Annotated in this window: 39 protein-coding genes and 1 other annotated feature; of the genes, 3 read left to right on the top strand and 36 right to left on the bottom strand. The window is 34.6% G+C overall.

Annotation, left to right across the window (positions count from 1 at the left end; genetic code table 11):
• Positions 1 to 68: 68 nt before the first annotated feature.
• The 6 genes from KA883_RS07860 to KA883_RS07835 all read right to left on the bottom strand — a co-directional run bounded on the left by KA883_RS07860 (position 69) and on the right by KA883_RS07835 (position 6,703).
• Positions 69 to 1,031 carry an accessory Sec system protein Asp2 gene (locus KA883_RS07860; protein WP_046207670.1) on the bottom strand — a complete coding sequence of 321 codons (963 nt, stop codon included), beginning with the start codon at positions 1,029 to 1,031 and terminating at the stop codon, positions 69 to 71.
• A 25-nt stretch (positions 1,032 to 1,056) separates the two neighbouring features.
• Positions 1,057 to 3,396: a CDP-glycerol glycerophosphotransferase family protein gene (locus KA883_RS07855; protein ID WP_210139942.1), complete on the bottom strand. Its 2,340-nt coding sequence runs from the start codon at positions 3,394 to 3,396 to the stop codon at positions 1,057 to 1,059.
• Between the two features lie 220 nt (positions 3,397 to 3,616).
• The gene (locus KA883_RS07850) at positions 3,617 to 4,123 is read right to left on the bottom strand and encodes a GNAT family N-acetyltransferase (RefSeq protein WP_070039462.1); all 507 of its coding nucleotides are present in this window, start codon (positions 4,121 to 4,123) and stop codon (positions 3,617 to 3,619) included.
• Positions 4,124 to 4,147: 24 nt separating this feature from the next.
• Entirely contained in the window at positions 4,148 to 4,717 is a 570-nt protein-coding gene (locus KA883_RS07845; protein ID WP_046207673.1) for a GNAT family N-acetyltransferase, read from the bottom strand.
• 108 nt (positions 4,718 to 4,825) lie between these two features.
• On the bottom strand, positions 4,826 to 5,320 hold the full coding sequence (locus KA883_RS07840; RefSeq protein ID WP_046207674.1) for an AAA family ATPase: 495 nt from the start codon (positions 5,318 to 5,320) through the stop codon (positions 4,826 to 4,828).
• Between the two features lie 195 nt (positions 5,321 to 5,515).
• Entirely contained in the window at positions 5,516 to 6,703 is a 1,188-nt protein-coding gene (locus KA883_RS07835; RefSeq protein WP_046207675.1) for a glycine C-acetyltransferase, read from the bottom strand.
• Positions 6,704 to 6,893: 190 nt separating this feature from the next.
• On the opposite strand from KA883_RS07835, the gene KA883_RS07830 reads away from it, so the two are divergent.
• Positions 6,894 to 8,066 (top strand): M20 family metallopeptidase, encoded by a 1,173-nt coding sequence (locus KA883_RS07830; protein WP_046207676.1) that lies wholly within the window; start codon positions 6,894 to 6,896, stop codon positions 8,064 to 8,066.
• Between the two features lie 160 nt (positions 8,067 to 8,226).
• Here KA883_RS07830 and tuf read toward each other — a convergent pair whose 3' ends face one another.
• The 28 genes from tuf to KA883_RS07690 form a co-directional block, all read right to left on the bottom strand.
• Positions 8,227 to 9,414 carry an elongation factor Tu gene (tuf, locus tag KA883_RS07825; RefSeq protein ID WP_046207677.1) on the bottom strand — a complete coding sequence of 396 codons (1,188 nt, stop codon included), beginning with the start codon at positions 9,412 to 9,414 and terminating at the stop codon, positions 8,227 to 8,229.
• A 215-nt stretch (positions 9,415 to 9,629) separates the two neighbouring features.
• Positions 9,630 to 11,723: an elongation factor G gene (gene fusA, locus KA883_RS07820; protein WP_046207678.1), complete on the bottom strand. Its 2,094-nt coding sequence runs from the start codon at positions 11,721 to 11,723 to the stop codon at positions 9,630 to 9,632.
• A 117-nt stretch (positions 11,724 to 11,840) separates the two neighbouring features.
• The gene (gene rpsG, locus KA883_RS07815; protein WP_019468564.1) at positions 11,841 to 12,311 is read right to left on the bottom strand and encodes a 30S ribosomal protein S7; all 471 of its coding nucleotides are present in this window, start codon (positions 12,309 to 12,311) and stop codon (positions 11,841 to 11,843) included.
• 71 nt (positions 12,312 to 12,382) lie between these two features.
• On the bottom strand, positions 12,383 to 12,796 hold the full coding sequence (rpsL, locus tag KA883_RS07810; RefSeq protein ID WP_019468565.1) for a 30S ribosomal protein S12: 414 nt from the start codon (positions 12,794 to 12,796) through the stop codon (positions 12,383 to 12,385).
• A gap of 94 nt (positions 12,797 to 12,890) precedes the next feature.
• The gene (locus KA883_RS07805) at positions 12,891 to 13,145 is read right to left on the bottom strand and encodes a ribosomal L7Ae/L30e/S12e/Gadd45 family protein (RefSeq protein WP_046207679.1); all 255 of its coding nucleotides are present in this window, start codon (positions 13,143 to 13,145) and stop codon (positions 12,891 to 12,893) included.
• Between the two features lie 283 nt (positions 13,146 to 13,428).
• Positions 13,429 to 17,022 (bottom strand): DNA-directed RNA polymerase subunit beta', encoded by a 3,594-nt coding sequence (gene rpoC / locus KA883_RS07800; RefSeq protein ID WP_196296355.1) that lies wholly within the window; start codon positions 17,020 to 17,022, stop codon positions 13,429 to 13,431.
• 170 nt (positions 17,023 to 17,192) lie between these two features.
• Positions 17,193 to 20,744: a DNA-directed RNA polymerase subunit beta gene (gene rpoB, locus KA883_RS07795; RefSeq protein WP_064209891.1), complete on the bottom strand. Its 3,552-nt coding sequence runs from the start codon at positions 20,742 to 20,744 to the stop codon at positions 17,193 to 17,195.
• 199 nt (positions 20,745 to 20,943) lie between these two features.
• Complete coding sequence (locus KA883_RS07790) at positions 20,944 to 21,552, bottom strand: class I SAM-dependent methyltransferase (RefSeq protein ID WP_046207682.1); 609 nt, start codon at positions 21,550 to 21,552, stop codon at positions 20,944 to 20,946.
• 251 nt (positions 21,553 to 21,803) lie between these two features.
• Entirely contained in the window at positions 21,804 to 22,172 is a 369-nt protein-coding gene (rplL, locus tag KA883_RS07785) for a 50S ribosomal protein L7/L12 (RefSeq protein ID WP_046207683.1), read from the bottom strand.
• A gap of 40 nt (positions 22,173 to 22,212) precedes the next feature.
• On the bottom strand, positions 22,213 to 22,722 hold the full coding sequence (gene rplJ, locus KA883_RS07780) for a 50S ribosomal protein L10 (RefSeq protein ID WP_046207684.1): 510 nt from the start codon (positions 22,720 to 22,722) through the stop codon (positions 22,213 to 22,215).
• Positions 22,723 to 22,798: 76 nt separating this feature from the next.
• Positions 22,799 to 22,946: a sequence feature (ribosomal protein L10 leader region), on the bottom strand.
• 90 nt (positions 22,947 to 23,036) lie between these two features.
• Entirely contained in the window at positions 23,037 to 23,732 is a 696-nt protein-coding gene (rplA, locus tag KA883_RS07775; RefSeq protein WP_046207685.1) for a 50S ribosomal protein L1, read from the bottom strand.
• Between the two features lie 228 nt (positions 23,733 to 23,960).
• A complete protein-coding gene (gene rplK, locus KA883_RS07770; protein ID WP_019468573.1) occupies positions 23,961 to 24,383 on the bottom strand; it encodes a 50S ribosomal protein L11 in 423 nt (140 codons plus the stop codon).
• Positions 24,384 to 24,695: 312 nt separating this feature from the next.
• Positions 24,696 to 25,244, bottom strand: a complete 549-nt coding sequence (gene nusG, locus KA883_RS07765) for a transcription termination/antitermination protein NusG (RefSeq protein WP_019468574.1) — start codon at positions 25,242 to 25,244, stop codon at positions 24,696 to 24,698.
• Between the two features lie 14 nt (positions 25,245 to 25,258).
• On the bottom strand, positions 25,259 to 25,438 hold the full coding sequence (gene secE, locus KA883_RS07760; RefSeq protein WP_046207686.1) for a preprotein translocase subunit SecE: 180 nt from the start codon (positions 25,436 to 25,438) through the stop codon (positions 25,259 to 25,261).
• Positions 25,439 to 25,565: 127 nt separating this feature from the next.
• The gene (gene rpmG / locus KA883_RS07755; RefSeq protein WP_071560108.1) at positions 25,566 to 25,709 is read right to left on the bottom strand and encodes a 50S ribosomal protein L33; all 144 of its coding nucleotides are present in this window, start codon (positions 25,707 to 25,709) and stop codon (positions 25,566 to 25,568) included.
• A 122-nt stretch (positions 25,710 to 25,831) separates the two neighbouring features.
• A complete protein-coding gene (locus tag KA883_RS07750) occupies positions 25,832 to 26,413 on the bottom strand; it encodes a sigma-70 family RNA polymerase sigma factor (RefSeq protein WP_046207687.1) in 582 nt (193 codons plus the stop codon).
• A gap of 74 nt (positions 26,414 to 26,487) precedes the next feature.
• Entirely contained in the window at positions 26,488 to 27,012 is a 525-nt protein-coding gene (locus KA883_RS07745; RefSeq protein ID WP_019468577.1) for an NYN domain-containing protein, read from the bottom strand.
• Positions 27,009 to 27,758 (bottom strand): 23S rRNA (guanosine(2251)-2'-O)-methyltransferase RlmB, encoded by a 750-nt coding sequence (gene rlmB / locus KA883_RS07740; protein ID WP_046207688.1) that lies wholly within the window; start codon positions 27,756 to 27,758, stop codon positions 27,009 to 27,011. The genes KA883_RS07745 and rlmB overlap by 4 nt, the downstream gene beginning before the upstream one ends.
• Before the next feature lie 7 nt (positions 27,759 to 27,765).
• Positions 27,766 to 28,152: a Mini-ribonuclease 3 gene (locus tag KA883_RS07735; RefSeq protein WP_046207689.1), complete on the bottom strand. Its 387-nt coding sequence runs from the start codon at positions 28,150 to 28,152 to the stop codon at positions 27,766 to 27,768.
• A 1-nt stretch (position 28,153) separates the two neighbouring features.
• A complete protein-coding gene (gene cysS, locus KA883_RS07730; protein ID WP_210139941.1) occupies positions 28,154 to 29,554 on the bottom strand; it encodes a cysteine--tRNA ligase in 1,401 nt (466 codons plus the stop codon).
• Positions 29,538 to 30,179 (bottom strand): serine O-acetyltransferase, encoded by a 642-nt coding sequence (gene cysE, locus KA883_RS07725; RefSeq protein WP_046207703.1) that lies wholly within the window; start codon positions 30,177 to 30,179, stop codon positions 29,538 to 29,540. Before cysE ends, cysS begins: the two co-directional genes overlap by 17 nt.
• A gap of 323 nt (positions 30,180 to 30,502) precedes the next feature.
• Positions 30,503 to 31,957: a glutamate--tRNA ligase gene (gene gltX, locus KA883_RS07720; RefSeq protein ID WP_046207691.1), complete on the bottom strand. Its 1,455-nt coding sequence runs from the start codon at positions 31,955 to 31,957 to the stop codon at positions 30,503 to 30,505.
• A gap of 433 nt (positions 31,958 to 32,390) precedes the next feature.
• Complete coding sequence (locus KA883_RS07715; RefSeq protein WP_046207692.1) at positions 32,391 to 33,452, bottom strand: PIN/TRAM domain-containing protein; 1,062 nt, start codon at positions 33,450 to 33,452, stop codon at positions 32,391 to 32,393.
• Between the two features lie 74 nt (positions 33,453 to 33,526).
• Entirely contained in the window at positions 33,527 to 34,897 is a 1,371-nt protein-coding gene (radA, locus tag KA883_RS07710) for a DNA repair protein RadA (RefSeq protein WP_210139940.1), read from the bottom strand.
• 350 nt (positions 34,898 to 35,247) lie between these two features.
• Complete coding sequence (locus KA883_RS07705; protein WP_046207694.1) at positions 35,248 to 37,710, bottom strand: ATP-dependent Clp protease ATP-binding subunit; 2,463 nt, start codon at positions 37,708 to 37,710, stop codon at positions 35,248 to 35,250.
• An 11-nt stretch (positions 37,711 to 37,721) separates the two neighbouring features.
• Positions 37,722 to 38,732 carry a protein arginine kinase gene (locus tag KA883_RS07700; RefSeq protein WP_046207695.1) on the bottom strand — a complete coding sequence of 337 codons (1,011 nt, stop codon included), beginning with the start codon at positions 38,730 to 38,732 and terminating at the stop codon, positions 37,722 to 37,724.
• Entirely contained in the window at positions 38,725 to 39,276 is a 552-nt protein-coding gene (locus KA883_RS07695; protein ID WP_046207696.1) for a UvrB/UvrC motif-containing protein, read from the bottom strand. The genes KA883_RS07700 and KA883_RS07695 overlap by 8 nt, the downstream gene beginning before the upstream one ends.
• Positions 39,277 to 39,300: 24 nt before the next feature.
• On the bottom strand, positions 39,301 to 39,762 hold the full coding sequence (locus KA883_RS07690; protein WP_019468588.1) for a CtsR family transcriptional regulator: 462 nt from the start codon (positions 39,760 to 39,762) through the stop codon (positions 39,301 to 39,303).
• Positions 39,763 to 39,918: 156 nt separating this feature from the next.
• Here KA883_RS07690 and KA883_RS07685 point away from each other — a divergent pair, with 156 nt between their 5' ends.
• Positions 39,919 to 41,133 carry a NupC/NupG family nucleoside CNT transporter gene (locus tag KA883_RS07685; protein ID WP_046207697.1) on the top strand — a complete coding sequence of 405 codons (1,215 nt, stop codon included), beginning with the start codon at positions 39,919 to 39,921 and terminating at the stop codon, positions 41,131 to 41,133.
• A gap of 59 nt (positions 41,134 to 41,192) precedes the next feature.
• On the opposite strand, the gene pdxT is transcribed toward KA883_RS07685, so the two are convergent.
• Both pdxT and pdxS read right to left on the bottom strand, forming a co-directional pair.
• On the bottom strand, positions 41,193 to 41,768 hold the full coding sequence (gene pdxT / locus KA883_RS07680) for a pyridoxal 5'-phosphate synthase glutaminase subunit PdxT (protein ID WP_046207698.1): 576 nt from the start codon (positions 41,766 to 41,768) through the stop codon (positions 41,193 to 41,195).
• Between the two features lies 1 nt (position 41,769).
• Positions 41,770 to 42,657, bottom strand: coding sequence for a pyridoxal 5'-phosphate synthase lyase subunit PdxS (pdxS, locus tag KA883_RS07675; RefSeq protein ID WP_046207699.1), 888 nt, complete (start codon positions 42,655 to 42,657; stop codon positions 41,770 to 41,772).
• 97 nt (positions 42,658 to 42,754) lie between these two features.
• On the opposite strand from pdxS, the gene pdxR reads away from it, so the two are divergent.
• Positions 42,755 to 44,131: a MocR-like pyridoxine biosynthesis transcription factor PdxR gene (gene pdxR, locus KA883_RS07670; RefSeq protein ID WP_145381424.1), complete on the top strand. Its 1,377-nt coding sequence runs from the start codon at positions 42,755 to 42,757 to the stop codon at positions 44,129 to 44,131.
• Positions 44,132 to 44,385 lie beyond the last annotated feature (254 nt).

The following is a 44,385-nucleotide window of genomic DNA, read 5'->3' as shown; positions in this document are numbered from 1 at the left end:
ACGCATAGCGTATGGTTTTTTATCCAATTACAAAAAGCAAGTTTCAAATATGAAACTTGCTTTTATAATTAATCGAATTTTTTATTAAGTAACATTTTATTTAATAACATCAACTGTTCAGGAACACTATTTCTTGAAACATCAGGATGATTGACAATATGGTTATCTATCATACGTATTTTATTTACAAGTTTTTCCTCTATTCGATTTGTTTGGTTGTAATATAATTTTACGTTTTCACAACAAATAATATGTTTTTCAAAGCGATTACTTTTTTTTAAGTTTGTATTAATTGTCGGCACTAAATCTTCCTGTCTTAGTCCTTTCATAAACCTTCTATCATTTTGTTCTAGGTCTCCACCAATATTTACAATTGGATCAACAGCTAATGTCTTCAAATCGAGTGCTGCTCCATGATAAAGTGCACCTGTCCCTCCTTTAGACCCTCCATAAAGAACAACATTTTCTTTTTTTATGTTCAATTTTTCAATTAAATTTAAAATTGAAAGTTGTATATTCTTTTCATAATCTGGAAAATTAGATGTACTGATATAGTGCGATCCATGTGAGACATTTAAATCCATTATTCTCATGGTATATACGTTTTTAACTAAACTTCTTTCGATTCCATTAAAAAACTTTGGAAACATTCTTTTAGGCATTAATGAGCTATCATAATCACTTGAATTTGGCATGCAAGTAAATATTACTAAAAGTTTTTTAGGAACTTCATTATTTACTTTTCTATCTATAGGTTTATCTAAAGTATAAAAAATGTCATTAGATTTTATTAAATCTTTTCTTTGAAATAATTCTTCAACATATGCTCTTTTATAAAATTTTGAAATTGTACCTTGATGAAAATATAAAATATAATCATTTTTTAATAAATCTTTATACTTTTCATGTATTTCAGTACTTTTCCTTGCCATTTCTATATAATTTAGTTTACTCTCTGTGTCAATTAATATTCTCTTTTCATCATTAAAAATTATTTCTTCATTTAATTTATATATATAACTATTATCCATAAATTCAATTCCTTTTATTTAATGTTTACTTATAAAATATTTCTTTCAGTATTTTATAAGTACTACCATCACTATCTAAAGACATTAATCTATTAATTAATTTAGTGTAATCAATATTTTTAATATGTTTTATTTGTAAAGCTAATTTATACTCATTTAAAGATGCAATTGGAAAATCACCTAATTCAAATATATTGAAATAAAAACCAATACTATTTTTGTAATCTTCTGTATCTTCTTGCAATAAAAGTATCGGTTTATTTAAATGTGCAAAATCAAAAATAGTTGATGAATAGTCAGTAATCATAATGTCCGAAAGAATATATAATTCTTGTATATCTACAAATTCATTATAGAAGCAATGTATTCTCTTATCTAAATTATTATATTTGGGTCTTAATGAGCTTTCATTTGGATGCAACTTAACTATAATCTCATATTCATTTGGTAAATAACCCAATAATTGCTTTAAGTCAATACTAGTCACTTGGCTACGTTTTTGATTACGCCAAGTAGGAAAATATAATATATATTTCTTTCTCGTATCTTCTTTGAATAGGTATTTTCTTTGTAATCTTCTCCATTCTTCATCTGTTTGAAATTTTAGCAAATATTCATTTTTAGGCGCCCCATATTCCAATACTTTTAATTCGTTATTATCGTGTAGTTGAAATGCAGAACTTAACAGCATACTATTTACATTTGAAGATGTAATTAGATAATCCCATTTATACATTCTTGGTTTAAACTGTGATAATTGATGATTTCTTTCTTTTTTATTGCCTAAATCACCAACCATTTTTTTAAGCGGAAAACCATGCCATGTTTGAATAAACACTTGGTCTTTATGCTTATATACTTTATCCCAAGAATTACCATTTATAAATATATATTTAGACATTCTAAATTTTTCAATATAATCTTTACTTCCAAATCTAACAGGTTTAAACCCATGGTTTCTAATTTCTATATCTACAAGTGAATTAATTGAACTTACAAAAACTTCTTTATCTTTAAAGAAATTTTTAATGCCTAATGCTATATACTTTGGATCACCACTGAAATTATTCCCATGGAATGATTCAATGAATACTTTATTTGCTTGTGGAATGATTTCATTTAGCTTTTGCTTATACAAGTTTGTTTCTTTTTGTTTATAATGCTCTTTTAACTTATTATTTAAAACCTTATTGGAAAAAATTTTATTTAAAATCGGTAAAGATTTCATTTTTTTAAATTGTTCTTTTTTCTTATTCAAGTTTTTTAATTCATTCTTTTCCCTTGATTTAAGTACAAATTTCTTTCCATATTTATTTTTAAAGAAAAATTCTTTTGACATGTTATTATTGTTAATTATATTTTTTAAATTATTAACATATTCACTACTATAATTTGAATTTAAAAATGTGGCTTTTAATTTCTGAACATCTTCTTCACGATCTGTTTTTGTATATTTACTATCTAATATAGAAGTGATTAATACACTATCTTTTCTAATATTTTTTTCTAGGAATTTAATACCATTATACTGTGAATAGACCTCTTCTAAAACATTATCGTCACCAGGATAAATAAGTGCTCTATTCCCTCTAGCTAATGTTTCTAATATTGAATAACCTAACGTTTCATATGGTGAAGATGAAATATATATATAATTAAGCGGTTCTTTTTCATTAATATGAACATTATTTTGTAAATTATAATATTTCACTAAATTTTTATACAATAATTCTGATGGACCATAACCTATAATATATAGTTGAATATCATTTCTATCTGTGTTTTTTACTATATAGTTTATTAATTTTATTACGTAGGAAATATCTTTAATATTATCTTCGAACCTTGCTTTTATTAAAAGATTTCTTTTCGTATTTATAGGCTTTCTCTTGAGATCAATATGTTCAGCATTTACATACTGGGAAAACACTGAGTTATATTTATATTTCTCTATAAATTTTTCTTTTATAGTATCTGTACTTACTCTTATACTATCAATGTATTCTAAACCTAAATCCAGTGAGTCATCTATATATTCTAATGGGCCATGAATTTCACCAATTATTTTAATCTTTTTGTTTTTTTGTTTAACCTCTTTAGCATAAATAAATAGTTCTTCTCTTGTGATAATTAGTAAATCTCCTGCTGCGATTTTAATAAAATCATCAAATTTATAAAACTGAACATTATTATTATTTATACCTTCATGTATAATTAAGCGCGTTATATCGTCACTTTCAAAATCTAATATATTAAAGTAATTAACATTATTACCATTCTTCAAAAATGATTTTATTAAATTTATGTTACTTCTTGATGTGCCTCCTTTGGCAAAGATATTGTATCCCAATATATTAATATTCATTTTCTCACCTTTCGTTCCCTAATCTTTTTACTTTTAAAAATTCCCTAAATTCAATAAAAGTTATTTTCGAAATAAACTAAACTCTGCTAATTATACATTATTATTTTATTTATATCTATGTTATATTACATTTTTGAATTAAATTTTCAATTTTTAAATATTTTAAACATAAAAAAAGTTGCCATTTTCTTACATGGCAACTTTTAATAATTATGCTATTTTATGCGATTTCTATCTGGAAGCGACGAACGACTGTGCCATCATCTAATGTTGAAGATTCTATTTCTTCCCCACCATTGTGTAAGATGACAGCTGCAGAGGCTTCATTATCTTTTTCACAAGTAATCAGCGCTTCTTGTACGCCAATACGTGATAAGTAGTCTAATGACTTTTTCAAAATTTTATTCCCAAAGCCCTTGCCTCGGTAGCTCTTACGAACACCGTAGCCAACATGGCCGCCAATAATTTTTAATTTTTCATTCAAATGATGGCGAATATTGGCAGCGCCAATAATCTTATCATCATCAATTAAAAACAATGTCGTATTATCTACTGTCTCATCATTAGATTTGTTATCTGCTAATTCATGTACAATTTCTTCAAAATTATTGTATTTGGTAATATTCGTAATCTCAGGCACTACCTTTTCATCGTGATCTATCCATTCTTTCATATAATCACAATATAATGTTTCGTCAGCCATTGTTAACTCTCTAAATTCAACCATGTTGACACTCCTTCCTTTTAGTTGCTATCCCATTGGTTCGTCATGTGTATTGAGATAATACACGTAGTTGTCAGTCCATTGTCCATGTTCGAAAATAAATCCTTTTCGAATACATTCAAATTCAAAGCCTAATTTTTCAATTAACTGAATAGAAGGTTGATTATCCAAATTGATGTGTGCTTCTATTCTATGAAACTTTAAAGTCTCTTTCGTTTGTTTCACAAGTTCTGATAAAGCTTCATAAGCATACCCTTGATGCCAGTATTGATTATGGATAAAATAACCGATTTCTGCCCATTGAAATTGATCGCGGCTTAAATTTTTAATGTTAAGCATACCAAGATGACGTCCAGTTTTATCAAAGATGCCAAATATATACAAATCATCATCTTTAATCGCTTGTTGATGCTTTAAGACCATTGCCGCAAACCATGGTTCCGTGGCATCTGACATGTCGACTTGGCCTTTATCATGCTTGTATTGCGCAGGATAACGATTAACAAATCCTGACAACCATGACTCATAATCATTTTCTTCTAACGGTCTAATGATAAGCCGTTGTGTAGTGAAATGCAACCCTAAATTATTTTTCATTGAAAAACCCCTTAACATAAGGCGTCAGCAACCAAAACTATAACATCATTTGGCATAAAATCAACCTTTTAATTTATTAAAAATATGAACTGCTTCTAAGGACGATTTTCACTCGTCATGAAGGTCATTCAAAATCATCGTGAGTATATCATTTTGTGTCATCATTTCAGTACTCAATTTCTCATTTTTTATATTTAGTGTATCTTTTTTAACAAACCAGCTTGCAAGTTTTTGTGCACTGAAATCCGTATATGTTTTTGAGTGATGTCTTCTCACGGTTTCTGCATAAGGTAAGTCGAAATAATAAATATAGCTTTTAATATGCGTACTTGAAATAATGCTCTGTAACATATTACCATATTTTTCTTTGTTGAAAATACCCTCTACAATAACATATTTGCAATGTGCTATGCCAAATAGTGTAATGTATTTTATTAGCTCAATTGATAAATTGCCTGGTCTATCTGAGACGTTTAACATATGGCGTCTTATTTCATCTTGACCCACGCGCATGACACCATTACCCAACATGCTTTGTAAGTTACGGGCAATAGTCGTTTTGCCACTACCAGAGTTACCTCTTAATAATATTAGTTTTGTCATTGTATCACCTTATCCTCTAGATAAATTGTGATTTATTTATATACTTTCATAAGTGTTAAACTTATACCCTATCAAAGTGATTAAAATCAAAAAAGCTAGACCCTTTATATCCATACAAATAGGACATAAGCAGTCTAGCATTTTGTTGCTTCATTTATTTTTTATATTCATTCGTTTTATAAATTGGAGTTAGCGTTAAATTGTACCTAGTTCTTTACCTACTTTTTCATATGCCGCTAATGCTTGATCAAGCATTTCTTTTGTATGTGCAGCTGTAGGCATATTACGAACACGGCCCGTACCTTTAGGCACTGTTGGAAAGACGATGGATTTCACATAGATACCTTCATCTTTTAAGCGGCTACTAAATGCTTGTGTTTCTTTTTCGTCACCTATGATTACTGGTGTAATTGGTGATTCAGAATTACCAATGTCAAAACCTAATTTTTTCAGTCCATCTTTTAAGTAATTACCATTTTCCCAAAGTTTGTCGTGTAATTCTGTTGATGCCATTAATTTCTTAACAGCTTCAGTGATGGCTTTTGTATCACCAGGCGCTAGTGATGTTGAGAATAAGAATGGTCTTGATTGTGCTTTCAACCAATCGATCAATGATTGTGTACCAGCTACATAACCACCGACAACACCAATCGCTTTAGATAATGTACCGATTTGAAAGTCAATTTTATCTTGAAGGCCAAAATGTTTCACTGTACCTGCACCATTGCCCATGACACCAGAGCCATGTGCGTCATCAACATATGTGATTAAACCGAATTCTTCTGCAATTTCTACGATTTCTGGTAATTTAGCAACATCGCCATCCATACTAAATACACCGTCAGTAATATACATTACTTTATTGTATTGTCCAGATTCAACAGCTTCTTTCGCTTTAGCGCGTAAATCGTCCATATCTGAATGGTTGACGCGTATAATTTTCGCTTTAGATAAACGACATCCATCAATAATTGATGCGTGGTTTAATTCATCTGATAGGATAGCATCATTTTTATTCATCACAGCTGAAATGGCTGCCATATTGCAATTAAAACCTGATTGGTATGCAATCGCTGCCTCTGTACCTTTAAACTTCGCAAGTGTTTCTTCCAATTCGTCATGAAGGTCTAATGTACCGTTAATAGATCTTACTGCACCTGCACCTACGCCATGAGTGTCTATGGCATCTTTGGCAGCTTGTTTTAAATCTTCATCTGTTGCAAGTCCTAAATAGTTATTTGAAGACAAATTAACATAGTTTTTCCCGTTTATTTTAATCTCTGGTCCATTTGCACCTTCAATTGTATCAATTTCATTATAAAGTCCATTATCTTTTAAATATTGAATATTTTCATCTAAAAAGCCATGTAGTGACTGTACCACTGGAAATCCCCCTTTGAGTTATCTACTATTTAATCCTATCATAACCCATTTTCTTGTATCAGGAAAGTAGAATCACACGATTTATTAAAGCGTTTTCTACAATCTAATTAAAGTCACAATAATTGTCTCTACAGTAAAGTCATTTAAAATGATATAATAGAATAATCATTTTAAGGAAGAAGGGTTGAAGTTGTTTGATTGGTTTCAACTAGCAAGAGAAAAGGAAAACAGAATGATACAAATACGTCGCTATTTGCATCAATATCCTGAATTATCATTTGAGGAGTATCATACACGTGACTACATCCTAAATCAACTCAGCCAACTATCATGCGAGGTACGGTCGCCTGTTGGAAGAAATGGTATTGTCGCAACATTTAGTGCACAAGGAGACGGTCCAACGATTGCATTACGTGCTGATTTTGATGCTTTACCTATCAATGAACTCACTGAAGTAGATTACAAGTCTAAAAATCCTGGTGCAATGCATGCATGTGGGCACGATGGTCATACTGCAATACTACTAGCCGTTGCTGAAATCATCGACGCACATAAAAGCAAATTAAATGGTGATGTCGTGCTAATTTTCCAATATGGTGAAGAAATTATGCCGGGTGGCTCACAAGAAATGATTGATGATGGCTGCTTACAAAACGTAGATAGAATATATGGAAACCATTTGTGGAGTGGTTACCCTACCGGCACAATTTATTCTCGTCCTGGCGCGATGATGGCCTCTCCAGATGAATTCAACGTAACGATTCATGGTCAAGGTGGACACGGTGCGAAGCCACACGAAACCATCGATCCTGTTGTCATTATGGCTGAATTTATCATTAGTGCGCAAAAAATTGTTTCTAGAACGATTGATCCAGTAAAACAAGCTGTTATTAGCTTCGGTATGGTACAATCTGGTTCGGCAGATAATGTCATTCCAGATACTGCATTTTGTAAAGGAACGGTGCGTACTTTTGATACAGAAGTACAAGCACATGTGATGCACAAGATGGATAAGCTATTGCAAGGGTTGGCTGTTGCGAATGATATTACTTATGATTTTGATTATATTAAAGGTTATTTGCCTGTCCACAATAATCCTAAATGCTTTGACATCGTTAAACAAGCTTCAAATGAGATGAATTTAAGATTTAACGAATCTGAATTAATGATGATTGGCGAGGACTTTTCACATTATCAAAAAGTACGTCCAGGTGCATTCTTTTTAACAGGTTGTGGTAACCCTGAAAAAGATACCACACATCCACACCATAGCCCATATTTCAATCTAGATGAAAAGGCATTAAAATATAGTGCCAGCCAGTTTTTAAAAATATTAGAGTTGGAAAATGTAATTAAGCCCTAGGCCTGAATAGCCTAGGGTCTTTTTATTTCCAAATATCTCACACTTTAAATTTCAACCTTGGTCATAATATTATTCAGTTGAAAAATAAATATTACATCAAAAATAAAAAAAGAGCCTCCAAAATGGAGACTCTTCAAATCTATATTAAAGATAAGATATCTTATTTGTAGATTTCAGTTACAACGCCTGATCCAACAGTACGTCCACCTTCACGGATAGAGAAACGTGTACCGTCTTCGATAGCGATTGGAGAAATTAGTTCAACTTCCATTTCAACATTGTCGCCAGGCATAACCATTTCAGTACCTTCTGGTAAAGTAACAACGCCTGTTACGTCAGTAGTACGGAAATAGAATTGTGGGCGGTAGTTACTGAAGAATGGAGTATGACGTCCACCTTCATCTTTAGATAAAACGTAAACTTCCGCTTTAAACTTTGTATGTGGTGTAATTGAACCAGGAGCAGCTAAAACTTGACCACGTTGGATGTCTTCACGTGCAACACCACGTAATAACGCACCAATGTTGTCACCAGCTTCAGCATAGTCTAATAATTTACGGAACATTTCTACACCAGTAACAGTTGTTTTGCTTGATTCTTCTTGCATACCGATGATTTCAACTTCTTCACCGACTTTGATTTGACCACGTTCAACACGGCCTGTAGCAACAGTACCACGACCAGTGATTGAGAATACGTCCTCAACTGGCATCATGAATGGTTTATCAGAATCACGTTCTGGTGTTGGAATGAATTCGTCAACAGCTTGCATTAAGTCTAAGATTTTTTGCTCATAGTCAGCGTCGCCTTCAAGTGCTTTTAATGCTGAACCAGAGATTACAGGTACATCGTCACCTGGGAAGTCATATTCGCTTAATAAGTCACGAACTTCCATTTCTACTAATTCTAATAATTCTTCATCGTCAACCATGTCAACTTTGTTTAAGAATACAACTAATGCTGGAACACCAACGTTACGTGATAAAAGGATGTGTTCACGAGTTTGTGGCATTGGACCATCTGCAGCAGATACTACTAAGATAGCTCCGTCCATTTGTGCAGCACCAGTGATCATGTTTTTAACATAGTCAGCGTGTCCTGGGCAGTCAACGTGAGCATAGTGACGTTTGTCAGTAGTATACTCGATGTGTGCAGTATTAATTGTAATACCACGTTCTTTTTCTTCTGGAGCGTTGTCAATCATGTCGTATGATTGTGCAACAGTGTCACCATTTTTTGCTAAAACAGTTGCGATAGCAGCTGTTAAAGTAGTTTTACCATGGTCAACGTGTCCGATTGTACCAATATTGGCATGTTCTTTTGAGCGATCGAATTTTTCTTTAGCCATTATAAAATCTCTCCTATTCGTTAGAAAAATAATTGTTAAATTTATCTCTCATGACAGTTTCTCACCATCATGAGAAGATGATTAATTTAGTTTAAAAGGACCATATAGTACCTTTATAATGCATTTTCCCTAAAAAATCAATTAATAAAACTGTAAGCCATATAATTATGCTTTACATGTATTGTACAGACTGTCACTGCACAATACAAGTCTAATTATTCAGCTGTTTTATTACCACTGTTTTTCTTAATTATATCTTCAGAAATTGATTTTGGAACTTCTGCATAGTGATCGAAGTACATTGTGTATGTTCCACGACCTTGTGTATTAGAACGTAATGAAGTTGCATAACCGAACATTTCTGAAAGTGGTACAAAGGCATTTACAACTTGTGCATTACCACGAGGTTCCATACCATCAACACGTCCACGACGAGATGTTACATCACCCATGATGTCACCCATGTATTCTTCAGGCATTTCAATTGTAACTTTCATCATTGGTTCTAAGATAACTGGTTCACATTTTTTAGCTGCTTCTTTAAGCGCTAATGATGCAGCGATTTTGAAGGCCATTTCTGATGAATCGACATCATGATATGAACCATCAAATAATTTTGCTTTAACATCAATTAATGGATAACCAGCTAATACACCGTTTTCCATAGCATCTTTAAGTCCTGCTTCAACTGATGGAATGTATTCACGAGGAACTACACCACCAACGATAGCGTTTTCGAATTCGAAACCGCCGCCTGTTTCGTTCGGTTCAAATTCAATTTTAACGTCACCGTATTGTCCACGACCACCAGATTGACGCGCGAATTTACCTTGAACTTGTGCTGATTGCTTAAATGTTTCACGGTATGAAACCATTGGCGCACCAACATTACATTCAACGTTAAATTCTTTTTTCATACGGTCAACTAAGATGTCTAAGTGAAGCTCACCCATACCACCGATGATAACTTGTCCAGTTTCTTCGTCAGTGTGTGCATGGAATGTTGGGTCTTCTTCTTGTAATTTAACTAAAGCTGTAGTCATTTTGTCTTGGTCAGCTTTAGATTTTGGTTCAACTGATAAGTGAATAACAGGTTCTGGGAAGTCCATTGATTCCAAGATAATGTCATTTTTCTCACCACATAAAGTATCACCAGTACCAGTTTCTTTTAGACCTACCGCAGCAGCGATATCTCCTGAGTAAACTGTGTTAAGCTCTTGACGAGAGTTAGCGTGCATTTGTAGTAAACGACCTACACGTTCACGTTTATTCTTCGTAGAGTTTTTAACATAAGAACCAGAAGTTAATGTACCTGAGTACACACGGAAGAATGTTAACTTACCAACATAAGGGTCAGTCATTACTTTGAACGCTAGTGCAGCGAACTCAGCATTGTCATCCGCTTTTGCGATAACTTCTTCTTCTGGATCATCAGCACGGTGACCGATAATTGGTTTAACATCTAATGGTGAAGGTAAATAATCAATTACTGCGTTAAGCATTAATTGAACACCTTTGTTTTTGAAGGCAGTACCAACAAGAACTGGGTAGAATTCAATATTATTAGTTGCTTGACGAATAGCGTCTTTTAATTCAGCTACAGTAATTTCTTCGTCACCAAGATATTTTTCCATTAATTCATCACTTGTTTCAGCTACTGCTTCAATAAGTGTTGCACGAGCTTCTTCAGCTCTTTCTTTTTGATCTTCAGGAATTTCAATTTCTTCAATTTCAGTTCCTAAGTCATTGTTGTATTTGAAACATTTCATTTCAACTAAGTCGATGATTGCTTCAAATTCATCTTCCGCACCAATTGGTAATTGGATTGGTTGTGCATTCGCTTGTAGGCGATCATGAATTGTGCTTACAGCATATTCAAAGTTCGCACCTAGTTTATCCATTTTGTTTACGAATACAATACGAGGAACGCCGTAAGTTGTTGCTTGACGCCAAACTGTTTCAGTTTGAGGTTCAACACCTGATTGCGCATCAAGTACTGTAACCGCACCATCAAGTACACGTAATGAACGTTCAACTTCAACAGTGAAGTCTACGTGTCCAGGTGTATCGATGATGTTTACACGGTGATCATCCCATGAAGCTGTTGTTGCAGCTGATGTGATTGTAATACCGCGGTCTTGCTCCTGTTCCATCCAGTCCATTTGTGAAGCTCCTTCATGAGTTTCACCAATTTTATGGATACGTCCAGTATAGTAAAGAATACGTTCAGTCGTAGTTGTTTTACCAGCATCGATGTGAGCCATGATACCGATATTACGAGTTCTTTCTAAACTAAAATCTCTAGCCATGTATTTTTCTCCTTCCAGTATAACTGCGAATAAATACTATAAATATGGCGATGCCCTAAGCATGCACCTAGATAGTAAACTATCAATGTGGAACATGCTCAGGGAAAACCTACTATCCTACCAACGATAGTGAGCGAAGGCTTTGTTAGCTTCAGCCATTTTATGAACGTCTTCACGTTTCTTAACTGCACCACCAGTGTTGTTTGCAGCGTCTAAAATTTCGTTAGCTAAACGTTCTTCCATCGTTTTTTCACCACGAAGACGTGAATAGTTAACTAACCAACGAAGGCCTAAAGTAGTACGACGTTCTGGACGAACTTCTACAGGTACTTGATAGTTAGAGCCACCTACACGACGTGCTTTAACTTCTAATACTGGCATAATGTTGTCGATAGCTTCTTCGAAAACTTCGATAGCTTCACGACCACTGCGTTCTTGAACTAATTCAAATGCAGAATAAAGAATTTTTTGAGCTGTTCCACGTTTACCATCTAACATAATTTTGTTAATTAATTTAGTAACTAATTTTGAGTTATGAATTGGATCTGGTAATACGTCTCTTTTTGGTACTGATCCTTTACGAGGCATAATATAAATCCTCCCTTCCTAATTATAATATATTTTCATTCTTTATAACGAAAATTTACGCAATCTTAAACTTATTTTTTAGGTTTTTTAGTTCCGTATAATGAACGACCTTGTCTACGACCGTCAACACCTGAAGTATCAAGTGCACCACGTACGATGTGGTAACGTACACCAGGTAAGTCTTTTACACGTCCACCACGTACAAGTACAACACTGTGTTCTTGTAAGTTGTGGCCGATACCAGGGATATACGCGTTAATTTCGATGTTGTTAGACAAACGCACACGAGCATATTTACGTAACGCAGAGTTAGGTTTTTTAGGTGTCATAGTACCTACACGTGTACAAACACCACGTTTTTGCGGTGAGTTTAAGCTAGTGTACTTTTTCTTTTTACTGTTGTAGTTTCTGTTCAATGCTGGTGAATCATAGTTTTTTGATTTGCTTTGTCTTGGTTTACGTACTAATTGGTTAATAGTTGGCATGAAATATGTCCTCCTCTCTTCTTTTATAATCCCACACATCCAGGTGGTTCATTTTAAAGGTAAATAAAATTTAGTAAGAAAAATCTTACTAATCTCATTTCAATAATGCAACAACAGTCGCATTAACGTTTATACCTACATACTTTCCTAAAGCTCGTTTGCTCTCGAAAAATGAGATAGATATGTTTTTTTGATTGATTTGACTTAACACGCGAGTCATTAGATGAACTTCAACGTCTTCAGCGATAATCAATGATGTCACTTGATCTTTATTCAAAGCTTTTAGCGTCTGTTTAAGACCAATAACATAGTGTTGTTTGTTAAAGCGTGCAACTTTTTCATTAGACATCTAAATATCCTCCAAAGTTCTGCTTGCATCAACCTTAATAATAATAACATCAAAATTACTGCGTAGTCAACTTTAATTAGCATTTTTTGCAGAAAATATATAAAAAAATAAAAGAGCGAAATAAAGATCAAATGTTACCATCTCATCTTTTATTTCGCCCAAAGTAAAATGGTCAGTCACTTAAGACATAGACACGTGTTGCAGTCCTACAACTTCAACACATGTCTATATGTTTATACAAGCTCAAATGAATGCTAAACCATTTCATATTTTAAAAGCAATACTAGATTTCAGTTGGTTGAATCTCTTCAACAACTTCTTCTGGTGTCGCTTTATCATACTGTACATCACTGTAACGTCTCATACCTGTACCAGCTGGGATGAGCTTACCGATAATAACGTTCTCTTTAAGTCCAAGTAAGTTATCACGTTTACCTTTGATAGCAGCATCTGTAAGTACACGTGTTGTTTCTTGGAATGAAGCTGCTGATAAGAAGCTTTCAGTTTCAAGAGAAGCTTTTGTTATACCTAATAATACAGGTTTAGATGTTGCTGGACGTTTACGTTCTTTGAATGCTTCACGGTTCGCATCTGTAAAGTTATGAATATCTACAAGTGCACCTGGAAGTAATTTCGTATCTCCAGCTTCAATGATACGTACTTTACGTAACATTTGTCTTACCATAACTTCAACGTGTTTATCATCAATTTCAACACCTTGCATACGGTAAACTTTTTGAACTTCTTTTAATAAATAACTTTCTGTTGCATTCAAGCCAGATATAGATAAGAAATTCTTAGGTTCAATTGAACCTTCTGTGAGTGCTTCACCACGTTCAACACTTTGGCCAACTTCAACTTTTAATCTTGAAGTACCTGAAGCTAGGTAAGATTTCGTTTCATTTGCGCCTTTGATGACGATTTCTTGTTGACGATCTTTGGCAACGCTAATGTCATCTACGACACCTTCAATTTCAGTCACGACTGCTTGACCTTTAGGGTTACGCGCCTCGAAAATCTCTTGGATACGAGGAAGACCTTGCGTGATATCACTACCTGCTACACCACCTGTGTGGAATGTACGCATTGTAAGCTGTGTACCTGGTTCACCGATGGATTGGGCAGCAATTGTACCAACTGCTTCACCAACTTCAACTTTTTCACCAGTAGCAAGGTTTTTACCATAACATTTTTCACATACACCATGACGTGTATTACATGTGAATGCTGAACGGATATACATTTCTTCTATACCAGCGTCTGTGATTTTCTTAGCAATTTCTGCTGTTACTAACTCATCTGGACGAACGATGACTTCATCTGTTTCTGGATGGCGAATCGTTTCTTTAGAATAACGACCTTCAATACGTTCGCTGAATGGTTCAATCATTTCAGTACCTTCTTTAATATCAGATACAAGTAAACCACGGTCCGTACCACAGTCTTCTTCACGAACGATAACATCTTGTGCCACATCAACAAGACGACGAGTAAGATAACCAGAGTCCGCTGTTTTAAGTGCTGTATCGGCAAGACCTTTACGTGCACCATGTGTAGAGATAAAGTATTCTAACACTGTTAAACCTTCACGGAATGATGAAGTGATTGGTAATTCAATAATCTTACCGGATGGTGCAGCCATAAGTCCACGCATACCTGCTAACTGTGTAAAGTTAGATGCGTTACCACGGGCACCAGAGTCACTCATCATAAAGATTGGGTTTGTTTTTTCAAGTGATCCCATTAATTCGTTTTGAATTTGGTCTTTGGCATCAGTCCAAATTTCAACAACTGCATTGTAACGTTCAAATTCAGTAATTAAACCACGGTTGAATTGTTTTTGTACTTTTTCAACTAGTTTTTCATGTTCATCTAAAATTTGTTGCTTATCTGGTAAAACCACAATGTCAGATACACCGACAGTGATACCAGCTTTAGAAGAGAATTTGAATCCTAAGTCTTTCATTCTATCTAACATCATAGATGTATCTGTGATGCTGAATCGATTAAAGACTTCTGCAATGATATTTCCTAAGAAATTCTTGTTGAATGGTTCGATGAGTGATTGTTCATCAAAATATGCTTTTAATCCACCCTCACCTAATTCTGTCGCAGAAACAAAGTATTTGTCTGGCGTACTGTTTTCAAGGTTATATTTTGTTGGTTCGTTAATATATGCAAATGAATCAGGAATGATTTCATTAAAGATTACTTTACCAACAGATGTTGTTAAAATTTTATGATTTTGCGCTTCTGTAAATGTTGGGTTATTAAATGAACTTGCATGCACACCTATACGTGTGTGTAAATGTACATAACCATTCGCATAAGCTTTCAACACTTCGTTTGTATCATTATAAATTGTACCAGTATTTACTGCATCTTTACGTTCTAAAGTAAGGTAATAGTTACCTAATACCATATCTTGTGATGGTGTAACAACAGGTTTACCATCTTTAGGGTTTAAGATGTTTTGTGCTGCAAGCATAAGCATACGTGCTTCTGCTTGTGCTTCTTTAGATAATGGTACGTGAACAGCCATTTGGTCACCATCAAAGTCAGCGTTATAAGCTGTAGTTGCAAGTGGATGTAGACGAATCGCACGACCTTCTACAAGTGTAGGTTCAAATGCTTGGATACCTAATCTATGCAGCGTTGGTGCACGGTTTAAAAGAACTGGATGTTCTTTAATGACGTCTTCTAGTACATCCCATACTTCATCATCCATACGTTCAATCTTGCTTTTCGCATTTTTAATGTTTGTCGCAATTTCACGTTGAACTAATTCTTTCATGATGAAAGGTTTAAACAACTCTAAAGCCATTTCTTTAGGTAAGCCACATTGATACATCTTCAAGCTTGGTCCAACAGCGATAACGGAACGGCCTGAATAGTCAACACGTTTACCTAATAAGTTTTGACGGAAACGACCTTGTTTACCTTTAAGCATATGTGACAATGATTTTAATGGACGGTTACCTGGTCCAGTTACTGGACGACCACGGCGACCATTATCGATAAGTGCATCAACTGCTTCTTGTAGCATACGTTTTTCGTTTTGTACGATGATGCCAGGAGCACCTAAATCTAATAAACGTTTTAAACGGTTGTTACGGTTGATGACACGGCGATATAAATCATTTAAATCACTTGTTGCAAAACGTCCACCGTCTAATTGAACCATTGGTCTGATTTCTGGTGGAATTATTGGAAGTACATCTAATACCATCCAAGCTGGATTATTACCAGAATGTCTGAATGATTCAACTACTTCTAATCGTTTAATCGCACGTGTAAGTCTTTGTCCTGTTGCAGACTCTAACTCATCACGCAATTCTTTTAATTCTGTATCCAAATCAATTTCATCTAATAATTCTTTGATACCTTCAGCACCCATTTTAGCTGTAAATTGACCAGGGAATTTATCATAGTACTCTCTGAATTCTGCTTCAGATAGTAATGTCTTTTTCTCTAATCCAGTTGGGCCAGGATTTACAACAACATAAGAAGCAAAATAAATGACTTCTTCTAATGCTCTTGGTGACATATCTAATAATAGTCCCATGCGGCTTGGAATACCTTTGAAGTACCAAATATGTGAAACTGGCGCAGCTAATTCAATGTGTCCCATTCTTTCACGGCGCACTTTAGATTTAGTTACTTCTACTCCACATCTATCACAAACCATACCTTTATAGCGTACACGTTTGTATTTACCACAACTACATTCCCAGTCTTTTGTAGGTCCGAAAATTCTCTCACAGAATAGACCATCTTTTTCTGGTTTTAAAGTACGATAGTTAATTGTTTCTGGCTTTTTAACCTCACCAAAAGACCATGAACGGATTTTTTCAGGTGAAGCAAGTCCTATTTTCATATAATGGAAATTATTTACATCAATCAAGGAGCCTACCTCCTTCAATTTAGATTAGCTGTGCAAATTGATTGATTGCTCTTTATCAATAATAGATAAGGCCATAATGAGGCAAGTACGACGACTTTACCCCAAAATGGTATATCTTTTTATAAACTTAAATGCGATCTGTATTAGTCAGTAATTTCTTTTTGTGATTGTGGCGCTTCTTTTTGTTGAAGGTCCACTTTACGTTCTACTGCATCTTCATCTTCGTTATCTTGCATGTCGATTTCATTGTCATGCTCATCCATAATCTTAACATCTAATCCTAAACTTTGAAGTTCTTTCATCAATACTCTGAATGATTCAGGAACACCAGGTTTAGTAATGTTTTCACCTTTAACAATAGATTCATAAGTTTTTACACGACCTACTGTATCATCAGATTTATAAGTTAAGATTTCTTGAAGTGTGTATGCAGCACCGTAAGCTTCAAGTGCCCATACTTCCATCTCACCGAAACGTTGTCCACCGAATTGTGCTTTACCACCTAATGGTTGTTGCGTAACAAGTGAGTATGGTCCAGTTGAACGTGCGTGCAATTTATCGTCAACCATGTGTGCAAGTTTCAACATATACATAACGCCGACTGAGATTCTGTTATCGAATGGTTCACCCGTACGTCCATCGTATAATACTGTCTTACCGTCACGTGCCATACCAGCTTCTTCAATCGTTGACCATACATCTTCATCACTCGCACCATCAAATACTGGTGAAGCAACATGAATACCTAAGTTTTTAGCAGCCATACCTAAATGTAACTCTAATACTTGTCCGATATTCATACGTGATGGAACACCTAGTGGGTTCAACATGATGTCGATTGGTGTACCGTCTGGTAAGTAAGGCATATCTTCTTCAGGAACTAACTTAGAGATAACACCTTTGTTACCATGACGACCACACATTTTGTCACCAACATGTATTTTACGTTTTTGAACGATATAAACACGTACTAATTGGTTTACACCTGGAGATAATGTGTCATCTCCTTCTTCACGGTTGAAGACTTTAACGTCTAGAACAATACCGCCTGCACCATGAGGTACACGTAATGATGTATCACGTACTTCACGTGCTTTTTCACCGAATATCGCATGTAATAAGCGTTCTTCTGCTGTTAATTCTGTTACACCTTTAGGCGTTACTTTACCTACTAGAATGTCTCCGTCATTAACTTCAGCACCTACGTATACAATACCACGGTCATCTAAGTTTTTAAGCGCACTATCTGAAACGTTAGGAATATCACGTGTAATTTCTTCAGGTCCTAGTTTTGTATCACGTGCTTCTGATTCATATTCTTCAATATGGATAGAAGTATATACGTCATCTTTCACTAGGCGTTCGCTCATAATTACAGCATCTTCATAGTTGTAACCGTCCCATGTCATGAATCCGACAACTACGTTTCTACCTAACGCCATTTCACCAAGTTCCATTGAAGGACCATCGGCTAAAATTTCACCTTTCGTTACGACATCACCTGTAGCAACGATTGGTCTTTGGTTATAACAAGTACCTGTGTTTGAGCGTTTGAACTTAGCTAACGGATAGCGATCGATTTCGCCTTCGTATTCTTGTCCATCTTCTTCGATAAGTTGACGTACAAGAATTTCATTAGATTCAACGTGTTCAACACGGCCTTTATGTTTAGCGACAATTGCAGCACCAGAGTCACGAGCTGCTACGTGTTCCATACCAGTACCTACGAAAGGCGATTCTGGATTCATCAATGGTACTGCTTGACGTTGCATGTTTGCACCCATTAATGCACGGTTAGAGTCATCGTTTTCTAAGAATGGAATACATGCTGTTGCTGCAGAAACAACTTGTTTAGGAGATACATCCATGTAATCCATTTTTTCTTTGGCCATAACTGTGTTGTTACCACGGAAACGACAAACAACTTCATCGTCTAAGAAACGACCATTTTCATCTAGTTTAGAATTCGCTTGTGCTACTACATAGCTATCTTCTTCATCAGCTGTTAAATAATCGATTTGATCTGTGATACTATTCGTCTCAAGATCTACTTTACGATATGGTGTTTCAATGAAACCAAATTCATTTACACGTGCATAACTTGATAATGAGTTGATCAAACCAATGTTTGGTCCCTCTGGTGTTTCGATTGGACACATACGGCCATAGTGAGAGTAGTGAACGTCACGCACTTCCATTTGAGCACGTTCACGTGTTAAACCACCAGGTCCTAATGCTGATAGACGACGTTTATGTGTCAATTCTGCTAATGGATTGGCTTGGTCCATGAATTGTGACAATTGAGAACTACCAAAGAATTCTTTAATTGACGCAATAACTGGACGGATATTAATTAATTGTTGTGGCGTAATTGAATCTGTGTCTTGAATAGACATTCTTTCACGTACCACACGTTCCATTCTTGATAAACCAATACGGAATTGGTTTTGTAGTAACTCACCTACTGAACGTAGACGACGATTACCTAAATGGTCAATATCATCTGTGAATCCAATACCACTTAATAAATTAAAGAAATATGACATTGATGCGATGATGTCAGCTGGTGTAATACATTTCACTTCTGAATCAGGGAATGCATTACCAATAACTGTTGTTGTGCGGCCTTCTTCATCATTAGGAACATATACTTTAATAGATTGAATTTCTACTGGTTCATCAATCACAGTACCTTCAAGTTCAAAAACTTCACTGTTCGCATTAGATTCTAATACATCCATGATTTCATCTAAATTACGACGATCTAGGACAGTACCTTCTTCAGCTACAATTTCACCTGTTTCAGCATTAACAATTGGTTCTGCTAATTTTTGATTGAATAAACGGTGTTTTAAATGAAGTTTTTTATTCGCTTTATAACGACCCACGCTCGCTAAATCATAACGTTTCGGATCGAAGAAACGTGAGTATAATAAGCTTTTCGCATTTTCTACTGTCGGAGGTTCACCTGGGCGTAAACGCTCATAAATTTCTAATAGTGCTTGATCAGTATTTTCAGTACCATCTTTTTCTAATGTATTACGTAAGTACTCATTGTCTCCTAAAAGATCAATGATTTCTTGATCTGTTGAGAAACCTAAAGCTCTCAATAATACTGTTAGTGGTAATTTTCTTGTTCTATCAATACGTACATAAACTACATCTTTGGCATCAGTTTCATACTCTAACCATGCGCCACGGTTAGGAATAATTGTTGCATCATAGTTTGTGCGACCATTTTTATCTAATTTTTCATTAAAGTAAACGGATGGTGAACGAACTAATTGCGATACGATTACACGCTCAGCACCATTAATCACAAATGTACCTGTATCTGTCATTAATGGGAAATCACCCATAAATACTTCTTGCTCTTTCACTTCGCCTGTTTCTTTAATGATTAGACGTACTTTTACACGTAGAGGTGCAGAATACGTCGTATCACGGTTTTTCGATTCTTCTAAATCATATTTTGATTCTCCAAGTCTGTAATCAACAAACTCTAAAGACAGATTTCCTGTGAAATCTTCAATCGGTGAAATGTCTCTAAACATTTCATATAAACCTTCTTCTAAGAACCACTCGTAAGACTTAGTTTGAATCTCAATTAAATTCGGTAATTCTAATACCTCTGAAATTCTCGCATAGTTTCTACGTTTACGATGTCTTCCATATTGGACAAATTGACCTGCCAAACAGATTCACCCCTCAAAAATTGCGTGTTTACTTTTACTAAATCAGCAAATATAATTAGACAAAAAGAAAACGGTAGCATAACTCATGACACCATTTTCTATTTCACCTTATATACTTTGTTAATTTATACGTAAAAGTACACACTTATTGAACATAATTTTTTACATTCTATTACTATATCAGAACAGTGGTTTTTAATCAACCTTTTACACTTCTTAATATATAATAGCCTTTGTGCTTTTCTAATACTTCTACATTACCAAATGTTTCTTCCATTTTTTTCTTCGCAGATGGCATACCTTGTTTCTTTTGAATCACAACATAAAGGGCACCATTCGCTTTTAATTTATGATACGCATCAGTTAAGATGCTATGAACTACTTTTTTTCCTGCTCTAATCGGTGGATTCGTTAATACAAAATCAAAAGCATTATCCTCTACTTGCGATAACCCATCACTTTCTTTGATCTCTACATTCTCTAAATGATTTTGCGTTTTATTTTTAATCGATAAGGAAAGTGCGCGTTGATTTACATCAACCATCGTTATTTCATGGTGCGGAGACACTTTTGCAATCATCAAACCAATCGGCCCATAACCACAACCAACATCTATAATTTTTTTAGTAGGACCCGGGGGATTTTCTTTCAAAAAAGTATTGATTAATAAATCTGAACCAAAGTCTATTTTCCCTTTAGAAAATACACCTGAATCAGTAACTAATTTTAAATCATAGTTTTTGTAGGAATACGTAAAAGGAAGTTCAGCGCTTTCTACTTCAGGATTTTCATCATAGTAATGACTCATGACTACACCTCTTTTAATCTAATTCATCTTAGATTAATACTATACCCTCAACAAAACTTTGTAACAACAAACGATTCATTCAGGATAGATCAAATAAGATAAAACCCCGTTATATCGATAACGGGGTTTTCATTTCTCAAAGATTTCAGGATATCCACATTGCATTTAAGATTAGCGTATCGAAATAGCTAATGTGTTAAACTGCTTGAATAACCTTCAATATATAATTATGAACTGTTAGCCAGCTAGAATTATTTTAATTCTACTGTAGCGCCAACTTCTTCTAATGCTTCTTTAAGTTTTTCAGCTTCTTCAGTTGGTAAAGCTTCTTTGATCACTTTAGGAGCTCCGTCAACTAATTCTTTAGCATCTTTTAATCCTAAGCCAGTAGCTTCTTTAACAGCTTTAACGACTTTGATTTTAGATGATCCAGCTGATGTTAATTCAACATCAAATTCTGTTTTTTCTTCAGCAGCGTCTCCGCCACCTGCTGCACCTGCTGCTGCTACTGGAGCTGCTGCAGTTACACCAAATTCTTCTTCAATTGCTTTTACTAAGTCGTTTAATTCTAAAACTGACATTTCTTTAATTGCTTCAATGATTTGTTCTTGATTAGCCATTTTAATATTCCTCCATTAATTTTATTAGTTTTATGCGCAATTATTCAGCGCTTTCTTCGTTTTGTTCTTTATCTTCTCCAACAGCTTTAACTGCATAAGCGAAATTGCGTACTGGAGCTTGTAATACTGATAAAAGCATAGAAACAAGACCGTCGTGTGATGGTAATGTACCAACTGTGTTAACTTCTTCAGCAGAAATAACACTGCCTTCCATAACACCTACTTTAATTTCTAAAGCTTTATGTTCTTTAGCAAATCCTGCTAATACTTTTGCTGGAGCAACAACATCTTCTGTTGAAGTAGCAACTGCAGTAGGACCTACTAAGTGTTCATTTAAATCTTCTAAGCCAACTTGATCAGCAGCACGACGAACCATTGTATTTTTCAATACTTTGAATTCAACGCCAGCTTCACGTAATTGTGAACGTAATTCAGTTACTTCTGAAACAGTTAGACCGCGGTAGTCAACGATTACAGTAGATACTGAATTCTTTAATGATTCAGCAATTACATCAACTTGTTGTTTTTTAGCTTCGATGATAGCAGACATTTAGACACCTCCATAGTTTTTTATTTGGTGCTTTTAATCTTGATTACAACTGCTAATTATGTCAATTAACAACTTTATCTCAATAAAAAAAGCACTTTCTACCCACGGCAAAAAGTGCTTGAAAGATCTAAAAATCTTCACGTTCAAGTCAATTTTAGCCTCGGTAGGATTATTTTTAAGTTATGACTAACTCCTACTGTCTTAGGTAAAATAATACATTAACCAATATAACTGGTTAAATATAATATGTCAATATATTTTTAAAGATAAGACTGAATATATCCATCCAGTCTTATCATCATTTATATTTAAGATTAAAGTTTGAAGCTAGAAGTATCGACTTTTACGCCAGGACCCATTGTTGTTGTAACAGCAACAGATTTGAAGTAAGTACCTTTAGCTGAAGATGGTTTTGCTTTAGTTAACACATCTTGTAAAGCTTTGAAGTTTTCAACAAGTTTGTCAGTATCAAATGATACTTTACCAATAGAAGCATGTACAATACCAGCTTTTTCAGCACGATATTCTACTTTACCTGCTTTGATTTCTTCAACTGCTTTTGTAACGTCCATTGTTACAGTTCCAGTTTTAGGATTTGGCATTAAACCTTTAGGTCCTAATACACGACCAAGTTTACCAACTTCGCCCATCATATCTGGTGTAGCTACTACTACGTCAAAGTCAAACCAACCTTGTTGGATTTGTTGAACATATTCACCTTCACCAACGAAATCTGCACCTGCTGCTTCTGCTTCAGCTGCTTTGTCTCCTTTTGCGAATACCAATACACGTTGTGATTTACCTGTACCATTTGGAAGTACAACTGCACCACGGATTTGTTGATCATTTTTACGTGTATCAATTCCTAAACGGAATGCTACTTCAACTGATGCGTCAAAGTTAGCGATACTTGTTTCTTTAGCTAATTCAACTGCTTCTTCCACACTATAGTGTTTTTGGCGGTCAATTTTATTAGCTACTTCTTGAAATCTTTTACTTTTCTTAGCCATTTCATGTCCTCCTTTAGTGGTTTTAGCGGAATTTCCTCCCACATTTACTCGCATTTGCAAGTTAAGAGCAGATAACAGAGAGGTTTTAATCATATTTCATCTCAGGAAACACTTCCTAAATAAATGACAATTTCCCTCTTATTACGACAATATTGAACGCTTTGATCCTGTTTGTCATTTCTGTCATCTGCTTCATCGTCAATCTATGTTTTCGTTAATTTTTTAATATTATTGGACTGTGATACCCATACTACGTGCAGTACCTTCGATAATACGCATAGCTGCTTCTTCGTCTGCAGCGTTTAAATCTTGCATTTTTTGGTTTGCAATTTCACGTACTTGATCTTTAGTTACTGTAGCAACTTTGTTTTTGTTAGGTTCACCAGAACCTTTTTCAACGCCAGCTGCTTTTTTAAGTAGTACTGGAGCCGGTGGAGTTTTTGTAATGAATGTAAATGAACGATCTTCATAAACACTGATTTCTACCGGAATAATTAAACCTGCATCTTCTTGTGTACGTGCGTTGAATTCCTTACAGAATCCCATAATGTTCACACCTGCTTGACCTAATGCTGGACCAACTGGTGGTGCTGGGTTTGCTTTACCTGCAGGAATTTGTAATTTAACAACTTTTTCTACTTTTTTAGCCACGATGTGCACCTCCTTGATATCGTGATGTGGTCACAGGACTCAGTTTTGTCCTCCCACTCTTCTACATTTCGTGACGAAATGAACGCTCTATGAGCGCGACCACAGTATTATAACATCTACTCAAATCATAAAGCAAGAGTAAAATGGAACTTTTTTTATAGAACCCCTTATCATTTTAATGATTAGGGGTTCTTAATGCATGAGCCTTGGCTCAGGTATTCCTTACACTGAATCATTTTAATGATTAGGGGTTCTTGATGCATGTAAAGTAATATTTCTTGCTTTAGCAAGTCTAGTATTACTTATATACCTTTATAATTTTTCAATTTGATCGAATTCTACTTCAACAGGTGTTTCTCTACCAAACATGTCTACAAGAACTGTCAATTTAAATTTATCCGCTTCAATTTCTTGAACTTCACCAACTTGATTCGCAAATGGACCTGATTTGATTTGAACTTGCTCACCTAAATCTAATTCAACATCAATTGTTTTTTCTTTCATGCCCATTTGTTTCAAGATGAAACGTGCTTCTTCAGGTAATAATGGATTTGGTTTTGACCCAGCACCTGCTGAACCAACAAATCCTGTAACACCCGGTGTGTTTCTCACAATATACCATGATTCATCAGTCATGATTAATTCGACTAATACATAACCAGGAAATGTTTTTTTAGTTAACGTTTTAGCTTTACCATCTTTAACTTGTGTTTCTTCTTCTTCAGGTATAACCACTCTGAATATCAATTCAGTCATATTCATAGATTCCACACGTTTTTCTAAATTCTTCTTAACTTTGTTCTCATAACCAGAATAAGTATGCACAGCATACCAACGCTTTGCGCCAACTTCCTCAGACATGTCGTCACTCCTATCTATTTAATTAACTCTATAACTCTACCAATACCTAAATCTAAGACATAGAAGAAGGCTAAGAAAAATACTACCGTTGACACAACAATAATAGTATATTTAAATAATTCTTCTTTCGTTGGCCAACTCGTCTTTTCCATTTCTGACTTTACGCCTTGAAAGAAATTTTCTTTTTTAGCCATTAGCAATACCTCCATATTAATTCGATTTTCTCATTTGCTTATACATACGACAAATTAAGCAAATACAATACTCACAACTAAATTGGAAGGTTATATTTACTCAATTACTAAATCTAATATACCGACATTATTTCGCTTCTTTATGAACTGTATGTGCGTTACATCTTGGACAATACTTCTTCAATGTCAATCTTGATGTAAGGTTACTTTGCTTTGGAACATTATAATTTCTATTTCCACACGTTTCACAGCTTAATGGCACTTTTTTCATTTCACTTCACCTTACTCATTATAATACCAATCTACTATACATAACATCTCTGTCAATTGTCAATCTTCCACTATTGCTTTCTATTAATCCAAAAATCATTTTATACGTATCAATAACTGTTTTTAGTCATGATACTTTTGCTTAAAAACACGCTTTAATTTCAGTTTACATCTATGTATCGAATTGTAAACTATCTTAACATTTAGATTTAAGATATGGGCAACCTCTGATGGTTTATAATCATTTAAAATATATTTTATAATACCTTGTTCTAACTCTGTTAATTTTTCAACACTTTGATGCAACAAAACCAGGGTTTCTCTTCTTAAAATAATGTCATCCGGTTGCCTCACTTGCCTTAACACTTGGACACTGCTTAACATTTCATTTTCTAATAACCTTTGTCGTCTTACATCAGCTAATTTTTTTCGTATATAATCATTTCTAGCATTTTTGATAGTACGATTTACGTAATGTGCTAATGGTATGTCTTTTGAAAAATCAAATTGACTTATCGCTTTGAATAATTTCAAAAGTATTTCTTGTTGTAAATCTTCTTTATCATCAGGATGTATTGTGAAATGATTTAAACATTTCCAAATATGTGGTTGTATTTGCTCTAGTAAATCAATTAGGAAATGAATGTCTTGCCGTTTGCTTTTTGAAACTGGTATTGATTCTTGATGTTTTATTCTTTGGTGCATGCTTTTTTATCCTTTCAATCAGAATAAAGTTAGCATACAAAGGACGCTATAAAAAAAGCAAGGGGACAATCTTCTTATTTGTGATTGTTACCCCTTCTAATTTTTTCAAATTCTTCCAAAATTTCATTTGATAGTTCTATACGTGTGCGTGGTTTCTGCTCATTGAACCCTTCGAGCTTTTTTGAAACCGAAACTTCATTTTCTCTCAAGTCTCTCCACATTTCTCTAGAAGAGATACGATAAGCTCCCGCACCAAATATAGCATGTTGTTCACTCATATCACTTGTTACCACTGTGATATGTCTTGTGTGTTTGTCGTATAAATCATAAACATATTTTTCTATAAAACTATCTGCTGTTTCTTTTTCTTTAGTAAAGACAATCTTTACACCGTGATACATATATTCTGATGACATGCCGGATTGTTCATAGGCATCAAACACACATACAACCTCATCTGCTATAACTGCATTATAATTTGCAATCGCGGTTAATAGCTGATCGCGTGCTTCTTCCAAATTTTCTTGGGCTATTTGACTTAAGTCTTGTGATTGGCCAATCATATTATAACCGTCTATAATCAAGAAACGATCCTTCATGATTTTTCTCCAATCTGATTACGTTTACGATAGACTTCGTACATCATTAAGCTTGCCGCAACAGAAGCATTCAAACTATTTACATGCCCTACCATTGGAATGTTTATATAAAAGTCACATTTATCTTTGGTAAGTCTGCTCATGCCTTGTCCTTCACTTCCGATAACAATCGCTAGCGACATACCAGCGTCCATTTCACGATAATCTGTTGAATTTTCGGCTTCTGTACCGACCACCCAGTATCCATGGTCTTTTAATGTTTCAATGGTATTCGCCAAATTTGTAACACGCATGACAGGGACATGTTCAATCGCGCCAGTAGACGCTTTTGCAACAGTCTGCGTAAGTGCAACCGATCGCCTTTTAGGAATAATAATGCCATCTACACCTGAAGCGTCAGCCGTTCTTAAAATCGACCCTAAATTATGAGGATCTTCTAAGCCATCCAAAATTAAAACAGTTGATAGTTTTTCATTGTTCTTTTGCTGTGCTAAAAACGCATCAAAATCTGCATATTCATATGGTGCGATGTATGCAGCGACACCTTGGTGAGGCGCATCAGACAAACCATCTAATTTTGATTTTGGTACTGCTTGTACAATAATTTTATTACTATTTGCCTTTTTTAAAATATCATTAATTTGTCCTTTTTTCACTGTATCTTGAATTAAAACCTTATTAATTGTATGTCCGGAAACAATCGCTTCTTTTACGGCATGACGACCTACTATAACAATCTCTTCCAAAGTCTCACTACCTTTCATCTACATTTTTTACGATGCGTTCAAGCAACGTGGTGAGTCGCTCTTGATTTTTTTCTAGATATAAAAATCCGAGGATTGCTTCTAAACCCGAACTTTTTCGATAAGTTTGAATATCTGTGTTTTTCGCCTTAGTATAACTCTTCGCATTTCTACCACGACGAACAATATCTAATTCTTCCGCTGTAAACCAGTTATTTTCTAATAAGTGCTCAAGCGATTGTGCCTGACTTTTTGCAGATACGTAACGCTTGGCTTCTTGGTGTAGTCGATTGGGCTTAGCTTTTAACTTCAATATAATGTACTCTCTTACGAATTGATCTAATACTGCATCACCCATATATGCCAAAGTTAATGGATTTAATAACTTATTATCCATATTAACCACGTTTGAATCTCACACCTTGTGGCGTATCTTCTAAAATAATATTTTGTTCTTTTAACTGGTCACGGATTTCGTCTGCACGTGCAAAATCTTTGTTTTGTCGCGCCTGATTTCGTTCTTCAATGAGCGCTTCAACATCTTCTTCTAATAATTCATCGTTGTTTGATGCTTTTAAAGGAACGCCTAAGACATCACTGAAGATTTGATACACTTCTTTAAATCGTGCAATCACTTTAGTAGATGTCGTATTTTCTAATACGTATTTATTCGCTAATTTTGATAAATCATACCAAGCTGTAATGGCATTAGCCGTATTAAAATCGTCGTTCATAACCGTTTCAAATTGGTCTAATATTTGATTGATTTCATCAATATAATGATTTTGTGTTTCAATATTAGTTGCAATTGTTTCACGTTCTTCAATGGCTTGATAACTATTGCGAATACGTTCTAACCCACTTTTAGCTGCCCCAACAAGTTCCATATTATAGTTGATTGGACTTCTATAATGTACACTTATCATGAAAAAGCGTAAGACGTCCGGATCAATTTCTTTAATAATGTCATGCACTAAGACAAAATTGCCCAATGACTTACTCATTTTTTCATTATCTATGTTAATGAAACCATTGTGCATCCAATAGTTTGCGAATGGGGCATGGTTATGTGCTTCAGATTGTGCAATTTCATTTTCATGATGAGGGAATTGTAAATCTGTACCGCCCGCATGAATATCAATTGTTGCACCTAGCTCGTGATAAGCCATCACTGAACACTCAATATGCCAGCCTGGTCTACCTTTGCCAAATGGACTATCCCAACTGATTTCATCCGGTTTTGCTTGTTTCCATAACGTAAAATCTAGAGCGTCTTCTTTTTGTTCCCCTTGTTCAATTCGCGCACCTACTTTTAAATCGTTCAGCGATTGATGGCTTAATTTACCATAATCTTCAAACTTACGTGTTCTGAAATAAACGTCGCCACCGCTTTCATATGCATAGCCTTCATCAATAAGTTCTTTTATAAACTTAATAATATCGTCCATATGATTCATGACTCTTGGATTTGAAGTCGCTTTTTTGACATTTAATGCACCCACATCTTCATAAAATGCATCAATATAGCGATTAGCTATTGTGTTTACAGGCTCATTTAATTCTTTAGAGCGTTTTATTAATTTATCATCTACGTCCGTAAAGTTTGAAACGTAAATCACTTCATAACCTTGGTACTCAAGATATCTTCTGACAACATCATAGTTAATTGCAGGTCTTGCGTTTCCAATATGAATGTAATTATATACAGTTGGTCCACAAACATACATTTTAACCTTACCTGGTTCTATTGACTTAAACGTTTCTTTTTGACGTGTGAGTGTATTATATAATGTAATCATCTTGAATCTCTCCATTTCTTGTTTTCTCAAGTTGTTTCTCTAATTGTTTTAATTGCTCATAAATTGGATCAGGTAAATTACGATGATCAAATGTTTTGCCAATTCTTCTTCCGTCTTGTTTTACGATATGCCCTGGTATACCAACCACTGTAGAATAGCTAGGTACCGAGTTTAACACTACGGAATTTGCGCCAATATTAACATTTGAATTGATTTTAATATTACCGAGTACTTTTGCTCCTGCTGCAATTAAAACATTGTCTCCAATATCAGGATGACGCTTCCCTTTCTCTTTACCTGTCCCACCTAAAGTAACGCCTTGATAGATTGTGACATTATCACCAATCCTACATGTTTCTCCTATCACTACGCCCATACCATGGTCAATAAATAAACGCTTGCCAATTTGAGCACCTGGATGTATTTCTATTCCAGTAAAAAAACGTGTGATTTGAGAAATCAATCTGGCTAATACATATTTTTTCTTTTTATATAAAGCATGTGCAACTAAGTGACTCCATACTGCATGTACACCAGCATAAGATGTAACTACCTCTAATGTTGTACGTGCTGCTGGGTCTTGCTCAAACACCATATTTACATCATCTTTGATTCTTTTCAAAATTTCAAACAAGGTTGCGACCTCCTTATTAAAAAAGCACCTCCAACATCATACTGTTAGAGGTGCTTTGCACGGTTCCACTCTTTTTTAATAAGCTGATTCCTCAATCACATAGCAATACAACTTATATTGACTCATTTGCATTATTCAATTCATCAAACTAAAGGTGCATTCAACAATTTTTGTGTTGTGCTCACAGCGACCGCACACTCTCTTGACACATACCATTGCATACTAATCCTTTAGCTCATTCACATATTATAATAGTTGGTAACTTGTAATTTTTCAAGTGTTATACATTTAATCTATGTTATTCACACTATGCATTAAACGTATTTTTTTAAGCGTTGTAGCACTTTGTCTTTGCCTAAAACTTCAATTGTATTTGGCAGTTCTGGTCCGTGCATTTGTCCAGTTACAGCTACACGTATCGGCATAAATAATTGCTTACCTTTGATACCTGTTTCTTTTTGAACTTCTTTAATTGTTTTTTTAATTTCGTCAGCTTCAAAAGGTTCTAATGCTTCTAATTTGCCATATAAATGATTCATTAGTTCTGGAACTTGTTCACCATTAATAACTTCTTGCTCATCTTCACCTAGTGTTTGTTCGTCTCGGAAGAAAATTTCAGATAACGGAACAATTTCTCCAGCGTAACTCATTTCTTTCTGATAAAGTGCAATCAGTTTACGACCCCACGCTTTATCTTCTTCAGAAGGATTTTCAGGCAATAATTCTGCTTTTACTAAATGTGGAAAAGCAAGTTCAAATACTGTTTCAGTATCTTTTTGTTTCATATATTGGTTGTTAATCCAAGCTAATTTTTGTTTATCGAAAAATGCAGGTGATTTAGATAAACGTTTTTCGTCGAAGATTTTGATAAATTCTTCTTTAGAGTAGATTTCATCTTCACCTTCCGGAGACCAACCTAACAACGTAATAAAGTTGAATAAGGCCTCAGGTAAGTAACCCAAGTCTCTATACTGTTCAATAAATTGAAGGATTTGGCCATCACGTTTACTTAATTTTTTACGTTCTTCATTTACAATTAGTGACATATGTGCAAATCTTGGTGGTTCCCAACCAAATGTGTCATAAATCATTAATTGTTTTGGAGTATTTGAAATATGGTCGTCGCCACGTATAACATCTGAAATTTCCATGTAATGATCATCAACAGCTACGGCAAAATTATATGTTGGTACACCGTCTTTTTTAACAATTACCCAATCTCCCATATTGTTTGAATCAAATGAAATTTCGCCTTTAACCATATCATCGAATTTATAAGTTGTATCTTTTGGAACGCGGAAACGAATAGAAGGTTTACGTCCTTCTGCTTCAAATTGTTGACGTTCTTCCTCTGTTAAATGTGCATGTTTACCACCATAACGCGGCATTTCACCACGCGCAATTTGTTGTTCACGTTCCGCTTCTAACTCTTCTTCAGTCATATAACATTTATATGCTTTATCTTCATCTAATAATTGTTGAATAAGCGGGTTGTATATTTCAGCACGTTCTGACTGACGGTAAGGGCCATAACCTTTATCCTTATCTACTGATTCGTCCCAATCAATACCTAGCCATTTTAGATTATCGAACTGTGATGATTCTCCATCCTCTAAATTACGTTTGCTATCTGTATCTTCTATACGTATTACAAAATCACCATCATAATGTTTAGCAAATAAATAGTTAAATAATGCAGTTCTTGCATTACCAATATGCAAATAACCTGTTGGACTTGGCGCATATCTAACTCTTACACGATTACTCATTATGTTCACTCCTGTTTAAAATTAATTTTTTATTTTCAATTTCATTGCTTTCATTTTTACTGTGTCTATCTATTACACACAGTAATATATCAATACGAATCCAATGAAGTTCATATTAAAAAATAATGTTTCAGCATTTAAAGTATATTGCTTATTCGCTTACTTATAATATCATAGCTCATCATTTTTTAAAGCATCACTATATTAAAATCAAACATTTTTTGTTTTTAATTCCACGGCATAATTCTAAATATAGTAATACAATTTCGCTATCTATTGTAGCACTTTAAAGCTGATTATGATATTACCACGCTTAAATTTAATTGTTTATAAATGAATTCTTTTGTCACTTGGTCATTCAGTGTTTTTACGTAAAAAAGGTTTCATGTGAAACTGTAACTGTAGTTGCTACATTTCATATGAAACCTAACTGCTATTTCAATATTTTTTTAGCAAAAATAATCCGACCCGAAGATGTTTGCAATAAACTGACGACTTCTAAATCAATGTGTTCGCCAATATGTTTTTTAGCATTGTCTACAACTACCATCGTACCATCTTCTAAATAACCCACTGCTTGTCCAGCTTCTTTACCCATCTTAGTTAACAATAAGTTAAGTCGATCACCTTGATGGACTGTTGGCTTAATGGCTTCTGATAAGTCATTAACATTGAGTACTTGAATGCCTTGTATATGACAAACTTTGTTCAGATTAAAATCTGTAGTGATAATTTGAGCTCTATAATGCAGCGCGAGTTTAATTAACATAGCGTCTATATCACTGTGTGATTTTGTAGGTTGAATAATACGTGTAGGGTGCTGTGCATCGTGTAATGCATTAAGCATATCTAAGCCTCTTTGACCTTTTTCTCTCTTCACACTATCATTCGCATCCGCAATAACTTGCAATTCATTAATCACACCTTGTGGAATTAAAATCTCACCATCTACAAAGCCACATTCTAAAACATCTAGAATACGTCCATCTATAATTGCACTCGTATCAATCACCTTTGGCATCGCATTACGTGTATTCATAGCCATAGAACGCGTCATATTTTCTGGCAAAAACAAAAGCATTTCATCACGTTTACGTAAACCAAATTGAAATCCTAAATACCCCAATATGATTGTAACAATGATTGGTACAAAATGATTTAACACGTTGTTGCCAATAATTTGGAAAATAAATGAAATCATTACAGAAATAAGCAAACCTATAATGAGCCCAATTGTGGCAAACAATATTTCTATCGCACTTTGACGCATAATCATTTGTTCTAAATCTTTCATTGCTAAAGTTACTTTCTTAATAAACCAACCAAAGATAGCAAAAAACAGTATAATCCCTAGTAGTCCATTGAAATAATTATTTGTAAGTAGCATGAAATGACTCAATCCAGCATCTGCAATAATCTCTGGAATAAGATACACGCCTAAACTTGCGCCCAATATGATATAGCACAAGATTACAATGAGTCTTATCATGTTCAAATGCTAACGCTCCTTTCGCATGAAAGCTATTATGACTTCATAAGCCATGTAACCATTTAAATAAATGTCGTTGATCAATGTTTTGATAAGGCATATTTTAATGCCTCATGGACATTTGTCACACCAATGACTTTAATGTTGCTCGGGAATTCCCAACCCCCAATATTAGATTCAGGAATAATAATGCGTTTAAAACCTAATTTTTCCGCTTCTTGTACACGTTGTTCAATGCGAGAAACACGTCTCACTTCCCCTGTTAAACCAACTTCGCCGATAAAACAGTCTAAGCCATCTACAGTTAAATCTTTAAAGCTTGAGGCAGTAGCAATAATGATTCCTAAATCAACAGCAGGTTCTGTTAATCTTACGCCACCAGCTACTTTAATATAGGCATCTTGTTGTTGCAGTAAATAATTTTCTTTTTTCTCTAATACAGCCATTAACAAACTTAAACGATTGTGATCTATTCCTGTCGCCATACGTCTTGGATTATTAAATGTTGTGGGTGTCACTAACGCTTGAACCTCAATTAATAATGGTCGCGTACCTTCCATAGTAGACACGATTGTCGAACCTGGAACATTTGTAGACCGTTCTTCTAAAAACATTTCTGAAGGATTTTTAACACCTTTCAATCCACTCTGTTTCATTTCAAAAATACCCATTTCATTTGTAGAGCCAAAGCGATTTTTTACCGCTCTTAAAATCCGATAAGCATGATGCTCATCACCTTCAAAATAAAGCACCGTATCTACCATATGTTCTAGCAAACGAGGTCCCGCAATCTGACCTTCTTTCGTAACGTGACCAACAATAAACGTCGCGATATTTAGTTGTTTAGCTATATTCATCAAGCTCTGTGTACTCTCTCTCACCTGAGATACCGAACCGGGTGCAGAACTGATTTCAGGGTGAAAAATAGTCTGAATAGAATCTACAACAAGCAAATCAGGCTTCAATTGTTTAACTGTTTCATGTATCACTTCTAAATCTGTTTCTGCAAATACATTTAAATGACTTGAATCTTCATCTAATCGATCTGCTCTTAATTTTGTTTGATTTAATGATTCTTCACCAGTTATATATAAAACGTTTTTCTCTTGTGATAACGCTGCACATATTTGAAGCAATAGTGTTGATTTACCGATACCTGGATCGCCACCAATCAACACAAGTGAACCATTAACGATCCCGCCACCAAGCACTCGATTAAACTCTGCTGAATTCGTTTTAACACGTGGTGTTGTCTCATGCTTTATATCATTTAACTTCTGTACTTTGGATGTATTTTCACGACTGCGCACACCATATTTCGGACTTGTCGATTTCTGTTCTATGATTTCTTCCATTTGATTCCATCCACCACAGTTAGGACATTTCCCCATCCATTTAGGTGACTGATAACCACATGCCATGCATTCAAAAATCACTTTCTTTTTGGCCAAAACTGCACCTCCATCTTTATTGAACAAATCTATTTTATACCTATGTTTATGTAAAAACAAATTTTATTTACAAATGATTTATTTTGATATTTTATATGCTAAATAAATAGCTTTATATTGTAATATATAAATGAATATATTGCAAAAATCTATTTTTAAAAATAACACTATTATGCCTATAGCACCATCAAAAAGATATACTTTATTGATATCCAAATTAGCCTACAAGGTCATATCATACTTTCACCATACTGTATCGTAGTTTTTGAAATTAAAAAAGCGTTTCTCAAGGTTGAAATAAATACTTGAGAAACGCTTTGGCACTATGACCTATATTGATTTATCTAATTTTATGATTCAGAAGTTTCTTTTTCTTTTTCATCTTCTGTTCTATCTTTAATGTTATATTTATATTCCTTACCGTCATGGTCGATATAAACATTTTTACCTTCAATTTGATTGCCGTCTAAGATTAACTCACTTAAGTTATCTTCAATCGTTTTTTGGATTTCTCGAATAAGTGGTCTCGCACCATATTCTGGATCGTATCCTTCTTCAGCGATGCGTTCTTTAGCTGCATCAGAAACGATAATATCAATATCTTGTTCTGATAAACGATCTGTAAGTTTATTTACCATCATTGTTACAATTTCTTTCAACTCATCTTGAGACAGTTTGTGGAATACAATGATGTCATCTACACGGTTTAAGAATTCTGGACGGAAAGCATTTTTCAATTCTTTCATCATTGTTTTACGGATAGATTCATAGTCTTGACCTTCTGATGCGCCACCAAATCCAGCAAAACGTTGATCTTGCAATTCTTGCGCACCCACGTTAGATGTCATAATAATCACTGTGTTACGGAAGTCTACTTGACGACCTTTAGTATCTGTTAAATGTCCATCATCTAATACTTGCAACAAGATGTTAAATACATCAGGATGCGCTTTTTCGATTTCATCAAATAATATAACTGAATATGGTTTGCGTCTTACTTTTTCAGTTAATTGACCGCCATCATCATGACCAACATAACCTGGAGGCGCTCCTACTAAACGACTGACAGCATGTTTTTCCATAAACTCACTCATGTCAACACGAATCATTGCGTCATCTTCACCAAACATTGTTTCTGCTAGTGCACGTGCTAATTCTGTCTTACCGACACCTGTAGGCCCTAAGAATATAAAGCTACCTATTGGTCTTTGAGGATCTTTTAATCCTGCTCTTGCACGTCTTACTGCTTTACTGATTGATGTCACTGCTTCTTTTTGACCAATGACACGTTTGTGTAACGTATCTTCCAAGTTAAGCAAGCGATCAGATTCTGTTTCATTAATTTTTGTTAATGGAATGCCAGTCCAACCAGCGATAACTTCACCGATATCCTCTTCAGATAAGGATGTGTTCGCACCGTTTTGGCTATTTTTCCAATTATTGTTTGCTTCTTCGTATTGTTTTTCTAATTTAGTTTGTTTATCACGTAAATTAGCTGCATTTTCAAATTCTTGTGCATGTACAGCTGCATCTTTTTCATTTTTCACTTGCTCAATTTCTTGTTCCAACTCTTTTAAGTTTGGTGGTGTTGTATGACTTTTTAGTCTTACTTTTGAGCTTGCTTCATCAATTAAGTCAATCGCTTTATCTGGTAAGAAACGATCAGAAACATAGCGATGACTTAGTTTTGCTGCTGATTCTAAAGCTTCATCAGAGATGTTGATGCGGTGATGTGCTTCATAACGATCACGTAATCCTTTTAAGATTTCAATCGTATCTTCAACAGTTGGTTCATCTACTTGAACAGGTTGGAAACGACGTTCTAACGCAGCATCCTTTTCAATGTTTTTACGATATTCATCTAGTGTAGTCGCACCGATACATTGTAATTCGCCACGGGCTAATGCTGGTTTTAAGATGTTTGATGCATCAATTGCACCTTCTGCACCACCAGCACCTACTAATGTGTGAAGCTCATCAATGAACAGAATGACATTACCTGCTTGGTGAATTTCTTCCATTACTTTTTTCAAACGTTCTTCAAATTCGCCACGATATTTCGTACCAGCAACGACTGTTCCCATATCTAATGACATCACACGTTTACCTTTAAGTGTTTCAGGAACTTCATTATTAACAATTGCAAGTGCTAAACCTTCAGCAATTGCCGTTTTACCGACACCTGGTTCCCCAATTAATACTGGGTTGTTCTTTGTACGTCTACTCAACACTTCAATGACACGTGTGATTTCTTTATCTCTGCCAATAACAGGATCCAACGTGCCATCATTAGCAATTACTGTTAAGTCACGAGCAAGACTATCTAAAGTTGGTGTATTATTAGATTTGTTTGCCTGTGCATTTTTATTGCTCATTTCAGGGCTTCCTAAAGCTTTCACTACTTGCGCGCGTGCTTTCGTAATGTTTAAGTCTAGATTAGCAAAAACACGTGCAGCTACGCCTTCATTTTCTCTAATTAAACCAAGTAATATATGCTCGGTACCAACGAAATTGTGGTGTAATTTTCTTGCTTCGTCCATTGATAATTCAATAACTTTTTTAGCACGTGGTGTGTAATGTAACGCACCCATTTGTTCTTGACCGTGACCAATTAATTTTTCAACTTCTGTTACTACTTTTTCTTCAGTAATATCAAAGGATTCCAACACTTTTGCTGCAATACCTTCTGGTTCTTTCATTAAACCTAAAAGTAAATGTTCTGTTCCTATATTTGAATGATTTAAGCGAATTGCTTCTTCTTGAGCATGTGCCAATACACGTTGTGCACGTTCTGTCAGTCTACCAAATAACATAGCATGACCTCCTAATTTATATGTTCTCTTAAAATATCTGCTCTTTTTTCGTTAACTGTTCTATCATCTTCATCATCTAATAAGAATGGTGATTGAATAGCAACCATCAACTCATTAAACTTAAAGTCTTTTAAATCAATATAGTCTAAATCTATACCTAATTTCACTTCACTTAATCTAAATGATGCTTCTTCCATAGATATTAGTCTACTATATTTTAAGATACCTAACGAACGATATACTCTATCTAAAGTTTCAATTTTATTATGCTTGCTAAGTCGTTCGCGAATTTGCATCTCTTCGTTAATAATTTGTTGTACTACTTCAGTTAAACTTTCAATAATTTCTTCTTCTGTTTTTCCAAGCGTCAGTTGATTGGAAATTTGATAAATGTGACCGTATACTTGGGAACCTTCGCCATAGATACCTCTTATTGTGAATCCAAAACGATTGATTGTTTGAGCGATTCTATTCATCCGCTTCATAATCGTAAGTCCCGGTAAATGTAACATTACGCTGGCTCTCATACCAGTACCGATATTCGTCGGACATGTTGTTAAATAACCGAGTGTTTCATCAAAACTTACATCTAACTCACTGTCTAATGTGTCATCCAGTGCGGAAGCTTTTTCATATAATGTTTGTAATGATAAATCATTTCCCATGGCTTGAATTCGTATATGATCTTCTTCATTAACCATAATGCTTAAAGATTCATCTTCATTTAAAAGTACTGCAGCAGCAGGTCTTTTTATTAACTCGGGACTGATAAGATGTTTCGCAACAAGTTTATATTTACTCTGCTGGTCCATCGTGTCTAATCTCTGTATAAACATGTTAGGAAGCGCATCTTGAACTTCATTTATCACTCTATTACCATCTTGTTCGGATGCAAACATCAAAGGGTGTACATGATTTTCTAAATTTCTAGCCAAACGCAATCTCGAAGACATTACGATTGGACTTTCTGCTTCGTCTCTCATCCACTCACTAATGTGGGTGCTGATATCATTCTTACTCATCATGTTTCACCTCGCTGTCTTCTTTCAATGCCTTAATTTCATCTCTAACAACTGCAGCCTCTTCAAAATTTTGTTCTTCAATTAACTGATTTAAATAAGTTGTTTTCTCTTCTATTTGTTTTTTCAAAGCTAACTTTCTATGTGAAGAGCGTGGTGTTTTTCCAGTGTGTTCGATTTGACCACCTTGTACACGTCGTACAATATCGACAATGTCATCTTTAAAAGTTGCGTAGCAGTCTGCACAACCAAATTTACCAACATGCGCAATATCTTTTAATGTCATTTGACAAGTAGGACATCTCTTTTCTTCTTTAAATGCAATTTCATCGAAATCAATACCGTGTTTCGCTGCTAAATGTTGTAATATTTGTTTTACTACAAACGCACCTTCAATGTCATCTTGTGACTGCATTTGTTGGTTTTGAGTCCATGGGTTACCGCCTTGTGCGCATGTGGCACAAACCCATTTTTCATGTACACCATCTTGCCCTTTAACTGCTAACTTTACTTCTGCTTCATTTAAATGACAATTTTCGCACAGCACGACCAAACACCTCTCTTAATTTCTTTAATAATAATTTATTACATGTAATATTCGTTTCACTATATTAGCACGTATAATATCTCTTGATAATACATCCATTTTTAAAGTTTCTCTATCGATTACAGCGTAAATCATTTTTGCTTCGCGTTCACTGATATATGCTTTATCTAATAAACCATCTATGATGTAATAAGCTTGTTGCTGTGAAATAGATGGTCCGATGAGTTGAAGTAAATGATTAATGTAACCTGTTTCATCTTTGTTTTCAATTTTAGTGATTCGAATATAACCACCGCCACCTCTTTTACTTTCTATTTCATAACCATGTTCATTTGTAAAACGTGTTTTGATCACATAGTTTAGTTGAGAAGGCACACAGTCAAACCGCTGTGCAATATTGGCACGTTGAATTTCAACAACGTCTTCATTGGTGTCTTCAAATAATTTTTTAATGTACTGTTCTATGATGTCGGACATGTTATGCATGATTATCACCTCTTTTGACCTTCTTTGACTATATTATATGACCAACTTTGACCTTTTTCAACCAATATGTTTTAAATTTTTTCAATTTTGGATGTAAGTAAGCGCTTGTTTATTGTATTATAGGAGTTAAGAAAAAATTTAAAGGGATGAATTATTATGCATATTATTATCGGTTTAATTGGTATTGCTGTGTTTCTTGGGTTAGCTTTACTCTTTAGTTCTGACAGAAAAAATATTCGCTGGCAATACATTGGCTTATTACTCATAATACAACTTGTATTTGCTTTTATATTATTAAAAACAAAATTTGGTATTACGGTCATTGGTGGCATTTCAGATGGCTTTAATTACTTATTAGCTAAAGCTGCTGAAGGTGTCAATTTTGTATTTGGTGGATTTGAATTTGTAGATCCTAAAAATCCTCCATTCTTCTTCAATGTATTATTACCAATCGTTTTTATTTCAGCATTAATTGGTATCTTACAATACACAAGAATATTGCCATTCATTATTAACTATTTAGGTTTAGCCATTTCTAAAGTAAATGGGATGGGTCGCTTAGAGTCATATAATGCGGTAGCAGCAGCAATTTTGGGTCAATCAGAGGTTTTCATTTCACTCAAAAAAGAATTAGCACATATCCCTAAACAACGTCTTTATACATTGACTGCTTCCGCGATGTCTACGGTATCGGCTTCTATTATCGGTGCTTATTTTACATTAATCGAGCCTAGATATGTAGTTACTGCAGTAGTACTAAACTTATTTGGCGGGTTTATCATTGCTTCTATTATTAATCCATATAAAGTAGATGTAAAAGAAGATAAATTAATCGTTGAAGAAAGTGAGACGGAAAAACAGTCCTTCTTCGAAATGTTAGGGGAATACATTTTAGATGGGTTTAAAGTTGCTGTAATCGTTGGTGCGATGCTGATTGGTTATATAGCAATTATCGCTTTGTTAAACGGTGTTGTAAGTGCTATTTTCACTGCAGCTTCAGGTGGAAGTATTACATGGGATTTCCAAACTTTAATTGGATTTATATTTGCACCATTAGCATTTTTAATTGGGGTACCATGGGACGATGCTGTTCAAGCTGGTTCTATTATGGCAACAAAATTACTATCTAATGAATTTGTAGCCATGCAAAGCTTAAATGAAGTTAAAAATATCAGTGAACACGCAAAAGGTGTAATCTCTGTCTTTGTTGTATCTTTTGCTAACTTTAGTTCTATTGGTATTATTTCTGGCGCAATCAAATCGCTTAATAATGAAAAAGGTGATATGGTAGCACGTTTTGGTTTAAAACTTTTATTTGGTGCCACACTTGTGTCATTTATTTCTGCAGCAATCGCAGGTTTCTTTATCTAATTAAACTGACAAAAAGCAGGTCAATCCATTTTGGAATTGACCTGCTTTTTTACGTTATATTAAACTTGCTCAATTGTAGCCTTTGCTACAATATGTTCAATGAAATATTGCGTTACGCGATAATCTTCTGTTAACTCTGGATGGAAAGAAACACCTAAATAGCGTCCTTCTTGAACTGCTACTATTTTCTCACCAATCGAGCTCAATATTGTGGCATTCCCATGGACTTGGGATATATGAGGGGCTCTGATAAATACCCCTTCTATATCTTCTGCAATGCCAGTAATATTTAAATGACTTTCAAAACTATCTACTTGTCTGCCAAATGAATTACGTTGGACTGTAATATCTAATTTGTTGAGATATCCTTCTTCACCAACAATATCTTTTGCCATAACTATAAGCCCTGCACAAGTGCCAAACATAGGTAATTCAGATTGTTGTAATGCTTCTTTAAACCCATATAAATTCATTAAACGACGTAACGTTGTCGATTCACCACCAGGTAGTATGAGCCCATCAATTTCCTCTAATTGCTCCACATGTTTTATGGCAATACCCTCGTATCCACTTAATTCAATATGCTTCAAATGTTCTCTCACAGCACCCTGTAAAGCTAAAACACCTATTTTCATATTACCAACCACGCTCTTGCATACGTTCTTCTAGTGACAAATCATTAATGTCTAAACCTTTCATTGCTGTACCTAACTCTTTAGCTAATCTACCAATTAATTCATAATCTTGGTAATACGTCGTAGCTTGTACAATTGCTTTTGCAAATTTTTCAGGATCTTCTGATTTAAAAATACCAGAACCAACAAATACACCATCTGCACCTAATTCCATCATCAAAGCAGCGTCTTGAGGTGTTGCTACACCACCAGCTGCAAAATTCACTACTGGCAATTTACCGTTTTCTTTAATTGATTTTAATACTTCAAAAGGTGCACCTATGTTTTTAGCTTCCGTCATAATTTCATCATCATTCATAACTGTTATGCGACTCACTTCAGCATTGACTTGTCTAATATGTCTAACAGCTTCAACGATATTACCAGTACCAGGTTCACCTTTCGTACGTAACATTGCCGCTCCTTCACCTATGCGACGCGCTGCTTCACCTAAATTACGACAGCCACAAACAAATGGTACTGTAAAAGTATCTTTACGTAAGTGGTACTCTTCATCAGCTGGTGTTAAGACTTCTGATTCATCAATATAGTCAACACCCATTGCTTCTAGTACACGTGCTTCTGTTATATGACCAATACGACCTTTAGCCATGACAGGTATAGAAACAGCATTCATTACTTCTTCAACAATTTTAGGATTTGCCATTCTAGCAACACCACCAGCTGCTCTAATATCAGAAGGAACACGTTCTAACGCCATTACAGCAACTGCCCCTGCTTCTTCCGCAATCTTCGCTTGTTCAGCATTGACAACGTCCATGATGACGCCGCCTTTTTGCATTTCAGCCATTCCTCTTTTGACTCTTTCTGATCCAGTAAATTTAGACATTTTATTTACCCCTTTACTTAGTTGATTAAATTCATTTTAAAAGATAAACTGGTATTTAAAAAGGTACACTTTCAAAATAATTTAGGAGGTCAGTTTATTGTCTAAAAATCATCTCTATATTAATTTATATGAAAATTTAAAACAACAAATCATAGAAGGTCAATACAAATCTGAAGATAAGTTTCCGTCTAAACGTGCATTAGGCCAACATTTATCTGTAAGCAATACAACAATTGAACATGCGTATCAGCTCTTATTAGATGAAGGATATATTTACTCCAAACCGCGTTCAGGCTATTTTGTTTCAGATATAGAAACGCTTCCTGTTATCGCAAGAAATATGGACCAATCCCAACATCATAATTACTCAAAAAATAATCATGAAGTGACACAATCAGTCCGTTCACTGGCATTTAATTTATCAGAGATTGATGCAGAATACTTCCCTATGAAACAATTTAGAAAATATGCAAAAGATGCATTTGAAGATGAAGAAATTGATTTACTACAACATGTTAATTCAAAAGGCGAGATTTCATTAAGACAAGAAATTGCACATTACTTATTTAATAGTCGTGGCGTTAACTGTAGACCTGAACAAATTATCATCGGTTCTTCAACAGAACAACTAATAAATCTTTTAACTGACATTTTAAATGACGGTCGTTTTTTAATAGAAAATCCTAGTTATCCACCCATTAAGCAAGTACTAGATAAAAAGCAAATTGCTTATCTTCAAGTACCTGTAAATAGTACAGGAATAGAAATTACGTCCTTTCAGAAATCCAATAATAATATCGCATATGTCACGCCATCACACCAATTCCCCACAGGCTATGTTATGAGTTTAAAAAAAAGAACCCAACTCATCAATTGGGCACAACAAAGTACTGATAGATACATTATTGAAGATGATTATGATTCTGAGTTTCGCTACTTCGGCAAACCAATACCTGCTCTACAAAGTTTAGACACTAAAGATAAAGTCATATATATTAGTACCTTTTCCAAATCATTATTTCCAAGCTGTCGAATTGCATATTTAGTTTTACCAAATAATTTACTTTCAAAATATGACAACTTGGCAAATAAAGAAGGAAACACAGTGCCCGCACATACACAAAAAATGATTTCACTCTTTATGAAATCAGGCAGTTTTGAAAGGCATCTTAATAAAATGAGGAACGTGTATCGCCATAAACTAACAACAATTTTAAATGCATTAACGCCTTATCAATCGCAATTAAAAATAGATGGTGCTTTAGCTGGTATGCATTTTACACTCACTGTCAAAAATCATTTGACTATGGGGCAATGCTTAGAACGTGCAAAGGAAAATGATTTAAATATAATACCATTTAGTAAATATGATAGTGATCAAAACACAGTTAAATTTATTCTAGGTTTCGGTGGTATTCCGATATCCCAACTCAAAAAACATACAGACGCACTAATCAAAACACTGACAGTCTAGTATATATATTATTGATAGTTTGACTTTTATATTTCTTATGAATGTACATGCTATTGGAATAGTGTGACTTATGCATGAGTTTTTGCTCATGCATTCCTTTTACTATTTCACGCTTTCCTCACTCACTTACCACTTGTAAGCTCATTTCGTCTCTCGTTTACTTCGTCAGCTTCAAACGCTTTCTTTTGTCAGTTTACAGTTCTTCGAACTGGGAAGTTAAGCTCCTTTTATGTAAAAAAAGAGACCTCTCGGTC

It is taken from the genome of Staphylococcus sp. GDY8P54P (assembly GCF_017892645.1).
Lineage (GTDB): Bacteria > Bacillota > Bacilli > Staphylococcales > Staphylococcaceae > Staphylococcus > Staphylococcus ureilyticus.
Note: the sequence above shows the minus strand (reverse complement) of the source record. Positions and strands in the feature narration are given on the sequence as shown.

Bases quoted from the DNA above. Each gene is read 5' to 3' on its own strand.
- rpoC (WP_196296355.1), bottom strand. From the start codon at position 17,022: ATGAAAATAGGACTTGCTTCACCTGAAAAAATCCGTTCATGGTCTTTT.
- rplJ (WP_046207684.1), bottom strand. From the start codon at position 22,722: ATGTCTGCTATCATCGAAGCTAAAAAACAACAAGTTGATGTAATTGCT.
- cysS (WP_210139941.1), bottom strand. From the start codon at position 29,554: ATGATTACATTATATAATACACTCACACGTCAAAAAGAAACGTTTAAG.
- KA883_RS07845 (WP_046207673.1), bottom strand. From the start codon at position 4,717: ATGAAAAATAATTTAGGGTTGCATTTCACTACACAACGGCTTATCATT.
- KA883_RS07805 (WP_046207679.1), bottom strand. From the start codon at position 13,145: ATGTCTAATGAAAAAGTTGCACGCTTTAACAAACAACACTATGTTATT.
- tuf (WP_046207677.1), bottom strand. From the start codon at position 9,414: ATGGCTAAAGAAAAATTCGATCGCTCAAAAGAACATGCCAATATTGGT.
- rplA (WP_046207685.1), bottom strand. From the start codon at position 23,732: ATGGCTAAGAAAAGTAAAAGATTTCAAGAAGTAGCTAATAAAATTGAC.
- KA883_RS07850 (WP_070039462.1), bottom strand. From the start codon at position 4,123: ATGGTTGAATTTAGAGAGTTAACAATGGCTGACGAAACATTATATTGT.
- KA883_RS07685 (WP_046207697.1), top strand. From the start codon at position 39,919: ATGCATATTATTATCGGTTTAATTGGTATTGCTGTGTTTCTTGGGTTA.
- fusA (WP_046207678.1), bottom strand. From the start codon at position 11,723: ATGGCTAGAGATTTTAGTTTAGAAAGAACTCGTAATATCGGTATCATG.
- KA883_RS07705 (WP_046207694.1), bottom strand. From the start codon at position 37,710: ATGTTATTTGGTAGACTGACAGAACGTGCACAACGTGTATTGGCACAT.
- KA883_RS07790 (WP_046207682.1), bottom strand. From the start codon at position 21,552: ATGAGTCATTACTATGATGAAAATCCTGAAGTAGAAAGCGCTGAACTT.
- KA883_RS07690 (WP_019468588.1), bottom strand. From the start codon at position 39,762: ATGCATAACATGTCCGACATCATAGAACAGTACATTAAAAAATTATTT.
- KA883_RS07860 (WP_046207670.1), bottom strand. From the start codon at position 1,031: ATGGATAATAGTTATATATATAAATTAAATGAAGAAATAATTTTTAAT.
- pdxT (WP_046207698.1), bottom strand. From the start codon at position 41,768: ATGAAAATAGGTGTTTTAGCTTTACAGGGTGCTGTGAGAGAACATTTG.
- KA883_RS07735 (WP_046207689.1), bottom strand. From the start codon at position 28,152: ATGGATAATAAGTTATTAAATCCATTAACTTTGGCATATATGGGTGAT.
- KA883_RS07855 (WP_210139942.1), bottom strand. From the start codon at position 3,396: ATGAATATTAATATATTGGGATACAATATCTTTGCCAAAGGAGGCACA.
- secE (WP_046207686.1), bottom strand. From the start codon at position 25,438: ATGGCTAAAAAAGAAAATTTCTTTCAAGGCGTAAAGTCAGAAATGGAA.
- nusG (WP_019468574.1), bottom strand. From the start codon at position 25,244: ATGTCTGAGGAAGTTGGCGCAAAGCGTTGGTATGCTGTGCATACTTAT.
- KA883_RS07745 (WP_019468577.1), bottom strand. From the start codon at position 27,012: ATGAAGGATCGTTTCTTGATTATAGACGGTTATAATATGATTGGCCAA.
- rpsL (WP_019468565.1), bottom strand. From the start codon at position 12,796: ATGCCAACTATTAACCAATTAGTACGTAAACCAAGACAAAGCAAATCA.
- gltX (WP_046207691.1), bottom strand. From the start codon at position 31,957: ATGAGTAATCGTGTAAGAGTTAGATATGCGCCAAGTCCAACAGGTTAT.
- rpsG (WP_019468564.1), bottom strand. From the start codon at position 12,311: ATGCCTCGTAAAGGATCAGTACCAAAAAGAGACGTATTACCAGATCCA.
- KA883_RS07700 (WP_046207695.1), bottom strand. From the start codon at position 38,732: ATGAGTAAGAATGATATCAGCACCCACATTAGTGAGTGGATGAGAGAC.
- rpmG (WP_071560108.1), bottom strand. From the start codon at position 25,709: ATGAAAAAAGTGCCATTAAGCTGTGAAACGTGTGGAAATAGAAATTAT.
- KA883_RS07750 (WP_046207687.1), bottom strand. From the start codon at position 26,413: ATGCACCAAAGAATAAAACATCAAGAATCAATACCAGTTTCAAAAAGC.
- rplL (WP_046207683.1), bottom strand. From the start codon at position 22,172: ATGGCTAATCAAGAACAAATCATTGAAGCAATTAAAGAAATGTCAGTT.
- KA883_RS07840 (WP_046207674.1), bottom strand. From the start codon at position 5,320: ATGACAAAACTAATATTATTAAGAGGTAACTCTGGTAGTGGCAAAACG.
- pdxS (WP_046207699.1), bottom strand. From the start codon at position 42,657: ATGTCTAAATTTACTGGATCAGAAAGAGTCAAAAGAGGAATGGCTGAA.